Genomic DNA, 57671 nt, shown 5'->3' on the forward strand with positions numbered 1-57671 from the left:
TATTACAAAAGTAATCACTTTAAAGAAAGCTACAAATAGTTACCCCCAAGAAATTGCGGGTGAGCCCAATTCGGTGCCATTCTCGGTGACAGGATTCCTTTTTTTATCTTGATTTTTTGGATTCAAAGTAGGATTCACCAAAAAAAATCAAGTATGGAAAGAAAAAAAACTTTCAACGTTCTGTTTTGGCTACGGAAAAGTCGAACAAATGAAAGTCTGTCACCTCTGTTCTGCAGAGTTACAATCATGGGGCAAAGATACGAAATTCCGACGAATTGTCATATCTCCCCCGCTTCATGGTCGGCAGTCGCCCAAAAGTCACTCGGAAAAACAGCTGTAGACAAGGAAACAAACAGGTATATCGAAGATTTAAAACTGCAAATTGAAGAAACCTGTAACAAGCTCCGGCAAAAGAACTATCCCCTCAACATCGAGAACTTTAAACTCATGTTCCAATCAGAGGATAACGAATATTCTACCATTAAAACGCTGTTCGAATATCACATGATTATGGAAGGGAAAAAACTCTCCCAGTCAACATGCTACCAATACGGAGTTACCTTGAAATATCTACTAAGCTACGTGCGAATCAAACACAAAGTGGCCGACTACGATATAAGTATCATCGACGCAGCTTTTGTCAATGAGTTTTTCGCCTATCTGCAAGGTTATTTGCGACAGGACAACATGAAACGATGCGATATTAACGGAGCATTGAAACACATGGAACGCTTCAAAAAAGTCATGGAAATGGCGTTCAATAACGAATGGATAAATCGAAATCCGGTAAAAGCACTCAAAGCACATAAAGAAAAAACCGACATCAACGAACTGGACGAAGAAGCCGTAAAACGACTTTCCACTGTAATACTACCTCCTAATCTGGGCATTGTCAGAGACTTGCTCATTTTTGCCGTGTATACCGGAGTCTCATACGAAGATATGACACGATTAACGCAAAAGAACATCGTTATCGGCATAGACAAAAGCCTGTGGCTGCATTACAAACGGGTCAAAACAGGTGTCCGTGTATCATTGCCATTACTAGAACCTGCATTGGAAATTATCAATAGATATGACACCTACCACAAAGGCGGCAAAAAGAACCAGCCGCTATTCCCATATGTCAGCAATCAGATCATGAACCGTTATCTCAAAAAAGTAGCCAAACTCGCCGGAGTAGAAGACAGAGTTACGTATCACATGGCAAGACATTACGGATTGTCTTTCTCACTGAAATTGAATATTTTGCAAAGATTCGTTTCTTGATGGGTAACGATTTAGAAACGAGCGAAGTTCTCTATTTTGTCTTATTCTGCATAATCCTCAAGAACGCTTATCTTGACTACAAAGGTAATATAATATTTTATATAATACTACTTTAGTTTTAATAATTCCGTATATGCAATACCGTCTGTTAGTTTATGATACTGCTTCAATGTTTTTTCTAATCCTGATGCAAACTCTTTCTGAATATATGACGGTACAAGAAGTTCATTGAATTTATCTATCATCAGTTGGACACATTGTGCAGGATTATCTGCAATAACTGCTTGGTTATAGATAGTGTTATAATAGTAAAAAACTCTATTATCCATAGATAATTGTATTTTTTGCTTTATATAAATTTGTTGCTCACGTATTCTTTGAGCTACCTTAAAGAAAGTGTCAATCTTTTCAAACGCTTCTTGAGATATATGTCCAACAATACTATGGGCGTATTTGTTCCATTGATTCTCTTCGAATATTATTGTAGAATAGTGCATGGGTACTTCTTGAATAAATCCATTTATAAGCCCTTCCGAAAAAATGTATTCTATATTTTTTTCTATATCTTTTATTTGAAGTATTAAAATTGATACAGCATTCCTCAATTCTGTTTGTTTATGAACATGAAATTGCCATAAAGCAATACCGACAGTTGTACCAATAGTAACAATCAATACAATTGTTTGAAATAGGTTGGAGTCCCAAAAAGAAGTATTCATATTTATAATTTTTGCAAAGATAGCCAAATCCGACGAATTAGCGGCTATGGTTGCTGAAATTTATACTTCAATCCATATTCTTCCAGTTTGTTGTACAGCGTCGTACGTCCTATCCCGAGCAGTTCGGCGGCAACCTTGCGGTTTCCGTTCGCCTGCTTCAACGCGCGTAAGACACGCTCCTTGTCTTCCGCATCGCTGCGCAGGGCGAAGCTGACGGGTGAGGTCGCCCTCGTCACGGCAAGTTCCAGATGCTCTTTCGTGACAAGACCCGTCTGTGCCTGTAACACCGCACCCATGATTTTCTGTCGAAGCTCACGGACATTGCCCGGCCACGCATGGGTCAGCAATGTCTTGCGGGCTTCTCCGTCAAATCCGATAACGTCGCATTCCAGTTCCCGGTTCGCTGCCTCACGGAAGAACTCAGCCAGCGGCATAATGTCCTCCTGACAGTCGCGCAATGGCGGGACGGTTATCTCGAAGTCGTGCAGGCGGTACAGCAAGTCCTGCCGGAAACGCTTTTCATGGACCGCCTTTTCCAGCTCCTCGTTGGTGGCGGCGATGATGCGGACATTGAAACTGCGGTCAGACTTGTCGCCAACAGGACGGTATCTCCGTTCCTGTATGGCGCGGAGTAGCATCTGCTGGGTTTCCGGTGCGAGGTTGCCCACCTCGTCCAAGAACAGCGTGCCGCCTTCGGCTTCATGGAAATAGCCTTTCTTGGTACTGTCCGCACCCGTGAACGCGCCTCTGACGTGTCCGAAGAAAGTCGACGGTGCAAGTTCTTTGGTGAGCGAACCGCAGTCCACAGCCACAAACGGCTTTCCCGCTCGTTTGCTCTTATCGTGCAGCAGGTGGGCGATATGCTCCTTGCCCGTGCCGTTCTCCCCGAATATCAGCACGCTCATGTCGGTTGGGGCTACCAACCTTATCCGCTTCATGATGACTTGAAATGCCGAGCCGTCACGAGAGAACACAGGCATACGGTTCCTTCCGATACTCCGTTCTTTTAATATGGTACGGAGCAAAGGGACGAGTTTATCCTCTACAAGTTGCTTGGGTATGTAGTCCAGTGAGCCGAGTTTCATACTTTCGACTGCCGTATGCACCTCGGCATAGTCAGTCATGATGATGAAAGGCTGCATCATACCTTCTTTGCGCATCCAGCGCAACAGGTCGATACCGTTGCCGTCGGGCAGGCGCAGGTCGGAAACCACGATGTCCCCGTCTGCGGCCTGTTGCAGATATTTCTTCGCGGTCGAGAGGTGGAAAGCCTGCACGGTGCGGAATCCCTCGCGTGCCAGCAGGTTACAGACGAACTCGCAATACACGATGTTGTCCTCCACCACGATGATTTTTGTCTTATCCATTTTCGTATTTTCTCCTTTCTTCTTTTGCCAGCCGGATTATCTCCGAACCCTTATCCAGTACAGCTTTTACAGCATTGCCAATTGTTTTATCGTCAGGCGTGCAATCGCAATGAAGCAGTTTATAAAGCTCCCTTAACGGTTGGTCGGCACGGAGTATCTCCCATGAACTTCGCAGGTGGTGTGTCAGGGCGTCCAGTTCCTGAAGGTCTTTGCGCTGTTCCGCATCCCTGACCGACTGCATTTCCTTTCCGGTTTCCGTTATCAGTTTCTCCAGCATGACGGCTTCATTGCCGTAGGACAGCAGGGAGGTGAAATCCGGCTTTTCATTCCGGTTGCCTTTCATGGCGCATTTGTCTGAAACCTCCATAAGTTCCGATATGGAGAACGGTTTGAGCAGGCAACCGGAGAAACCACGTTCCATAAGCTCCTCCTTGCTGCAACTGCCCGAAGCGGTTGTTACAACCACAGGAATCGTCCTTGAATTGCCCACATTGGAGGTGCGTAGCAGTTCCAACAGCTCGAAGCCGTTTATATCCGGCATATTCAAATCGGTCAGAAGCAGACTGTATTCTTTCCGGCGTATCATTTCCATCAGTTCCGCCGCATTGGTACAGGTATCGCAGTGTATCCCTTCCTGTACATACATTTCTTTCAGCATAAGGAGCAGTACCTCGTCATTGTCAATGGCAATCACATTATGGAATACATGGTTACAATGAATCTGTGTTTGATTTATCTGTTCCGGTAGTTCCTCGACTGTCTGCATAGGTATTTCCACTGTGAAGCGGCTTCCTTTACCTTTATCGCTCTCCAGCCGGATTATACCGCCGAGCATTGTCACAATACGCTGAACAATGGAAAGACCTAATCCGAAGCCGTCCTTTGCGGCAGCGTTTGACAGACGTTCAAACGCCCCGAATACCCGCTGCTGTTCCTCTTCGGTCATACCTGTACCCGTATCTTCGACGATAAGTTTCAGCAGACCGTTATCATAATCTGCCCGCAAAGAAACACTGCCGTTCTCCGTGAACTTGATAGCGTTGGACAGCAAGTTGTTTCCGATTTGCAAGATGCGTTCCTTATCTGTACATACAAAGGCATCCTTGTGGCAATGTATTGTCAGAGTCAGTCCTTTGTTTATGGCGATTGGCATAAACTCCGTTTCGAGCGTATGTGTGATTGCGGAAATCCTACATGCGGAGAAATTAGGCTGTTCCTTGCCGTTGTCCAGCCGGAAAAAATTCAGCAGGGTGTTCAGCATTTCACGCATGCGGTCAGAAGATTCCTGAATGTTTCGGATATACGTCCCGGTTTTATCCGTATTGCAGTCTTTCCGCATCAGTCCGGCATAACCCGTTATTGCCGTCAGTGGAGAGCGTAATTCATGGGTGATGGTATGAACGGCTTTTTTACGAGAGGCAATCAGTGCCTCGTTTTGTTTGATAGACTGTATCTGCTGTTCTATTAAATCCGCAGTTTCTCGTTTGTACCGTTTGATACGGGTGATATTTCGGTGGATGATTATGTAAGAGATTACCAATAACAACACAACGAATCCTGTCAAGCCACCTATCTGAATAAACGATTGTTCCCGCATGGCTGTTATCTCAGCTTCCCGTTTCTGTATGTCTGCTTGCACCTTCTCATCCATTTGAACTACCAGTCCTTGCAGTTGTCTGTTGAGTTCCGCATTTCGTGTAGCAAGACTATCGGCGTGTTCCGACAAACGGCGGCTTTGTGCCTGTTGTTCAGCTATCATATTCCGATTAAGGGAACGGAGCATCGTAGTAGTCGCAGTTGGTTTCGCTTCTTCCTTTTTGCCAAAGATGCCTAAGAAACCCTTGCGCTTGGATTTCTTGGGCTGTTCCTGCACACTCTTCTGCACGATTACAGGTACTTGACTGGTTATCTTATCGTTGATGGCTTGTTGCTGTTCAAGTATCTGCACGATTTGGCACATCTGCTGTTCCTTGTCTTCGAGAAAATGGCGTACACTGTCTATGCGTTCTACCGGATAGATAGCTTTGAACCGACAAAGCATACTGTCCATTGTCATACGCCGAGCATGGTAAAGTCCTAAATCTTCATCATCCCATTCCAATATCGTTTCACCTAATAAAGAAAACTCTATCAAATGAATATGAATATTGTTTACCTCTTTTCGAAATTCATCGATCTCTCGGTTTTTGGCTTCCAGTCCCTCCATGTCTCGCCATTCGCCAAGCCATGTGTACATGATGCCGCCTACCAGCAAAGCTATCAGTAGATAGCCTATGGAAGTCAGCATACGGAAGTGTCTTGTTTCAGCGTTATGTCGATTCATGCGTTATTGCCATTGATTATTGATAATACAGCCCGTAGGTCTTTATAGGCTTACGGGCTGTATGGTCTTCGAAGCTTTTTTGCTATACTATTTCAAATTATTTTTTTGATGTTATTCCCTTTGACAGTTCAAATTCTTTTTCTCAGATTATAACTCTTTTCTATTTGCAGGAAAGTATATTCTATGAGACATTCTTCACTCGTCAGATTGTCATCAATTTATGTAAGGAATATACAGTAACCTACTTCCGTATATTGCTTCATACAGAAGCAAGCGTTCTGGGACAGCGGTATATGTGAACTCCCGTTCGTTCAGATTTTGAAATATACCTAATTCCCTATTATATAGAATAAGATTTATCCCTGTATAAATTGATAAGTTTGCTACAAATGAATATTTGTCATTGCGTAGGCAGATAACAATATCACTTGATAGTGAGTTTTTATAATCTATTTTGATGTCAGAAGTCCAATGAGAAACGTCCTGATACGTGTAGCATAGAAAGAAAATAGACCAAACCTTCATAATATCGGAACTTGCCTGTCGGCGGTTTTACATCCCATAGGCGTTGAACATACTCACGAGCAAGTTCGCGATATTCGGGAATATTTGACTGGGCAAGGGTTATGGCTCCTACGGCATTGGCACCAGCCATGCCACAAGTGTATTGTCCGAAAGCCTTGGATCCATCAAGCGTGAAATGACCATGCTTGAAGCCATCGTTCTTAAAGAATGTAAGAAGACGGTACATCACTGCTTTCTGTCTGTGGCAATCCTTTCCGCACAGATAATAATCCATACCTACGTTTATGGGACAACGGATGGCATCGAACATATAAATGGAGGTATCATAAGCGGCATGACGCCAAGCATAAGCTCTGCCGTCAAACCGACTGTAGTCGGGATAGAGACCGGTAACCGGGTGGGCTGATGCGATTAGATGCTGGCGGCTTGCCGTAGCAGCCTTTTCCCAAAATGAGCGATTGGCAGATGCTGTACGTGCCCATTTGTCTAAAAAAGCTGGAAGCATATAAGAAGGGTCAGTAAAACTATGCCCCGCATGATCGGGAACGAAAGTTATAAGCCCATTGTCAAGGTCAAAAAGATTATAAACTCCACTCTCTCTACCGTCTTTGATCATGACTTTGGTCAATATTTTATTTGCTTCATCACGGTATCGAGGCTCGTTCCAGCGTTCTGAAGCAAGAAACAAAGCAGTAACATAATACAATTCTCCATCCGAAGCGTTGCTTCCACCAATCTTAGTACCGTCGGGCTTGCACTGCCAGCAGAAGTAGCCGTCCCATTTGGAATCGGGAGCAAATGCCATATTTCGTTTCGACCATTCCCAAAGTTTATCGAACTGTTCACGGTGATCCAGTTGTACACTAATCATCATGCCGTACGACATCCCTTCGGAGCGCACATCGTTGTTGCCAGTATCCAAAATAAAGGCTGTACTATTCGAGACCTCGTAATAAACAGATTTTTCATCATCGGCTTCATAACGGTTCAAATCTGACGGTGTAAAGAAATGCTTCCATACTTGCTGGAGCCGTTCATTAACCTCCTCCTCGTTCTTCCCCAGTAAAGAGACAAAGAGGTTTTCAGCATGCGTACCCCACGACACCATACTGAAAACCAAAGTTATAAGAATACCTTTCCAATTCATTATGAAATAAATTTGCGTATTGAATTATATACCGATTATCCCGGTCGCAATCGAATTTGCTCCGATTGTTCTCAAGAAAACTCAATTGGGGAATCATAATCTTTCCCCAGATTATATATCTTTTGTAGATGTTCGGTATTCAAAATTGCACCTTTCTCATTGACACTATTTACAAGATAATGGCCTCTGTTTTTCCATCCCCTATCTTGTGCAATGAGTTCAAAGGAACGCACTATGCCATCGAAAACATGAGGGTCTTCCAATTCTCCACACGAAAGAAGCATACATTCCTTAATAGGCACATCTTTTTTACCTATGATGAAAGAATAAAACTTGTCTATGGCTGCTTTTATCTGGGCAGGAAACGAGTACCAATAAAGAGGTGTGCAGAATACGATGACATCACTTTCTGCCATCAAAGATGCCAATTCATTGAAATCATCATTAAAAATACAGGCTTTATTCTCCTTGCTGAAACAATTATCGCAAGCTCTGCATCCTTGAATATGTTTATGCGCAGTATCGAACCGCATAACAATGTTGCCCGCTTCGGATGCTCCTTTCGCAAAAGCGTCCGCCATAAGGTCGCTGTTACCTCCCCGTCGTGGGCTGCCGGTTAAAATCAATATTCGCTTGTTCATATTATTTACTTTTATTTATTCACCCATACGGAAATCACCCACGTTGTCATGGCTGATAGTTATATCTTCGATGAGGCTTGTGCATCCTCCATGTTGCGGACACTGGCTGCTGATGCCGAGATATATTTGATCGGGATATTCATTACGATACAGACGCACCATATGCCACTCTTTTTTGTCTAATGAATAGTAGCTGGCGATAGTCCGAGTATCGGAAGATATTTTCATATAGACTGATTTTGCGTCTATCTTATCATGGTTATTGTCATCCGATGTACCTTGTGTTCGTACCGTTACGATGCGGTGGTTGCCATATTCGTCCTGCTCAAAGGCAAGTTTCTGCCAAAGTGTATCGTTGACATACACAAAAAGATCGGCGGCATTGTAAAGTCCATCAGAGGTAAACTCAGGGGTTACTTTAGCTGTCAGCGTGAATGGCTTTGTATTATCGGTCGGAATCAGTAACACAGGCAGTGTATTGTTGGACAGCTTACCCTCGTTAGGATCACAGAAGAAGTCAAGTCCTCCGGGACAGTTGAATTCCAATCCTCCGTCTGCAAGTATGGTTACACATGTATCTGCGCCATTGATGGATTTGGTAAAAGTGACATCTCCCACTTTTATCTCACAGTCTGTGATTTGGCTTGTTTCAGCCACTTTACCGGTCAAATCCGGTTCACTTGTTTTGGACTCTTTGTGCTGCTGACATGCAGCTAAAGAGAGGCATCCAACAAGAAATGCTCCATATAAAACGGTTCTTTTCATCTTTGAATCATTTATTATTCGTAATTTTGTGGCAAAATTAGGACTATTGGCGCAATCCCGCAATGGTGAAAATTAACCAATTCACTATGGAACAGGAACATCAACTAAAATCGCTTCTGACTGAGCAGCAGTTTGAAGATGTTGAAAATAAGAAATTTATGCTTGCTCAAGCAAGAGCGTGCGCAAATGGTTATGCTCTTGCAACAGAAGGTATAGCAGTTGTGTCAGATTTTCAAAACAACGAATGTCATATATATTCTGGCAGATTCGGTCAAACTATAATGGACTTCCCGGAATATATGGTTGATCATACATCTGCCTTTGAAAATACCGTTTTCAGCCACGCGAATGAAGAAGAGCTTATTCAACGTCATATACTCGAACTTCGTTTCTTCAACTTTATAAAAGAACTTCCCATAAATGAAAAGACAAATTTCTCGGCTTCGTGTATAATCAGTTTCTATCGGACAGGGAGTAATGAGACAATAAAAATATTACATACAACGAGATATTTTAGTTGTAGCAACGGTGGAAGTGTCATTCTCGGTCTATGCACTTATTCTCCATACTTTGGTTCTCATAACAAACAAGACGGTATTATTGTAAATCTCGTGACAGGAGAAACCGTTAGACGAAACGTGTACGAAGCATGCGACCGAAAAATCCTTAGTCGGCGACAACTTGAAATACTATCACTAATAGCGAAAGGGGTGCCCAGTAAACAGATTGCAGACAACCTAAATATTTCCGTTTATACCGTTAATCGCCATCGTCAGGATATTTTAGCTTCATTAAAAGTCGCTAATACTGCGGCTGCTGTAGAAATCGCATTAAGAATGAATCTTATTTAATGAGCCCTCTTGCTTTATGATTGGTTAAAAATCAGTGTTGTACCAGTTATTATTGGTTCGTAATTTTGCGGGCATATAAAAGCGAAAAAGATGAATCAATTTGCTGGTAAATTAGAATTGGAAGCAGGCATAACAGTTCTGCAAAATGAATGTGAACGTATTTTTAGTTCTGTGCCAATTCATTTTGGTAAAGGCGTTTCTCTTACACACGGAGCTTCTATTTATTGCACAGGAGTAGGTGATGACATCTATATCGGAGATAATAATATCATAGGAGGAGAACTTATTTTGTTTCCGGGAGCAAGAATAGGCAATCGTTGTGTTTTTGGTACAGGAACTATAATTGTCGCGGGTAGCTTTAGTGTTGGTAATGGTTGTGTCATGTCACATGGATGTACCATAACCCAAGATGTTCCTGATAATTCGTTGGTAGTAGGCCGTAGAGGATTGATATTCAACAAATAATAGCTAATTCCTATTGCTATTGATGCGAAAATTGGTTAGAAATCAGTATTGTGCACATCTTTTGTTCTATCTAACTTTGCAACCGCAAATAAATCACAAGGAAATTGCAATTTAATAATAATCAAATCAATATCATAATGAAAAAATTAGTATTTATCGCAATCATTGCAAGTCTTGTAATGGCTGGATGCACCCAGAAAGAACCAGAGAAAAAAGCGGGAAATTCTGACAAGAAAGCTACAACAGAAAACGTTGAACTCGCCACATGCGACATCAATGTAGGAGGAATTCGTTTTACAAAGTCGAAAAACGGCGGAGAGAATGGCATCACACTTCTTGGCGACACGCTCAAATTTGTGGCCGGTCCTCAAACTGATTATTTCCGTTCCCCGGATGGAAGCGTAGTCAATAACTCTGCGGTCATCTTCACAGAGGTTGACAACACCAAACCTTTCACTTTCAGGGCTAAAGTGCAGCCTGAATTCACTGAAACCGGAACTTATTCGGCAGGGGTGATATATGCTTATGAAAACGACACACATTGTCAAAAACTATGTTTCGAGCAGGATGAGTATGGCGATCACCGAGTGGTGTCAGTTCGCACATTAGGCACCTCTGATGACAATAACCATCAGGCAATCACGGCTCCATACGTTTATATGAGATTATCCTCCGATGGCACAACCCTTGGTAGCTATTTCTCAGAAGATGGTAAAATATGGCGTATGGCCCGACTCTATAAGAATGACTTTCCTGAAAAATTGCTTATAGGCATCAGTTCACAGAGTCCTAAGGATAATGAACACACCTGCCTATTCACCGAAGTATCTCTGACAGATAAACCTGTCGCTGACTTTAGAAAGGGTAATATAGCAGAATAATAAAACAATCTAATCATTTTCAAAGGCGCACACATATTCAAAATGTGCGCTTTTCTTATACCTTTAAACGATGAGTAAACATCCAATTATCGCAAATCGCACCGCTTTTCTCGTCATAGGTTGTCTTGAGGCTGCATGGGCACCTCTTGTACCGTATGTTAAACGTGCATTTAGTTTGGACGAAGCTTCCTTAGGACTTCTGATGCTTTGTACCGGGTTGGGTTCAATAATAGCACTTCCTTTATCAAGTTGGCTATGTGTGAGATTTGGCGCAAAACGAGTAGTTTATTTCTCCGGATTTTTAATGGCTTTTTCTCTATTGACGATAAGCCTATTGGCTAACTTCACCCTGACGGCTATAATGTTATTGGTATTCGGCGGTTGTACTATCACCATCGATGTTGCTGCTAATGTGAATGGTGTTGCAGTTGAAGGTCAGACAGGAAAACATCTGATGTCAGGATTTCATGGGGGTTATTCACTTGGTACGCTCATCGGTGCCGGTGTGATGAGTTCTCTTTTCGCATTCGGAATAATCCCTATGTGGTCGGTCGTAATATTTATGATATTGGTATTGGCTGCGATGATGGCCGGATGCCGTGACCTTCTATCCTCAAAGGTACTTAAAAGCAACGACCATCCGAAACAGGATGTGAATAAGAAATTTTATATTCCACCTATGGTGATAGTGGTCGGTTTGTTATGTTTTATCATGTATGCGTCGGAAGGTGCTGTAATGGGGTGGTCAGCAATTTTTGTTAGTCAAGAGCGTGGCATTGACATGTCCGTGGCCGGATTTTTCTATACCGCTTTTGCCATAGCAATGACTATTATGAGACTTTGCGGCGACAAGATCGTCGATCGATTTGGACGAAGGACTGTGATTAGCGGAGGGGCATTACTTATTTCCGCTGGTTTCCTGATTGTGGTATCAATTGATAGTGCGATCGCTTCTGTAGCTGGTTTTGCTATGGTCGGTTGTGGTGCGGCCAATGTAGTTCCTCAATTAGTATCTTTTGCGGCCCACATAAAAGGGATGGCTGTACACAACATCATTAGTTTTATTAATGCTCTTGGATATTCCGGCATACTTCTTGGTCCGGTTATAATCGGATTCATAGGAAAACGCTACGGTTTGCATGTGTCATTTATAGGTATTGCCGTGTTTGCTTTGATTGTTGCTATAATTTCATCTATAATATTAAGAAGCAAACAGATTACACTGCAAGTAGATTTGCAAAACGAAAGAGAAACTTGTTCGCTGTAATTCTGCAAAATAAGAAATCAGTGTGCAACGTATAAAAAAATTGCATTGCTTTTTTGTGTAACTACTCAGGTATCTAAATGTGCCCAAATGCTTGATTATCAACAGTAGCAAACTTGTTGATTTACTATATTTCGATGAAAATCGGGCATTACGCAAGATTGACCTCGTGCAATAGAGTTGATACTCAACGACTTTGCATAGCTGAGTAGTTACTTTTTTTGTTCTATTTTGTTAAATTTGTCTGTACCAACTTCTATCAGCCAATATCCAAAAGCGATAAGGATTATTTGTTATTGTGGGCAGTAACGAAAACAATGACGTTACTGCCCACAATAAAAGTTATATTTTTATCCCTTTCGGACGGTTATCATCCTTGATCTGAAAACCCGGTCGTCCGATGATGACATGGTCGGCAATGAAATTGCCTGACGGACTACGCTCATTCACCGGACTGCGAATCTGCGGGCGCTTAGTGTGGTATGGAATTATTCCTTCTGTTGTTCCCACTTGACATACATCTCCTTTGAAAGTTCCACAATCTCCCGGCTCAACTTCACAAGGTCGATGGTATGTTTCTCCAGCTTGTAGAGCAACGCCATCGCCTTCTTCTCCGAAAAATGGATGCGCAATTCCTTCACGACGTGGTTGTAATTGGTGCCTATGCCGCGGAACTGGGCATGAAAGTCGGACAGCTTGGTACAGTATTCCAACATTGCTTTGTCCACTTTATGTACCCTGAACTTCTGTCCGAAGAAATGCGCTTTGAGAAAGACGGCTTTCGCATACACCTGTGATTCCTCGTACATCGTCAGGAACCTGTTCCATTCCACATCATCGAAGCGCACCATCACGCAGTGTGTCTTCGGATTCAACTTGGGATTTCTCCCGTACTTGCTCTTCTTTTTCATTCTTCTTATTCTTTTAATTTTATAGCTTGTCCATTGTCTAATCTTTGATTAAGGAACCCCGAAATTATCCGACTGCGGAGGATAATTCTGCCCACGGCGGTGAAGGTGTTTTCAGTTACTTAGAATTATTCGGGTAACTGAAAATATATCTTGCTGTGTCTTTGAGGACACAAGAATCCTCCGCTTGTCGGATTGGTTTGTAAGTATAATAACTCATTTGGAATATCGGTCAAGCCAATGGAGTGTATCCACTGACTTGACCGGTTTTACCGTAATCCGCTCAGAGTTTGCGCCACTGCTCGATGTCCTCCCGGTAGGTTTCAAGGTGCAGGCGGGCGAGGTTCTCAATAAGTCCCGATGCGCTCATGCCACGCCCGCCGAGACGGCGGACAATCCCGTCCAGTCGGTCACGCACCTCACCGCTGACGAACACGGGTTTGCGGTCGGTTATCTTGGGAACTTGCAGGTAAGCGGTACGGTACTCGTCCAGCGACAGCCTGCGTTGTTTGCTGCTGACACGCTTCTGTGGCACTGCCACATCTTCGGGCGTTCCGCCTGACGGTTCATCCGCCGTAGCTGTTTCCGCTTTTTTCGTGACGGTCTTGCCGGGTTGTGCCGGCTGTTCCGGATCCAGACCGATATTCCGGTAGAAGTCGTCCATAGACTTCTCACTGCGGGATTCCCTGCGTCCCATTCTTTCCACGATTTCACGAGCCTGCTGCTCACTGATACTTGGTTCTCTTTTCATTGTCATAAAACAGGTTGATTAAGTTATTACTGTGGTCTTGGTCAGTACCTTGACCGATTGTTGCAAGCAAAGTAAGACGTTTTAGTACCGTCAGTCAATAACTTGGATTCGGTTAGGCAATATTGTGAGACTTTGCTTTATGGTGATAGAGATATTGGTGAGGACTTCACAGATTTGCCGGATATGAATAACCGGAAGAACAAAGGTGCAATCACAGTCAGGTTTGAATTAAGCCCTTGTTTTTTCTCTTGCCACATTCCTGATTTCCGGAATTAAGAATATAGCCCCAATCTGTGCCAACCTCTACCAACCTGTGCCACATGCTTCCACTTCCGGGAAATCCATTGCCGGATAACAGATTATGTATTCCTTTGCGGCAAAAGAAACAGTAACAATAAAAAGTATGTATATGGAAATCGTATCAATTGAAAGAAAGACCTTTGAGGCGATGGTCGCCAAGTTCGACCGTTTCGTCAGTCGCATGGATGCCATCTGTCAGCGGCACGGAGAGAAGACAATGGACGAGTGGATGGACAATCAGGACGTTTGCCGGATACTCAACATCAGTCCACGCACATTGCAGACGCTTCGGGACAACGGGACGCTGGCTTACTCGCAGATAAACCACAAGACCTACTACCGTCTCGATGATGTACAGCGCATTGTTTCCGTTGTGGAGGACAGGCGCAAAGAAGCAAAGTTCAAAGGAAGAACTATATAAACTTGATGAAATGAACGAAGTAAACTAACAATACCCACTAAATCCAAAGTAACATGAATGAACTGATTAACAAGGACAACGAGTGGATAATCCACTTCATGGGCAGTCTCGACCGTTTTTTGGACAGCTTCGAGCATCTGACCGCCAATTACCGCCCGACACTGAACGGTGAGCGTTTCTTTACTGACAAGGAGGTGTCGGCACGGTTGAAGGTGAGCCGCCGGACACTTCAGGATTATCGCAACGAGGGGCGTATCGCCTATATCCAGTTGGGTGGCAAAATCCTCTACCGTGAATCCGACATCGAAAGGATGCTTGCTGACGGCTACCGTTCCGCCTATTGGCTGACAGGCACATGATTTTCTTGAAGGAGCGCGGTTTGCCGTCTGCCATATGGTTGCAGAGCAATGGACTTTTAACATAAAGAGAAAAGGAATGGCTTACAGATGAAGTACCAATATCCTGCTTCGTCTGTAAGCCATTCTTTTCTATCTTCTGATTTCCCGTCAGTCGCTTGTTTCCGTTGCCGGATGCTCTAAAAGCATGTGGCAGGCAGTAGCAAGGTTTTCGGACCGAATACGCTCCTCAGGAGGAAGATTCTGCCCGAAACGGCTTGCCGCCCGACCTTACCAATGCCGTCAAAGCCACACGCTACCTTTGCATCCGTGCATCGGGAACGAGTGGCTGGCGGAATGAACCTCAACTATACCATTGTTTGTTACCACTGACGCTGGCAACAAACAGTGTAATCGGTGTAGCTTTCTTAATGGTGCTAATTTCATTTATTATAAACCGTCTGAACAAGACACTCTCTTTACTGCATATCCTGAATGCAACGGCTATAATCACTTCAATGTTATAGACATCGTAACTGATGCCATCCGGTTGCTTGAGATACTTCATCGTGCCAAGTTCGTTCAGTTCCTTGTTCTTGTAGATGGAACGGATCGCCTTGCGGACATCGCATGAGAACATCCCGAACAGGTCGGCTATCTCGAATTGTGTCATCCATACGGATACGGTCGGCATCGTGACCGCACCCGTTTCACTGATTGTTATTATTCCTCTGTCCATAATGTACTGAATTGATACTGTTTACTTATTGTTGTCTGTCTTTTCGTCGATAGATTGTATTTTCCTGCGTTCCATCAGCTTGTCCATATCTCTGGAGATTTTATCATCGGTTATCCGTGCATACCCCTGTGTCGTCCGGATATTGGAATGTCCCATCATTTTAGCGATGCTCTCGATAGGTATATCCGATGAAATCAGGAACGTACCGAAGCTATGCCGACTTTGATGATAGGACAAGTTGTCTTCTTTCCCTATGATTACACCCAGCTCATGAATCTCAAACCACAGGGCATCCCGATTGGGAAGCGGGAACACGGGATGTTCATCGTCAGTCGTGTTATACAGCGACAATATCCGCTCCGCTATGGGATGCAGTGGAATGAACGCCTCTATCTTTGTCTTCTTGCGGTTGATGCGGATGTACCGCCTACCATCCGCATTCGTCCCGATATGATGTGGATGCAGGAGCATTATATCCACATACGCCAGTCCGGTCAGGGTCGAAAAGATGAAAGCCCGTCTTGCCAGTTCCATCCGCTTGTCATACATCGGGGTGGAAAGTATCTTCTTGAACTCCTCACGGCTGATATACCTGTGCCTTGCCTCCGGCTTGGTTTCATATTCCATTTCCTCACAAGGGTTCACGCGGATAATCTCCTTATCGACTGCCAGATACAGCAGGCGGTTCAACCAACGCAGGCAATGGTTGGTTTGGGAAGCCCCGAAATTCTTGCATCTCTTCAAAAACGCTTTGTAGGTTTTGCCGAAGTCTTCCGTGACTTCTTCAAGGCCTATGTCTTTCTTGCCCAAAGACATGAGATAATTTGTCAGGTACTTCTGGTAATACATTGAACTCCGATAGGAAGAAGTTGAGTCTATTTCCTCGGAATGTTTCTTCAAACGCTCCCTTTCCCATTCCCCCATTTGCAGGAGGGTCGTCGGATGGATGTTGTTCAAGGTGATATGGTTCTTCAGCATCTCCGCACTGACCACACCTTGCGATTTCAATATCTCATTATAGGCTTCTTCCATCAGGCGCAGGTATTCCCGTAAACGGTTGTTCTCCCTTGCGGACTTTATCTCGTTCTTCCTGCCGTTCCAGTCTTCCGGTCTGCAATAAATTCCGGGACTGATGACGGTCTGTTTGCCGTCAATGGTTATACGACACAATACGGCGGTCGTACCGTCAGCCTTTACCTTGCTGCGGTTGATGTAGGGTAATAATGAAAATGTACTTCGCATATTATTCTTTAAGTGTTAAAGAGTGAGTTTGAAATCTTCGGTCGCTTTAATGAACTTGTCCATGTCCTCAAATAGTTTTTTGGGGCTTACACGGGCATATACCTGAGTGGTGGAGATATCGGAGTGTCCCAACATCCTGCTGATGGTCTCTATCGGAACGCCTGCTTCAAGCGTTATCAACGAGGCAAAGCTATGGCGGGCCTGATGGTAGCACAAGTCATCCTTGATTCCTGACAATGCCGCCAACGCTTTCATGTGCCTTCTGAGATTTGACCAGCGAAGTAAAGGAAACAAGGTTTCCCTGTCCTCACTATGGTACTTATTGATAAGCGCAATAGCTTCGGGCAATAGTTTTACGCTGGCACGGAGTTCGTTCTTCTTTCTGCGGTATTTCAGCCACAAAGCCCCGTCCTTATCCGTATATAAATTGGTATGTGTAATTGAAACGACATCTGCATAAGAGACTCCGGTATAGCATCCGAAGAGAAACATATCCCTTGCCAGCATGTGGGATTTGCGGTAAGCAGGTATTTCCACATCCCGGATTTTCTCAAACGATTCACGGCTTAATGCCCGTGGTGTCGTTTCAGTCTTCTTCGGCAAGGTAAAATGCTGGAAATGGCTCCTGTCGGCATACCCCTTCTTATAAGCCAGACGGCATATCTTCTTCAGGATGGCAAGATGATGGCGGACGGTATCTATCGCATATCCCTTGTTTTCCATAGCGAATGCTTGATAGTCGTGGATGAACTGTTCCGTCAGTTGCCCGAATGACAGGTCCTTGACCTTGTACTGATGCTCGATGAACTCTCCGAGGGTCAGACGCATATAGTGATAGCCGGGATAAGTTCCTTTCGCGCGGTCTATGCCGATACGGGCTTTGAGGTCGTCACAGACAACATCCGTCATTTTCATGAGAGTCATCTGTGTTTCCATGCTGCCTTGAAAATGATTCTTCACATCGGTGGCTTCAAAATCCACTTTACGACTCACAAGGCTGTTGAAAGCGTTGTTCACCGCCAACAGCAGTTTTTCAATCCTGGCATTGGTTTCCACCGCTTCCTTGCTCTTGCCGTTCAGACGGCTTTCACGTGGATTCCACAATCCAGGCGTGCAGGACAGCTTGCATCCGAACTGTGCCATCGTGCGGTTCACGGTGATTCTTCCCATTATCGGGGCTTTACCCGATTTGTCCAGTCCGCTCTTTTTGAGGTAGAGCAGCACCTTGAATTTTTCTACTTTCATACGCTTATATTTTTTAGTGCAAAATTACTTGCCGTATAAGCGTTCCTTGATATGCAAAACACTGTGTATGAGCGCAAATAAAACGGTGAGGGTTTCTTTTCATTGCCTGCCGTTACCTATTCCCGTTTCGGTAACTGCCCGGCTAACGGTTTGGTAACTGAACAACCTCAATATTCCGTTGCCGTTTGCATTTTCTCTACTTGGCAGAATGCTGAAATACCGTTTATTTCAAACGATTTATGTTTTATCTTCTTCTCTACGCTTTTCCTTACATAACCTATCACTTTCCACGTTGCCCGCCACACGTTCGCAACGACAATCACCCTGCAACATGAAATCCCACTCGAAACCGTATCAAAAATGCTGGGACATACAAAAATCACAACGACACAGATATATGCACGAGTAGTCGATACGAAGGTAATGCGCGATATGGCAACACTCAAAGATATGTATTCACATAAAGAAGATAAATCACCCAATAATAAAGCCGCAAACGAATGAAAGCAACTGTAATTATCAATCAGGAAGAACTGGAACTGAAAGCTATCGACAGCATGATAGCGTATGAGAAAAGCTTCATCACCTATTCAGAAATGAAGAAGGCGGTTAGTGATGCGTTGCAGCATTATGGCAGCAGGGAAGGACACCGGAAAATTGTCCTGAAAGGGTGGATTATAAAGACGATCTACGCTCTCGACAGTAACCAACTGAAGGACCTCGACCGGATTACTTTTGAATACCTGAATGAACATTAATCACTTGAATGAATATTAACCATATAAAAAGCAGAATTATGAAAACAGAAACCAACAGCATGAGAATCGTGAAACCTGAAAAGACAGATACAGCCGGAACTCCACAACAGGAAAAAGACCCTGAAAAATCGAAATACAAGCCCGTTACGCCCGTTATGCTTGACACCGTGCCCGAAGATGCTGTATTCATCCGATCGGCCGATGTATGCAAGCTGCTCAACATCAGCAACTCGACATTGAGAAACCTGCGCGCGGAGCGAGCTATCCCGTTCTATAAACTGGGTGGGACTTTCCTATACAGCAAAGAAGAAATCATGAATTACCTGGCATCTAATTACAGCAGAAGAATATGAGCAAGAACGGATTTTCCTATTACAAAGCGGAAACAGACCGCTTTCAGGACATCAAAATAAAACGCCTGAAAAAGAAATACGGGTGCGACGGCTATGCCGTATACCAATATGCATTGAACGAAATCTACCGTGTCGACGGTTCGTATATCCGCTGGACAGAAGATCAGCTTTTCGACTGTGCCGACTATTGGGGCATGAACGAGGAACGGGTGAAAGAGATTGTAGACTATTGCGCTGAAATCTGCCTGTTCGACCCCGTCGTGTGGAAGATGAAATGTATTCTCACCTCCCGGGCCATTCAGAGCCGATATATAGACATCTGCAAGCTGGCGAAGAAGAAAATGTATATCCCGCTGGATATTCTTCTCGTAGAACCGGAGCAGCCCATAAAGGAACCCGTCACTATGCCTCTGTTTGAAGCTGCGACAGCCGCGGAACCGACCGGGCAAAACGTACCGGACGTGTCGGTGTCACCGACAACGGTAGAACCTACTTTCGAGAAAGTTCCGGAAGATTTCCAGAACTTTCCGGAAACTTCCGGAAACCTTCCGGAAAAAATCGACAAAGAAAAGAAAAGCAAAGAAAAAGAAAACAAAGAAAAGTCCTCCTCTATCCCCCTACCGACTATCGGAGAACTCACGGAGGAGGAAGCGAGAGCTTTGCTTTCTTCCACTCCGTTGGGGAGAAACAAGCCTGAAACGACCATTGCAACAGGTGGCAATACTGCTTCCACAACTACCGGGAAACGCCCGCCACAAGTGGAGGCGGCGGCGCGCGAACAAAAGCCACGCAATCCCAAAGGGCTGATAGAGGCCCTAAGCCCTTACAATCTTTCCCCCCGGGAACTTGAGGAGGTGCTCAAACTGTCCGGACACGGTGAAATAGGAAATCCCGTATGGCAAATTCTAGGCGAAATGCATGGAAACAAACGCCTGCGGATGCCCCGGTTGTTCCTGTTGAAGCGGCTACGGGATGCCGTGGGGGTGATAGCGGACAGCAGTCACGGAGATGACGAAATAAAAAACAAATCGGCTTCATAGCCTCACAAAAAGCAACAACGATGAGCGAAAACAAAAAAGCAACCGACACGCCGCTCTACTACCCCCGCAAAATGCGTACAGGGTGGTGCGTGGCGCACGAAGTGACAGCCGCAGGCATCACTATCGAGAGATACGGAATACACTGCCAGACGTATGCGGAAGCATACCGGCGGGCGGAAGTGATGAACCGGAAACAACAGGTGGAAACGGAAGCGGGGCGCGCCGGAACACAAGTCGGAGAAACCACCGGTTCGCTGGAACCGTCCGCCTCCGATGGCGAGAAAGGGGGTGAACGATCATGAGCGAAAAAGTAAGCACCATCACGCTACGGCTGACTGCAGAAGAAGTCACGCAGCTTGAAATTTTGAAGAATCTTACAGGAAAGCGAACGGCCAGCGAAGCAATCAAACACGTTGTGCGGGAGTACCCCCGTTTCTGTACCCACTACAAGCAGGAAGCGAAGGAACACGGAGAACTGAAACGAAGGTACCAGGAGCAAGGCGAAGCCGTGCGGGGTTTTCTGTCGGCACTCGGCAGGTTGGAGAAAGCGGGCAGGGAGAAAGAGTAGGGGAAATGATTGCTAGCAAAATACGCTCCGGAAGATCTTGGCCAATGAAATATTTGCTATCATATTTTTCCGGATCGTGTGCTCGAGCTGCGTAAAAGTGCTAGCGGATTCTTCCGGATCGTGTGCTACAGATCGGGAATAATGCTAGCAACTGTTTCATCCTGAAAGAATCCGGCTGCCGGATTCTGCTAGCGGATTCTTGTTCCCGGTTCGTTCCGGAACAACTAATTTGCTAGCAATTAACGGGGATATCAGGTTGATGAAGCCGGGATCCCGACAGGTATGTGATAGCAAGTGAAGGTAATAGGCAAGTGCCGAACCAAGCGGATTACTTTCGCGAGCGACTTATCGTCTGACAGCTCACCGTGCCGCCGTGTGGTTCGTGGCAATGCGTGCAGCGGGAATACCGCCGCCCACACAGCCCCGTCCCCCGCAGCAGCACTCCGTCAGTGTTTAATAGCAATATTCCTTCACCGGCAGCGTTTCTCGGACGTTCAGTGTTTCTGTGCACCGTGCCGCTTTCCTTGCTTTCCCGTAGCTGCCCAATGGGCGCAAAGAAAGCCGCCCTTTGACAGTGTTTCTATGGAACGTTCTTGGGGGAAGTCTTCCCAAAAGTTACTCCTGTGTGTAACAGTCGAGGCTTGCCAAGTGGGTGATTACGGAAGTTACTACCGCCTGACGCATACGGCTCCGGCTTCCGCTCACACCCCGGCACAGCCGGACTACAAGCGACAGCCTATGCGGTGGAAACCCTTGCGGAAGGGTATCCCCTGCGGAACGGGTGACAGCTGTGATGCCCGGTGCGGTTTCGCTCCGCCCGGCACTAACGCCGGGACTAAGGCGAGAATCCGCCACCTCTTTTCGGCTGACTATAGGAACGGAAGTGTTAGCCAGGAGTGCAGCCCTGCGGTGCGGGGTTCCCGGGTTTACGGTTGAGCGGGTTTGTATTGTGGAAGTAAGCACCCTTCGCCGTCCTTCGGGCGCGTGCAGACGTGATGCTGCGTGCGCCGTGACAGCAATTGTTTTCCTTCCGCCTTCCTTTTTGGGGGACACCCAAAAAGAGACCGGCAGAAAAACAAAGGGGTAGCGATATTAAACATAACGGGTCATTATGCCCGCACGCCTTGCCATTCAGGCAAGTCGGGTGCATAATGACCCGTTATGTTTAATATGGATTGTTTTATTTTTCCGCCCCCGGACGAAAAAAAAGCCATGCGGAGTGGAAACGCCACCACTATGGCGGCAAGCCGCCACCCCGACCACCGCCCCTTAGTTACTTCTGCCAGTCCCGAGCCGTGCGGTTTTCTGACCTGTTGCGGGTGTTTGTGCTTCCTGCGGGTTGCGCCTGGCGGCGTGCCCGGCTGACTGTTTACGCCTTTCTGAACATTGGAAATTCCCGGCGGTCGGCTTCGCCGTCCGCTCCATGAAGCGGGGCGAAGCGCCCCGCCGAAGAGTGCAAATAACAAATCCGTGACAATCGGGCAAATGTCACAAAATAAAATAGTAAAAAACGTAAGTTCTTAAAACTTATATTAAACAGAATAGAAATGAAAGAATCACATACAGGTATTGGTATCTGCCGTTGCTACCAATGCCGAATGAGAAAAAAGAACTGCAGCACATCGGGACGTAAATCGCTCAAACGGGCAATCAACAAGTTTCGCCGCAAGCAATTGAAGTTAGACAAAGTAACCAGGCACAATCACTTCGGCGGATATTGGGCCTAAGACTAATACACGCTTTTATCCGCCCCACACTGCACAGGAACACATTTTTTTCCTTTTTTCATCTACCTCTCCAAGGGCATGGATGAACGGCAGACAAGAAATTTCAGATAAAAATACCGCACGACGTAGGAGCGCAGGATATTTTTATCTGAAATAGCGTAGCGGTTCTTGACTGACGGGCGGCCGTGCCCTTGGAGAGGTAGATGAAAAAAGGAAAAATACGCTGTAAAACAGCAAACTTATCATCTATCCCTTCCCGTCACTTTATAGATAATTGCGTTTCTGTCTGTGTCACTACGTTTATTTACAGATGGAATCATACGGGAATAAAACGTAAAAACGCCGGAAAACAGTCGGAACGGAAGTAAAAACGTACTTGAAACCCTTCGAGATATTTTCAAAAATTCATCAGACGTTTTTTTTATTTCGTCAGACGTTTTTTGAAAAACTCCTGATGTTTTCTATGAGACTTTCAGAAGCATATTCCGTTCACCAAATATCCGCAAATGAAAAGCCCGGTGAAATGATTTCTCATTCATCGGGCTTTTTCCTTGGTTTGTTTGCGATGTACGAAACGAGGATAATGCGCTAGCAGGCGTTTTCTTCGTTACCGGTCATTGTTTAAGCTGCCGGGTCTGGAGCTTCTCCGCCGCCTTCGTCAGGTTTCGGATTTGGTTTCTCATCTCCTCCTTCGCCATCTTCGTTCGCTGCGCTTGCTCCTGCTTTTGAGAAAGAATACATTGCAACGGCTTCTTTGATTTCCGTAGAAGGAACGTAGATGACACGTGCTTTCTTGACGCTGTTTGCGCCGCACTTGCTGGCATCCTCGAGACCTTTACCGGAAACGGAAGGACGGAAAGACCCAAGGTCTCCCAGGCGGACGGGTGAACCGTTGGCTAAGTTGCGCTTGATGACGGTCATCAATGCGTCAAGAACAGCTTTGATGTCAGAACCTGTCAGCGTACAACGGTCTGCGATTTGTTCAACGATTTGTTTCAGTGCCATCTCCGGGGCGAGTACTACTTGTGCATAGTATTTTGCGGCGGCGTCTTTGTTCTGCGGATTCTTGCGCAAAGCGGGTTTGATTGTAATTGCCATGTTAATTAGTGTTTTAATGATTAATAATGTTGCAAATCTACATATACGTGCGTGGGCGTGCAGACGTATGTTATTATCTGTGATGATACGTGTTTCATCATACGATTATGTACATGAAAAAAGGGCTGCGGTTTGTATTCCGCAGCCCTCAAAACAGGGGTTTTCACTCCGATCGTAAAGTTTACTCCTTAATAGTTTCTCCTTTCATCATCTTTCACGGGACTGTCTGCCCCGGTGAGCCAAACAAAAATTTTACCGATAACTTTCAATACCTTCAACGTCGTTCTCCAAAATGGTTTCATAATGACCTCCTTTTTAATTGTTTCCCGCAAAGGTAGGGGAAATGAAGAATGAAGAATGATGAATGAAGAATTGGCTGCGCTTTCATACATTTACATCTGCATAGTAATTCTTCATTCATCATTCTTCATTCATCATCCTTCATTCTTCATCCTTCATTCTTCATCCTTCATTAAATACCCGTATTCGACGGAGACACAGAAGCAGGGACATTGTTTGATGTACTCGCAGGATTCTATGGTACCGTTGTGGTTGAGGTCGGGCGAGAGGTCGCGGTGACCGCAAATCTTTGCTCCCGGATAGGTGAGCAGCAGGAAGCGGAGAAGGGTTTCAAGGCTTTGTTTTTGTGCGTCGGTGCGGGTGTCGGCGGCACGTCCGGAAGCGTCCAGGCCTCCTTCGTAGGCAACTCCTATCGACGGGGTGTTGTAGCCTTTGGCGTGGGCGCCGACATGGGTGATGTCGCGCATGTGATGTATCGTTCCGTCTTTGGTGATGTAATAGTGATAGCCACATTCGGCAAAGCCTTGGCGTTTGTGCATGGAGTCGAGGGCTTCCGGGGTGAGGTTGCTTGTGCAACGGGATGCGGTGCAGTGCACCACAATCAGGGTGATGTTTCTTTGTTTAATCATTGTTTTTTGTGGGTGATTATGTGGATGATTTTTAGTTGTGTATTCTTGTTCTACCCCCCTTCCTTCCCCCTTTGGGGGAGACGCTTGTCGGGGGAAGTGCTCTTCCCCCTTGCCGCAGGGCGTTCCCCTAGCAAAGAGGGTTCGGGCTGTAGCCGTAGGAGCTGCTGCGCTAGGGTTTAAAAGGGTGAGCCGAAAGAGATGGTTATCAGTTCCTTTTGTTTGGGGGTGAGGATGCGGTTACTTAACTGGTAGTTTGTTTCCTGCAATGCTTCGAGTAGTTCGGTGTCGTCCTTTATCCACTGTTTGAGGCGGATAGAAGCGGACGCAGGTGCAATATTCGGGAAATAGAGAACGGCCAGTTCTTTGAAACCGTAGCTACGGTTGGTCAAACTTTGGCAGTTGTTTTGTTGGTGCATGTTGGTATACATAATTATAGTGTTGGTTTACAGATGTAAAGATAGGCTTTTTAGTGGCTGGTTGTTACCTGTATACTTGGTAGATATAGTTATATATGTTTGTTGGCAGAGGAAATTTGTGATATTCGGGCAATTGTCACGAATTTCTTTTGTCCGTAACTTTTCGGCGGGGCGTCTGCCCCGCTTCGTGAAGCGGACGGCGAAGCCGACCGCCGGGAATCTCCGATATTCTGCAAAGACTGTCCGCATGGTGCAAACAGTCAGCCGGGCACGCCGCAAGGCGAAGTCCGCAGGAACAGGAAACCCGCAAGATGTCGAAAATCCTGCAGGGAACCGGGAAAGGCAGGAGTAACTAAGGGGCGGTGGTCGGGGTGGCGGCTTGCCGCCACAGTGGTGGCGTTTACATTCCGCAGGGCGCAGTCCGCAAGGGTGAACATGAAACGGAGTAACTTTATGCCCGTTCCTGAAACAACGGAAAAGCCCGCAAACAGCAGGAATATTTGGAAGATGCTGTTATGTTGAATTAAAGCACAAAATCCGGAACGGTTTTGTGACTAATTAAACATAATTGCTCTTCCGGATTTCCTGCGCAAAAGCTGCACTCCATCAGAAAAACCGGAAGAACACGGCGCAAGCAGCATCACGTCTGCACGGCGGCGGAAGCTTGCGCCGCCTTCTATCCAAACAGCCTGAACCGCTCAATCATAAAACACGGGAACCCCGCACCGAACGGCTGCACTCCTGACTAACAGCCCGTTCCTATAGTCAGACGAAAAGAGGTAGCGGATTCTCGCCTTAGTCCCGGCGTTAGTGCCGGGCGGAGCGAAACCGCACCGGGCATCGAAACTGTCACCCGTGCCGCAAGGGCTTACATTCCGCTAAGGATATCATCCGAAAGGGTGCCCATCGCATAGGGTGCTGCTTCCTTTGCTGTATTCGGCAAGTGAGGGAGCGGCAACCGGAGCCGGATATAAGACGGGAGTAACTTCTGCTATCGTCCGCAAGGGTGTCCACCGCATAGGCTGTCACTTGTAGTCCGGCTTTGCCGGGGTGTAAGCGGGAGCCGGAGCCGAATGCATCAGGCGGTAGCAACTTCCGTAATCACCCACTTGGCAAGCCTCGACTGTTATACACCGGAGTAACTTTTGGGGAGACTTCCCCCAAGAATGTTCCATAGAAACACTGTCAGAGGGCGGCTTTCTTTGCGCCAGTCCGACGGCTACGGGAAAGCAAGGAAAGCGGCACGGTGCACAGAAACACTGAACGTCCGAGAAACGCTGCCGGTGAAGGAATGTTCCGATTAAACACTGACGGAGTGCTGCTGTGGGGAGCGGGGCTGTGTGGGCGGCGGTATTCCCGCTGCACGCATTGCCACGAACCACACGGCGGCACGGTGAGCAATCAGACGAAAAGTTTCAAGCATGACTTTTTTCCAGTTTGCTAGCACATACCTGGCAGGATCCCGGCTTCATCAACCTGTTATCCCCTGCCAACTGCTAGCAGAATCCGGCAGCCGGCTTCTTCCAGGACGAAACATTTGCTAGCACTATTCCCGAGCTGCAGTAGCTGATCCGGAAAAATCTGATAGCAAATCTTTCCTACTGCAGCCGGGGTGAGCTATACAGCCATCGGTTCCTCTTTGATAATCGAGATTTCCAGTGCGTTTTCAATCTTGGTCAAAGTTTCGAGTGAAAGGTTCTCCCGTCCTCTCAACACCTTTGAGATGTATTGCGGGCTGCAATTCATTTTTTCAGCCAATTGCTTTTGGCTCATTCCTAATTCTTCCATCCTGTCCAGCATCAGCATGGCAATATTTTGCGAATGTCGGAGCCAAGACTTGTTTGTTTCAAGGAAGTCAAACAGCTCACGCCATTTCGAAGGCGTTGGAGAAGCATGTTCTTCAAGCCTTTGTGCGATAGATTTCATACGATTTTCCATATCATTCCTCCCAAATTATAATTCACTAATATACTCTATAAACCCTTCGTCATCAATAATTCCTTCTTCCAGCAGGTAGCGCCGGACTTTGTCTATTTTCACAAGTTCCTGCCTGGTGTGCTCTCTTTCCTGCATCGTAGCCGTCAGCTTGATGGCGCCTCCGGTGATGATGTAGTTGCCTTGAATCAATTTGATAGCGTATAGCCGGAGCCATGACGAGTGACCGTATTTACGTTTTAACCGAGCCTTTTCTTTTTGCAGCATCATATCCGAAGCCTGGTTGTTGTCCAGCGGGCGGAATATCTTGCTTAAATCGGTTTCCGGGGAGATGTCCATTATGATGTATCGAAGGCGTTCACTATCTTCAATAGTATCGCTGATAGCTTCTTTTATATCTGTTATTTTAAAGTAGGCGTTCAAGTCATCTATATTCTCCTTGAAGAAAGTGCGTAGCCAAACCACGTCGGCCCAGTTGTTGAACACCTTATAAAATTCGTTATCATCCTCGCCTTCAAAGTGTACAGCCCATAATTTTCTGTCTCCAGTAATGTCGTCAAATGTCATATCTCCTTGTTTTATAGTAAGACAAAGATACGCAAAAGTAACGAGATAATAAACTTATAGGTTGATTATTTAGCAAGAAAAATGTTTTATTTAGTTGGTTTAGTGGTTGTATGGTAGATGGTGGTGTCTGTGTCCCAGTCATTAATTTCATCATTCGTGTTTATTTGCAGACTGTCAATGAGAGTTTTTTGATGAGTTATTTCCGGTTGTTCGCAGCCTCCTATCAGTTGTATAATGAATATTATTCCTGCTATAACGATTCCTGCTATGGTATTATTGATAACATTTCTTTTTAAGCCTTTAATATAAGAATTCTGATACCTGTTATTTTGCATAATTTATATTTTTTACGCTGTGAAGTTAATAAATTAAATGCGATATTTATCATTATTTGTCACTTTAATTAGGTTTATCCGATTAAAAACGATACCTTTGTATTACAAATAAGAGTTCATTGATTTAGATAAAAAAAGGAGTTCGTGACTTAGTCGGTGGCTAATTCGGTGGCATTGACTAAAGTGAAGGCTCTGTAAATAACTGATAATAAGTGCGAAATAGCAAAAATGTTTTACGGCTATCATCCGCACACTTTCTATATATAAACAGACAAAAAAGCCTCTAAACAGACATTTAGAGGCTTTTTTTATATCCTTTCCACAGATCATCCAAAAACGTGAAAGCTCAGTCTGAAAACTTGGGGGATTTGATTCAGGGCAATCACATCCTTAAAAATAGATTCATTCCGGTGCATAAATGAACTATTTCAGAAATGAACTAATCCGCACAGAAAGAAATTAAATAATATAGTTTAGACTTTTCTCCACTGTATAAACAACTTGTCTGAGACCCGGGTGTCAGATAGAACTCTATTACAAAGCGTTTTTTCTTTGGTACTAGAGTAAATAAAATTCTGATGCGTCTAATATCTATTCAAAAATGTGCGGGAATGAATCATTTTTTAGGGATATGGCTGTCCTGAATCAAGTCCCCCAAAAATTACAACTGAGCCAACGTGAACACATTCTCGGTGACATTTGCGGTGATACCCCGGAATCCTCCGTGATTACTTCTTTGCTTTATTCGCATGTTGGGCTATAAACTCCTTAGGTAAAATACCATAAGCTTTCTGAAACACACGTGTAAAATAGGAAGCTGTACTAAAGCCGACACTATATGCAACCTCATTTACCCTCATATCAGTCTCCAACAATAATTGGCAGGCTTTTCTCAGACGATAATTCCTTAAATAATCACCTGGTGTAGCACCAGCTATTGCTTTGAGTTTTCTTTGCAGGTGAGAGCGGCTGATATTGAAAATATCGGTTAGTGATTCTACCGAGAAATTTTCGTCTGAGATATGCCTTTCAATTTCTTCATTCAACTGGTTCAAAAACAGCTCATCATTTTTACTGGTAACTAATGCAGAGTAAGAAATAAAAGGAGAACGATTGAAAGCCTCAAGCACAGTTCTCCGATTTTCAAGTAAACTTATGATTTGCGCCTTCAGATATGAAACTGAGAACGGCTTTTCGATGAAAACATCTGCACCTGAGTGTAATCCTTCTATCTTTACTGCATTTTCAGTTTTAGCCGAAAGTAGTATGATAGGGATATGGTTATAATTGAGGTCCGACTTCAATTTCTTTGTAAATGAGATACCATCTATCCCAGGCATCATAATATCCGAGATTATAATATCATAGCTGTTCTCTTCTAATAATAGTATGGCTTCCTCAGCATTGAAAGCAGTATCAGCAACATAGTCTTTGTTCAAAGAGTTTTTTATAAATGAAGCCATTTCGATATTATCTTCGACAATAAGTATACTGTTTTTGTTTTCTGGCGTACTTCTGTTTTTTATTATTTCCTTTTCGGAAGCAATATTATCAAGCTCTGATTTATGTTGATATAAAAGAGGTAAATCTGAAAAATTAAATACAAATGTAGCTCCCCCAGTTTCATTGTCTTTTACAGTAATATTGCCATTCAGCATCTCAGCGAGTTTTTTAGCTAAAGATAATCCTAAGCCAGTCCCCATCTTCCCGTTATCATTTTGCACCTGATAAAAAGGATCAAATATCAGTTTTTTATAGGCATCAGAGACACCATTGCCATTATCCTCAACAAATACAGAATAAGTCGCGTTCTCATTCTTTATGAGAGATAAAGCTATTTTATCTTTCGTGTATTTTAGCGCATTTGTAAGCAAATTCCCTATTATTTTAATCAATGCATCTGTATCAGAATTTACTACAAGCTCATTTTGAGGAAGCTGGAGAGTAAAATCAATATGCTGTTTCTGAGCTGTCTTACTGATACGTCCATACAATTCAGTTAAAAGATGGCGCAGGTCTACTCTTGTCGGGTTTATAATATATTGAGTTGAATCCATTTTTCTAAAATCCAGTAACTGATTAATCAAATCAGTCAACCTGTCACAATTCTTTTCGATTATCAATATATTCTCTTTAGTCTCTGGACTTCCTTCTCCTGAATTAACAACTTCCTCCAAAGGTGCAGAGATTAAGCTCAACGGAGTTCTAATTTCGTGTGCTATAGTAGTGAAGAAATCTATTTTCGATTTAAAAGCTAAGTTTTCCTGTTCAGTTTTGAATGCTTCCAGTTGTTTTTCTTGTTTTGCCCTACTTTTCTTTATGTAAAATGAGATAATCAAATAGGCCATAACCAGAATCAAAACAACATATATAATCTTGGCAGGGATAGATAACCAAAACGGGGGTAGTATCTCTATCTCTACTTTTGCCCCCTCTTCATTCCACAATTCGTCATTGTTAGAGCCTTTCACTCTGAATAAATATTTGCCAGGAGATAAATTTACATAAGTTACGCTTTGTTTATTTCCTACATAATTCCACTCAGTGTCTGTTCTTTCCAACTTATATGCATATTTATTTTTCGAGTGTGCTATATAGCTTAAGCTAGTATAAGATATAGAAAAAGAAGACTTGTTATAGGGCAATACTATCTTTTGCTGCTTGTTTAATTTTTGCTGTATAGCCTCATTCAGTTCCCTATCTCTATTACCAAGAATATCAATCTGGGTTATTTCTATTGATGGTAAGACGGTATTCTTGTTTTTATTGAGATCTTGGGGATAAAACGAACTAAACCCATTGATTCCTCCAAAGTAAAATTTCCCATTTAAAGCCTTATAACTTGATTTATAATTAAACTGGTTACTCTGCAATCCATCGTCCCTTGTATATAGTTTTATATTGTGCGGGTCTGATGTGTTCATCTGGATGATTCCTTTATTAGAGCTCATCCACCAATTGCCTTGCGGATCGTCCAATATACCATATATTACCCCGTTAGGCAAACCATCGGTTTCAGATATATTCTTAAAACTATCGGTTTTATAGTCGTAAATGAAAACACCTTGCCCCTCGCTTGCAAATAGTAATCTTTTTTTAGAATCAATATAAATATTAGTCAATTTACTCTCTTTTAATGGCTTACAATTAGTGTATATTGAATCGTAACATATCCATTCATTAGTTGGCATATGATATCTTATTACTCCTGAACCGTAAGTTGCCAACCATAGATTTCCAAAATCATCTTCTTTTATATCATATATAAACTTAGAAGCCTGCTCTATGTTAATGAATATATTTTTATCTCTGTCATACTTATTCAATCCTGCATGAGTTCCGACATAAATATCTCCTTTTTTAGTTTTATATAAAGCATATATACCATCATCGTTGATACTGTTCTTTCCATCAAGACTACGTTTGAATACAGATAGAGACTTTGTTTTAGTATTGTAGACATGAATTCCTCTCGCATAGGTACCTATCCACAGGTTATCTCCGTCTAGTAATAAGGCATGTGCGTTATGGTATAATCCTTTTATCGGCTGAGTGATAGTTTGCTCTTTCGTATTAAAATAATTTACGCCTCCATTCTCTGTAGCTATCCATAGATTCTCATTTTCATCTTCGCAAAACTGCCTGACTGTTTTCCCCGATAAAGATCCGGATAAGATGTCGGAATAATATGTTTCTATGCAAGATGCACTAGGACTTAAGTAATTTACTCCTCCCGAATAAGTGCCAATCCATATCCCTCCTTCCCTATCTTTGTAGATTGAACCGATAGCCTGGTCACTCAAACTATGATAAGAATTAGGAATGTCGATTCTCTTGGATGTTCTATTCTCAATATCGAACATATACAATCCATTGTCTGACCCTACAAGAAGAGCATTGTCCCGATATTGGCAAATAGCCATAATACGTGTTACGGCAGAAGGTTCTTTATTTGAACCCAGAAAAGTGGTATATACATTGGACTGTTTTTTATATAAACGTAGACCTTTACCCCATGTTCCAAGCCATAAATCACCATTTACATCTTCGACGATTGTTTGTGTCTCATGCTCGGAGCTATCATAGAGGCTGTACAATCCTTCTACCGGATCAAAAAAGCCTGTATTTGAATTATACCTGAGCAATCCAAGCCTTGTACCAACCCATATATTATCAGAGGCATCTCCGTATATAGACCATACTATGTTGGAGTCGAAATCGTATCCATTTACCCGCACCCTCTTCAGCTCATTCTTTTCGGGATTATAAGTATAAATACCTTGCGAATTAGTTCCTATCCATATATTTCCTCTATTATCCTTAAAAATGGTGGTCACAGTATAAGTGATTTTAAAATTATCAGCAGTTGTATTTTCCACTTTTTCGAAAGTTTCGTCGGCTATATCCATTATATAAAGCCCTGCTTCTGTACCTACATACAGTTTATTATTATCAGCCTCTATCATACAATGTATGATATTATTTCCTATCGTTTTCTCTTTTTGAGGATTATATCTGAATACCTTGCAACTATTCCCATCGAATTTATTTAAACCATCCTTTGTCCCAAACCACATAAAACCTTTCGTATCTTGCATGATACAAAAGACAAAATTTGCGGAAAGCCCATTATCTACTTGTAACTTCTTGAAATGAAAATTAGAGTACCCCTGAGAAAAGGAAACAATGCTATAAAAGGAAAGGCAAAGCAAAATATACAAATAGTGATTTTTCATATAAAGAATGGTATAACGTGAAAGTATCGACAAATATACGCATTTATCGGCAGTGAGAAAATATCAATTATTATTTATTTATATCACATTTTAGTCAAGATGGTTATAAAAACCTTTTATTGCCATTTTTTTACCCAAATATATCACCTTGGCAATAGATGAATTATCTATTTTTGCCATCAATCAAACCGAGAGCTTGTTAGCCCTTTAATATTATAGAAAAAATAGTTCAATACCATGAAAAAACCAACACACAAGAAAACACAGCTTACCAGTTATGCAGCAATTTTCCTTTCTTTTAGGAATGATATTCAGGCTTCAAATTTAGTGCCTCCTATAGCTTCTTAATATTTATACTAATTACATACAAAAATCTATCATCAAATGAAAACACCTTTTTTATTAATTATTTTACTCTTTTCTTCCATGTCATTATCTGCGCAGTGGAAACCCATGGGTGATAAAATAAAAACGGCTTGGGCAGAAAAAATTGATCCTAACAATGTTTTGCCGGAGTATCCCCGTCCGATAATGGAACGCGATAAATGGCAAAATCTGAATGGTTTGTGGGATTATGCAATTTTACCTATGGGACAGCAGGAACCTCAAACGTTCGATGGAAAAATTCTTGTTCCTTTTGCTGTTGAGTCAAGTCTTTCCGGTGTCCAAAAAGAGCTGGGCAAAGGAAAAGAACTATGGTATAGACGTACATTTACAATTCCCTCCGACTGGAAAAGCAAAAATATAATACTACATTTTGGAGCAGTGGACTGGAAAGCAGAAGTTTACCTCAACAATATTAAAATAGGAACTCATACTGGAGGATATACACCATTTAGTTTTGATGTAACCCCATTCCTAACTTCAGGAAACCAGAAACTGGTAGTTAAAGTATGGGATCCTACAAGCGATAGTTCTATACCAAGAGGAAAACAAGTGACTAATCCTCATGGAATATGGTACACACCCGTTTCCGGTATTTGGCAAACAGTCTGGTTGGAGCCGGTGAATAACAAACACATTGTTGGCGTTACCCCCATTGCCGATGTAGACAATAATAATTTAAAAGTGAAAGTATGTACAAAGAATACAGAATCATCTGATATTGTAGAAGTTAAACTAAAGGATAACAATAAAGTCATCGCTTCAGCAAAAGGAGTTGCAGGACAGACACTAGATCTCTCTATTCCGAATGCGAAACTTTGGTCGCCCGAATCTCCATTCCTTTACGATTTGGATGTTGCTATCATCGAAAGAGGCAAACCGGTAGATAAAGTTAACAGTTATGCCGCAATGCGCAAGGTGTCGAAAAAGCGTGATGCAAATGGTATACTACGCATGCAATTGAACAATAAAGATATATTCCATTTCGGACCATTAGATCAGGGATGGTGGCCTGACGGACTTTATACAGCACCAACAGATGAAGCTTTGAAATATGATATTGTGAAGACAAAAGACTTCGGATATAATATGATTCGCAAACATGTAAAAGTAGAGCCGGCACGTTGGTACACTCATTGCGACCGTTTAGGTATACTCGTATGGCAAGATATGCCCAATGGAGACCAGGGACCTCATTGGGATATGCACCACTACTTTGACGGAAAAGAAGTCACACGTTCCATCGAATCAGAACAAAACTTCCGCAAAGAATGGAAAGAAATAATGGATTACCTGATGCCTTATCCATCTATCACCGTATGGGTTCCGTTCAATGAGGCATGGGGACAATTCAAAACACAAGAAATTACGGAATGGACTCAGTATTATGATCCATCACGTCTAGTTAACTCGGCAAGTGGTGGCAATCATTATCTAAAAGTTGGAGACATACTCGATTTCCATAAATATCCTTCACCGGAGCTGATGATGTATGATAACGAACGAATTACCGTTGTCGGCGAATATGGCGGAATAGGTATGCCGCTTACAGGCCATTTATGGCAACCCGACAAAAATTGGGGATATGTACAATTCAAGAGTGCAAAAGAAGTAACAGACGAATATGTGAAATACGGACAACAATTACTAGAATTGGTAAAAAGAGGCATATCTGGTGGTGTATACACACAAACAACGGATGTAGAAGGAGAAGTAAATGGTTTAATAACCTATGATAGAAAGGTTATTAAAGTAGAGGAAGACCGTATTAGAAAGATTAATCAGGAAATCAGTAATTCACTGTCGGAATAACGAGTATATAATAGGTATTAGGCGAAACTGATTCTTTATAGTTGTCCTGCAACCAAGCAACCAGCGTTGCAGGATAATTATAAGGTATATAAAAGAAACACAATTTATTATCAATAAAATAGTTATAATATGACTAGTAGAATATGTAAACTATTAATGTTAACCGGTTTAATACTGCTATCTGCAGGAATTACCACAAAAGGATTTGCTCAAACTGGTGTCACACAGCAATCTCGAACAGAAAAAACTGTAAAAGGCACTGTGAAAGATGAGCAGGGAGAACCGTTGATTGGCGTGAGTGTTGTTGTAAAAGGCACCGCCAATGGTACAGTGACGGATGTAGATGGAAAATTTTCCATCATGTGCAATGGTGATGATGTGTTAGTAATCTCATATATTGGTTTTCAAACCATTGAGAAGAAAGCAGGAAACACATCATTTCAAGCTCTTATTATGAGAGAAGACTCGAAGGTATTGGACGAAGTTATCGTGATCGGTTATGGTACTACTACCCGTAAACATGTGATAGGGGCAGTCGATCAGGTAAAAGATAAGCTTATTAAAGATCGTCCGGTAGCTAATCTTACCCAGGCATTGCAAGGAGCGTCACCTAGTCTCACGATTCAGCAACGTAGTATGAATCCGAACGACAACTCAATGAATATTAATATTCGAGGTGTCAGTTCAATGAATAACAACGACCCTCTGATTGTTATAGACGGAATGATTGCCAATGATGTTAAAGCAATGAATATGCTTAACCCAAGTGACATAGAAAACGTTTCCATATTGAAAGACGCTGGTACAGCCGCCATTTACGGTTCACGTTCGTCCAATGGAGTAATACTGATTACCACAAAGAAAGGGCATTTGGATATGAAACCCCAGGTCTCTTTCAACGCTTCTATTGGAACGCAAAACCCAGATATCTTATTGAAGCCGCTACCGGGCTATCAAAATGCGCTGTTACGTAACGACTCGTATGTAAACGCTGGCAAAGACCCTATTTACACTGCCGAGGAAATACACCAGTTTGCTCAAGGAGACAGTGAATGGGGATATAAAGCTATATTGAAGAATGCTCTGCAACAAAGTTATAATGTAGGTGTACAAGGAGGTTCTAAGACTACCTCTTACAATATTTCCTTCGGATATTACGATCAGGAGAGTAACTATAAAGGGCAAGACTTTGGAGTTAAAAGATACAATTTCAGAAGTAATGTTGTATCTGACATAGGCCGTTTGAAACTGACTGCATTATTGGCTTACGACAGGCAGGAAGGGCGTTCGGACAGAGGTGGCTTATGGTTATCAGATGTTATGCGCGTACCAACATACAATACGTATGACATATATCCCGATGCGGATGGAAAATATTACAATACAGACGTCACCACCGGAGGTAATTTCCTTGCCACCCTATATCATGGTGGTCTTACAACTAACGACGACGACCATTTTCAAGGGGTTGTATCCGGGGAACTAAACATTTGGAAAGGGTTGAAAGCGAAAGCTGTATTAGGCTATGACCTGAGATCCGAACATCGTCTTATAAAAAGACGTTATCACCCGGTATATGATTATATCGACAGGGATAAAATCATAAATGAAAGCGATAAGAAAGATTATAGCATTGAGGACTATAACGGAAAGATAACCATGTTGAATACCCAGTTCCTTTTAGAGTATAACCGTACTTTCAACAAAGTGCATAATGTTACAGGGGTATTTGGATATACAACAGAGTCATTCCGCAGACAAGCTAATGAAATCAAAAGAAAATATGTCGACCCTGATCTCTATACGGATACAGATGACACCGAAATAGATCCTGGCAGTTACAATACACCTGGTGGAACAGTGGAGCGTGCGCTTCATTCGTGGTTGGGTCGTTTAGGTTATTCATACATGGATAAATATTATGCTGAAGTAAGTGCCCGTTACGATGGTTCGTCATTGTTAGCAAAAGGGCATCGATGGGCATTTTTCCCATCAGCGACTCTTGGATGGCGAATCTCGGAAGAAGACTTTTTCTCTTTCTGGAAAGAAAAAGTAGGAGACCTGAAAATAAGAAGTTCATATGGGTTGTTGGGAACTCAATCCGTGCCAGATTACCAGTATTTCACCACCTACGATATTTATAAGAATCAATATGGGTTTAATAAAACTCCGGTAACAGGCACAGGCTATACCTTTGGCAATGAAGCGTTGTCATGGGAAAAGACGAAGACATTCAACATCGGATTTGACGCTACTTTATTGAAAAACACCTTGAGTATATCTTTCGATTACTTCAATAAATACACTACCGATATTTTGTTAGTGCCACAAACTCCGAGTACTTTAGGAGGAGCCGTACCTTATAAGAATATTGGAGAGATGAGAAACAGGGGATGGGAATTGTCGATAAACTACCGGCTAAGTCATTCCGATTTTACTCATAACTTCGGATTCAATATAGGAGATTCTTTTAATAAAGTAATAAAATACGGAAAACAGGATATATTTCAAGTAGACGGAATAGAACGTATTGTTCGCGAAGGCGTGCCTCTGCATAGTTATTATGGATTTAAAACAGATGGACTCTATCAAAACGAAGAAGAAATACGAAATTCAGCAGTGTTTATCGGAGCAAACTTGTCACCTGGAGATGTGAAGTATGTAGATCGCAACGGTGACGGAGTAATAGATGACAACGACCGTTATATCTTGGGTAATGCTTTCCCCCGCTATATCTTTGGATTCAACTATTTACTCAACTGGAAAGGGTTTGATTTCAATATGTTGTGGCAAGGTGTAGGCAAACGCGACATGGCATTACGTGGCGAAATGGTTGAGCCGTTTCATGGAAGTTATTATTTTGTCATGTTCGAGCACCAGTTGGATTATTGGAGCCCGAGCAACACAGACGCCAAATATCCACGGTTGATAAATGACTATGCAACGTCTTCATATGCAAACAATTACCAACATTCGTCCGACAGGAACATTTATAATGCAGCATATCTGCGATTGAAGAACTTACAAATTGGTTATACTATTCCCGAAAATATAACACAGAAAATAGGTATAAACAAAGTACGGGTATACGTAACCGGACAGAATTTATTAACAATCACAAAAAATAAATTTATCGATCCTGAGTCTTCTGAATTTGGTAACAGTATGAATGCCAATGGTGCAAACAGTGGACGTAACTACCCCACACTGAAGTATTATGGTGGTGGTATTGAGATCGTATTTTAAATACAATAATCAGATATAGTATAATATATGAAAGCAACAATAATTAAATATTTTTCATGGTGTCTGTTTATTTGCATATTTTCATCCGGTTGCGTCGATCTGGATGTATCTCCTACAAATAAATTTACTGACGACAACTATTGGACATCAGAAGAAAAAGCAGCTTCGCTTTTGCATATGGCATATCGCCAGATGAACAGTACGGAATGGGTATTCCGTGACGAACGATTGAGTGACAACCTCTATAACGGATACGGTGGTGATGATGTCAAGACTATCAGTAACGGGCAGGCTACATCTTCAACAGGACTTTTTGATAAAGTCTGGGGTGAACTATATGGTGGGATAAAGACAACCCATACACTTCTAGCCAATATCGACAGAGTAGAAATGGATGAAAATCTCAAAAACAGGATGAAAGCTGAAGCCCGCTTTATACGTGCTTTCCTTTATTTCCAATTGACAAATTGGTATGGAGATGTGCCCTTCTTTACACAAGATATCGATGAGCAGACAGCAAGAACTATTGAGCGAACCAAACAGGCTACCATCGTAGAATGGCTACATCAGGAGTTGGAAGAAATAGCAGAGATACTACCCACCAAAGAACGGTATGCAAGAGCTGACAGAGGACGGATTACATGCGGAGCGGCAGTAGCTTTCAACGCTCGTGTAGCCTTGAATTTCAACGATTGGGAGAGAGTGAAAAAATATACCGAAAAGTTAATCGACAAAGCTGACTATGGAAGATATTCACTTCATTCCAACTATCAGGAACTATTTTATAAAGCGAATGAATATAATAACGAAATAATTCTGGATATTCAATACGTCCCTAAAGTACGTACATGGAGTGATATATCAACATATGTTCCATTCAATTTAGAATCGGTACAATACATAGTAGCAAGTCCCACTCAAAGCCTTATAGATACCTATCTCATGAGAGATGGAAGCAAATGGGATGAAGCAAAAAGCGCTTACGACAACCGTGATCCCCGCATGGATATGACAATCGTGCGTCATGGCAGTGTAGTACAAAAAAGAGACGGCTCGTCCTATACGGTAAATGTTAATCCTAACGGTGCATCAAAAGATAATAAAGACAAGATTGGCCATGCCAGTGGTTCACAAACCGGATACTTCTACAGGAAGTATTATGATCCGAATCCAAGTGCGTGGACAGTAGGGACTTCATGGAGTTGTAACATCAACTTTGTAACACTGCGTTATGCCGACGTTTTGTTAATGTATGCAGAAGCTATGTACGAATTGGATAAAATGACTCCTGAAATCTGGGAGCAAACCATCACAGCACTCCGCCGCCGCGCCGGGTTCAATGAAACACCAGCAGCAATGGACTATCCGACAAGTGGAGATATTCGGCAAATTATCAGAGACGAACGGCGCGTAGAACTGGCACTGGAAGGAACACGCATTTATGATATACGTCGTTGGAAAATTGCAGAAGATGTCTTGAATGAACCATTCAGAGGAGCCAAATTTAAGTTGAGTAACGGTGATTTGACCTACTTCTCGTATCATGAAAATTCATTCAACAGGGATCGGGATTATCTATGGGCTGTGCCGAGAAAACAATTTACGATCAACCAAAATCTGGGACAAAACCCCGGATATTAATCATGACGATTTTTTTAATCATTTAATATATAAAAAGATGAAAAACAAAATATTATTTACGGCCATAGCATTCCTTACATTAGCATCAGGAGTATTCACAAGTTGTGAAAAAGTGAAAGAATTTGAGAGTGTATCTGTCACTCCAGTTCCTAAATTATATGAGCCGGTTGAAGACAGATATGCAGTAATAGAAGATGTATCAAACCTGTACTTTGAATGGGAAAAAGCCCAAGCAGAAGATAACAGCGTGGTTTATTACGATATATTATTCGACAAACTTGACGGGGACTTTTCTAACCCCATCTATATTTATCCGGCAGACGGCAACGGTTTAAATACCGGAGCTACCATTACGAAAAAAGGCTTGAATAGAATAGCCCGGCTTGCAGGTGCAAAGTCGGAAGAAGAAGCAATCGTAAAGTGGACCGTACGCTCAAACAGGGGAATGAATTTCGCTTTGACTCAAGAATCGAGAACAATCACCTTGCTCCGCATGGCAGGTCTCGAAGATTTGGACGATGGAGAAAGATTGTACATTGGTGGAGCTGGTTCGGAACAAGGACAGCGTGTGAAAATGATAGAGACCAAAGAATCGACCGTTTATTACGAAATATATACAAAACTGGAGGCCGACGAACCAATCTATTTCTACACCAGATTACAAGCTAACTCTGACAGAATCATATCAATCAAAGAAGATGGAAAATCGATTGAAGAAACTGCCGGAGGCGAAGCACTTCCTTATACAGTAGATAAAGCAGGGGTCTATCGTATTAAACTTGACTTCAAGAACAAAAATATTTCTTTTGAAGAGATAAATAAGGTAGCTATACGTAATTCATGGACAAATGCCCGCGGCATTTTTAGTTATACCGAGAAAGGTGTTTGGGAACTTATGAACTATAATGTACAATTACAAAAAACCGACTGGGGCTTTGACGAACGTTATAAGATTGAATTTACCGTAGACGGGAAACAAGAAGACTGGGGACAAATAGAAGAGAAGTTCTTTGATAACAGACCTAGCATAGACAGAGCCGGATACCGTGATATGGCTCCTACCGATAATGGTCAATGGAACGGTAAACAATTCAAATTCCCGGAAGAGCTTTGTGACAAAAATAATCTCAGCAAATATTTCACAGATGTTACGATATCTATGACTGCCGAGAAAAATTACACTCACGACTTTACTAATATAAATACAGGTGACTAAATCATACGCGGTCTGTTTCTCGTAAGGGAAACAGACTGCTAAAAACGGAATCAATTATGAAAAATATATTATTCGGAATTCTCCTTACATTTTCATGTTCTCTGATGTCGTGTGGCACATACGAAGATGAATATATAGAAGTAAACCAGTTTCCCAAGTACTCATGGGTAGCAGCGGCCGACAGTGCTTCAACAGCTTTTGTAAACAGGTATTGGAACACATCCGTGGGATGCTTCAACAATACATTTGACGGACAAATAGCGCAAAATGACTACTGGCCCGAAGCGCATGGACTGGATGTAGTAGTGGATGCTTACCTGCGTACCAATGATGAAAAGTATAAAAAAGTCATCTGGGACTTTTACGATGGAGTAAAAAACAAAAATGGAGGTAAATGGAGACACGATTTTTATGACGATATGGGTTGGCATGCAATGGCTCATCTACGCGCATACTATGCAACCAATGACGACCGGTTCTTACAATCATCTCACGATCTGTGGACATGGATCACAGAAGGTTGGAATGATTACGATGGTGGAGGTATCCAATGGAAAGTAGGAACCGATGCTGAAAGTATGGGAAAAGGCATACCATCAAACGGACCTGCGGCTATTATTGCAGCCAGATTTGCACAAAAATACCCTGATGAGACCATCAACGGTTTCACTAACCTACAATGGGCACTACGGATATATGAATGGATGAAATATCATCGGACTGTATTGTCTACAGGGCGGGTATTTGAAAATTTTGACAATACAAACGGCGATTACTCGTATGATGTAGGCACATTTATGGGAGCAGCTATCGAATTGTATAATATCACAAAAGAGAAAGTGTATTTTAATGATGCAGTGAAAGTTGCCCGTTATCATATAGCAAATAACGTAAACACCGCCTACAAGGTCATGAGGGATTATGGCGAACAAACCGGCGATGGCGGCGGACACGACTGTAACCTCTTCAAAGGTATATTTGTACGCTACTTCACCATACTGATACAGCACCCGGATCTTTCGGACGGTGACAGGATGCGTTTTGTTGCTTTCCTGAAAAATAATGCAAACTACCTATGGACTCTTGGCACCGAAAAGCCAGTTATCAAAATGAGTCCTACGTGGTGGCAAATGCCGAAAGGAGATACAGCATGGGGCGATTTACGTTCAGCCATAAGCGGTACAACAACAATAGAAGCGATGGCCCTATTGGAGAAAAATGGATTTGTAGAATAAGCAAAATCCATAATAAATAAAATCTTTATCTATTTATACCCTGCAATTAGCCAAGATTGCAGGGTAATAGTTCCCTGTTCTATCCAATTATAAATAATATCAGATGAAACAACACATAAACTCAAAGTCTTTACTCACTTTAGCAATCATAATAAGTCTGTTGGGAATCAACTTAATTGCTTGTGGCGACAAAGATGAAATAGAAGATGAGGAACTCATTGCAGTGAAGAATCTTAACGCCCCTATGAATGGCGATTACATTGTACTACAATCTGTTACAGACCTATTATTCGAATGGTCCAAAAGTGAAACGAAAGATGTAAATTACACAATTCTATTCGATAAGGAGAATGGCAATTTTTCAGCTCCTATATATAAGGTTTCATCAGATAATGCAGGGGCGAATACCAATATTAGAATCACACAACACAAACTTAAAGATATCGCAACCGCTGCCGGAGGTACTGCCGGAAACAATATAAAACTAAAATGGGCTATACAGACCACTAAAGGTTTAAAATCCATTCTGTCTGAAGAATTTCGAAGTATCACTTTCGCTCTGCCAGCCGATTTAGGTGGCATCATCAAAGAGGGAGAGAAATTATACATCACCGGAGAGGGAGCAGAAGATGGTCAGGAAGTGAAAAAAGTAGAATATAACGGCTCCACGATTTATGAAATATATACGAAACTGGAAGCTAACAAACCTTATTCTTTTTATTCGCAACTAGGTGAGCAAAAAAGAACATTCAACCTGAAGGAAGATGGTATAACATTGAACGAGACTACCGGACAGCAGTTTTCCGGAACAACAGTAACACAGACAGGAACTTATCGTATCCGTTTGAACTTCAATACCTATCAGGCTACCACAGAGAGAATAAATAAGGTAGCAATCCGCTTCAGCTGGACGGGACGGGAAAATGAATTTAATTATACCTCAAAGGGATGCTGGGAGCTAAAAGATTATAATGTACAATTATTCGCTACCGACTGGGGCTTTGACGAACGATACAAAATAATCTTCACTATTAACGAACAAGAAGAAGAAGCCTGGGGACAACTCGGACCTGAATTCGGACAAAGGCCAGCCATTGACAGACCCGGTTACAGAGATATGGCTCCCACTGCAACCGGACAATGGGATGGAGCACAGTTCAAATTTCCAGCCGAACTATGTGATGAGAATGATTTGGGCAGGTATTATACCACTATTTTAATCTCAATGACAGCCGAAAAGAACTATACTCACGATTTCCTGGATATCACTTCTCATGGAGATTATACTGCCAAATACCAAAACCCGGTATTTACAGATTTCTCTTTACCCGATCCCGATGTGATAAGAGGAGAGGATGGCTACTTCTATCTGTATGCAACGGAACACTCTCTGACAGATCCCAATATGAAAAACGCACCTATTATGAAGTCGCGAGACCTTATTAACTGGACAAGAGCAGGTTCCATCTTCACAGATGCAACTCATCCTCAAATAACAGGAGTGAGTGATGCCGGTATCTGGGCACCGACTGTAAGCAAAGTGAATGGCAAGTATATCATATACTACTCACAGCCTGCACCCGAATGGAAACATGCCATCGGTGTCGCTACTTCATCCTCGCCAACCGGTCCTTTTACCGATCATGGAAAACTAATAGACAGTAACGAGCAGGGAGTCGATATTTCGATAGATGCCTATCTTTATCAAGAGGATGGCCGCAACTACCTGTTCTGGGGCAGTTTTCGTGAAATTAGCGTGATAGAACTGACTGCCGACGGAATGTCTATCAAAAAAGGAGCAGTAAGAAAGAAAGTTGCCGGAGGCCAATACGAAGCCGCCTATGTTATCAAAAGAAACGGAGTATACAATTTGATATTATCTACCGGCCAATATCACAAAGGTGGTACATACAGTTTAGTTGTCGGACAATCGAATAACATCATGGGTCCATATACCAATAAAAAAGGAGAAGATATGAACGATGTCAAGCATGAGTTGATGTTAAAAGGCAATAACCGGTTCTCTTCAACCGGACATTGCTCGCGCATCATCACAGACGATGCGGGTCAGGACTGGATTCTGTATCATGGATATGTTGACGAGCTAGATTATCGTTGTCTGATGCTTGATAAAGTAAATTGGATAAACGGATGGCCGGTTGTGAATAATACATATCCCACTTATACCGGATATAGCGCTCCTGTATTCAGATGAAAATTGATTAAATAGAAAATATATGTTTGGAAAAATGAAAGCTATTACCATTCTCGCCCTTCTGGCTATTGTCGCAGGATGTGCAGTTCAGAAAGACAAGAACAAACGTTTGACCGATTATGTCAATCCATTTATAGGGACCACCACTTTGTGGGACAGTATAGATTTAGGGTACAATCCCACTCGCAGGGCATGGGGAGCGGAGACTTTCCCCGGTGCATCCTTGCCTAACTCAATGGTGCAAGTCACTCCCGTCACCATGTGGCGAAGCGGCTCGGGCTATCAGTATGAAGATACCATTATCCATGCTTTTGTTCATACCAGCAAAGGGCATTGGAATCTCTGTTATGTTCCATTGATAGCAGTAAGCGGGAATGTTGATCCAAAATCTTATTATACAGGGTATAGCCACGATAACGAATCGGCAAGTCCGGGATATTATCAGGTCTATCTCAAAAAATATGACATTAATGCGGAAGTGACTTCATCCTTACGATGTGGTTATCATAAATATACTTATAAAAATGGGAAAGGGAAAAAACTATTGGTCGACCTATCCCATTCTAATGAGCATATAAGAAGCTGGAATATAGAGAAGTCGGACGATAATGTATTCTCCGGTTATCAACAGACAGGCCCTACTTTTTATTTCTATGCGGTGACCAATCATAAAATCAAGGATATAGAATCATTGAAAGATGGGGATGCGGAAGTTCGTATTGTAAACTTTATCAATAATGAGAACATCAATGATCCTCTCGAAATGAAAGTCGGCTTCTCTTATGTCAGTGTCGAAAATGCAAAGAAAAATCTGGAGGCAGAAATACTCACCAAAGATTTCGCACAAGTAAGAAATGAGGCAAGCGACACATGGGAAGGATTGTTATCTAAAATTCAAGTATCAGGTGGTACGGAAGAACAGAAAGAAACCTTTTATTCTGCTCTCTACAAAGCATTTCTATGGCCCATATTATTAAGCGATGTAAATGGAGAATATGTTGATGCCAAAGGCGAGGTAGTAAACAAAGGATTCCGTTACTATAGTGAACCTTCTTTTTGGGATGATTATCGTAATAAGTTAACTTTGCTGGGTATGGTTTCTCCCGATGTCACGGCAGACGTCCTAAAATCTATTACAGATTATGGAGAGATTAGAGGATTCATGCCCAGATTTTTCCATGGCGATCATGCTTCTACCTTTGTTACAGGGAGTTATTTAAGAGGTATCCGCGATTTTGACGTGCAGCACGCATATAAAATACTCTTAAACAATGCCTTTGCCGAAGGCGAGGGCAGCAGACCTCATATTAAAGAGTATATGGAGCGGGGATGGATATCCGAAATGGATATTAAAGATCCCAAATTAGAAACAGTAGCGAAAGCAGCTGTGACAAAGACGCAGGAATATGCATACGATGATTATGCTACTGCCTTGCTGGCCAAAGAATTGGGCGATATGCAAAATTATGAAATACTGATGAAGAGAACAGATAGTTATAAACATCTATTCGATCCCACCACTCAGCAGATGCGTCCCCGATTGGAAAATGGAGAATGGGTAACTCCATTCGACCCTAAGAGACCATTCTATGAATATATGTATCGTGAAGCTAATGGATGGCAATCAACCTTCTTTGCTCTCCACGATCCTCAAGGTCTCATTGATTTATTCCCCAGCAAAGAGGCATTTGAAACTAAATTAGACTCCTTATTTACTATCCCATGGGAAGGGTATGAAGCACATAACCTGACTACTTTTATCGGTCAATATTGTCATGGCAACCAACCTGGGCATAGTATTCCTTATATGTATTATTTTGTGGACAAACAGGAAAAGTCTCAGAAAATACTGAATAAGATATTGAACGGTTATTATCGCATGGGACCCGAAAAACTAGCATATTGCGGCATGGATGACGCAGGAGAGATGTCTTCGTGGTATGTATTGAATTCCATAGGGTTATATACATATTCACCTGCCGACCCTAAGTATATTATCACTGTACCCTTATTCGACAAGACAATCTTTAATTTGAATGGCAAAGATTTCACTATCAAGAAAAAAGGAAACGGAGAAAAGATAACAAACATTACTTATGACAACGAAAAAGTAGAAAGTTACTTTATCACTCATGACAAGCTAAAGGAAGGAAAGGAGTTGATAATTAGTGTAGAGTGAGTGGTTAATTATAAAATAAACAGAAGAATCTCAAAAGGATAAGGTATGAGATGGGGCGTTTTTTATCACTTTAACTAGGTTTATCAGAAATAAAAAGTACCTTTGCGGCAGAATTAAAAGTTCATTGATTTAGGTAAAATAAGGAGTTCATTATACGTTCGGTGACTTATTCGCTGACATGAACAATGCGAGGGCTCTGTAAGATATGAAACAACAGTGCATAAGATAGTCCGTATTTAGTGACCGTCATCCGCACTAAAAATAAACTAGAAGCCTTCAAGATACTATCTTGGAGGCTTTTTAATTGGTTAGACATGAATAAACATCAACTTTGCTGCATCGGTCACATCACATTAGACAAAGTAGTCACTCCCCAAAATACTGTCTATATGCCCGGAGGAACGGCTTTTTATTGTTCACATGCCATCCGCCATTTTAACGACATCGATTACGCTTTAGTAACAGCAGTCGGCACCACTGAAATGAACATTGTAGAACAACTACGTGAAATGGGTATTCATGTAACCGCCCTGCCAAGCAAATATTCCGTATACTTCGAGAATATCTATGGCGCCAATCCGGACGACCGTACTCAACGTGTATTAGCAAAAGCCGATCCGTTCATTGCCGGTCAGCTGAAAGATATAGATGCACAAATCTACCATCTCGGCTCTCTGCTGTCTGACGACTTCTCATTGGAAGTAATCAAAGAACTATCTCAAAGAGGGTTGATTGCAGTAGACTCACAAGGCTATTTACGTGAAGTGCGTGACACTCACGTCTATCCGGTGGACTGGACAGATAAGCGGGAAGCTTTGCAATATATCCATTTCCTGAAAGTCAACGAGCACGAGATGGAAGTGCTGACAGGTCTTTCCGATCCGCATGAAGCTGCCCGTCAATTATACGAATGGGGCGTGAAAGAAGTGCTTGTCACCTTGGGAAGCATGGGATCACTTATTTTCGACGGAGAAGACTTCTATCGTATTCCGGCTTATAAACCCAAAGAAGTGGTAGATGCAACAGGGTGTGGAGACACTTACACCATCGGCTATCTATACCAACGGGTATCAGGAGCCGGCATTGAAGAAGCAGGACGCTTTGCAGCCGCCATGTCAACTCTAAAAATAGAGAAATCAGGTCCTTTCAATGGCAGCAAAGAAGATGTCATTCAATGTATGACCACTGCGGAACAGATGTTTTAAAACAGGAAATCATAGAACGAACAACGTATACATAGGATATACCTCCCCCGACGGGTAATCTTCATCCCATTATTCAGGCACGAACAACACCGGTTCGTGCCTGAACCTTTTTCAACAGTCACCTCCCTTTTAGTGTTAAAATCAACCATTCCCTCTTTTTTCCAAAATCTTTTTTGAATTTCGTTTGTTTCCTTTGTTACTCTCGCCAAAAGACGGCAGAAAAAAGACTTCAACCTAAATAATAACAAATGGAAAAATTTAATGCAATGAGGACTAGACTTTTACAACATCTTCAGAAAAAAGCCATCAGGTCAAGGAGCATCATGACGCTTGTTTGCCTGCTACTGGCCTCTGCATCAGCCTTTGCACAGACAAAGACGGTGACAGGAACAGTGACGGACGCTGCCAATGAACCATTGATCGGCGCATCGGTACTCGTACAAGGAACTTCCACCGGAACCATCACAGACATGGACGGTAAATATTCAATCTCTGTCACTCTGGAGGACGTATTGGTATTTTCATACGTGGGGATGACTTCGCAAACCATTAAGGTGGGGGCACAGAATGTCATCAATGTCACTTTAAAAGAAGATTCACAAGTACTAGCCGAAACAGTCGTTATCGGATACGGTAGTGCAAAGAAAAGAGACTTGACAGGTTCTATCACCAATGTCAAAGGAGAAGAGTTAGCCAACAAACCGGCAATGAATCCGCTGTCTTCCCTTCAGGGGAAAGTGGCAGGTGTGCAGATTGTAAACTCCGGACGAGCCGGATCGGACCCGGAAATCCGTATTCGCGGAACAAACTCCATCAACGGATATAAACCGCTGTACATTGTCGACGGATTATTCAATGACAACATCAATTTCCTGAATCCGGAGGACATCGAATCTATGGAAATCCTGAAAGACCCGTCATCTCTGGCTATCTTCGGTGTTCGCGGTGCGAATGGTGTTATCATCATTACCACAAAGAAAGCCAAAGAGGGACAGACACTGGTCAATATTAATACTTCTTTCGGTTTCAAGAAAGTAGTGGATAAAGTGAAACTGGTGAATGGTTCACAATTCAAGGAACTATATAACGAACAGCTTGCCAATCAGAAAGATGACCCTTTCGATTATACCGGCTGGGATGCCAATACCGACTGGCAAGACGAAATTTTCCAGACTGCTTTCATTACAAACAATAACATCAGTATTACAGGGGCCTCGCCCAAACACAGTTTCTATCTGGGTGTAGGCTACTCTTACGAACAAGGCAACATCGAGCATGAGAAATTCAGCAAGGTAACCATCAACGCAAGTAATGATTATAAGATTACGGACTTTTTGAAAGTCGGTTTCCAATTCAACGGTGCACGTATGCTTCCTGCAGATTCCAAACAGGTGTTGAATGCCCTGCGTGCAACTCCTATCGCTCCGGTATATAACAACGAATACGGATTATATACGGCTCTGCCCGAATTCCAGAAAGCGCAGATCAACAACCCGATGGTAGACGTCGAATTGAAAGCAAATACTACCAAAGCGGAGAACTACCGGGCATCCGGTAACATTTATGGTGAGGTAGACTTCCTGAAACATTTCACGTTCAAAGCGATGTTCTCTATGGATTATGCGTCGAACAACGGACGGACGTATACACCGATCGTAAAAGTATACGATGCCGCTGTCAACGGAGGGATCTCTACTTTGGGAACAGGCAAGACCGAGGTCAGCCAGTTTAAAGAGAATGAAACCAAAGTTCAGAGCGACTACCTGTTGACATACACCAACAGCTTTGATAATGGAAATCATAACCTGACAGCTACCGCCGGTTTTACTACCTATTATAATTCGTTGAGCCGATTGGACGGAGCACGCAAGCAGGGGGTCGGACTGGTCATTCCGGATGATCCGGACAAATGGTTTGTCAGCATCGGCGATGCAGCTACCGCTACCAATGGAAGTACTCAATGGGAACGCAGTACATTATCCGTACTTGCACGTGTGATCTACAACTATAAAGGTAAATACTTGTTCAACGGTTCTTTCCGCCGGGATGGTTCTTCCGCTTTCTCCTACACAGGCAATGAATGGCAGAACTTCTTCTCACTGGGTGGAGGTTGGTTGATGTCCGAAGAAGAATTTATGAAAGACATCAAATGGCTGGATATGTTGAAAATCAAAGCATCTTACGGTACGTTAGGAAACCAGAACCTGGATAAAGCCTATCCTGCCGAACCCTTATTGACCAATGCTTATTCGGCTGTATTCGGTAAACCGTCCATCATTTATCCCGGATACCAACTTGCTTATCTTCCTAATCCTAACCTACGTTGGGAAAAAGTAGAAGCCTGGGAAGCCGGATTTGAAACGAACCTACTTCGCAACCGCTTGCATTTTGAGGGTGTTTACTATAAGAAGAACACCAAAGATTTGTTAGCCGAAGTTCCCGGAATTTCCGGAACTATCCCCGGTATCGGAAACTTGGGAGAGATCCAGAATAAAGGAGTGGAAATGGCTGTAACCTGGCGCGATCAGATTGGTGATTGGGGATATTCCGTCAGTGCCAACCTGACTACTATCAAGAATGAGGTAAAAAGTCTTGTTCAGGAAGGATACTCCATCATTGCCGGAGATAAGCAGCAAAGTTACACAATGGCAGGTTATCCTATCGGATATTTCTATGGTTATAAAGTGGCAGGCGTTTATCAGTCACAAGCAGATATTGACGCATCACCCAAAAATACATTGGCTACCGTTACCCCCGGTGACCTGAAATTCGCCGATGTGAACGGTGACGGAGAAATCACCCCGGAAGACCGTACCATGATAGGTAACCCGACTCCAAAGGTCACTTACGGTTTTTCTCTCGGAGTAGACTACAAGAATTGGTCGTTAGGCATCGACATGATGGGACAAGGCGGAAACAAGATTTTCCGTACATGGGATAACTACAATTTTGCCCAGTTCAACTACCTGGAACAACGTTTGGACCGCTGGCACGGAGAAGGTACGTCCAACACCCAACCGTTGCTGAACACCAAACATTCTATCAATAACTTGAATTCCGACTATTACATTGAGAACGGTAGTTTCTTCCGTATCCGTAATGTACAGTTAGCTTATACGTTCGACAAGAGCTTAATTGCCAAAATACGTCTGCAAGCCCTGAAAGTCTATGTCAACATACAGAACCTGAAGACATGGAAACATAATACCGGATATACTCCCGAACTCGGAGGAACCGCCACTGCTTTCGGAGTAGATAACGGTAGTTATCCTGTACCTGCAGTCTACACCTTCGGCATTAACCTAACATTCTAGTGGCAAGGTGCCACTGCCAGTTTTCCATGCGGAACACAACTTTAATCTTTAAAACTATCATTATATGAAACTGAATAAATATATATTTGCAGCTCTTATTACTTCAACTACATTATTTCTAGGCAGCTGTAGTGACTTTCTGGATCGTAGTCCACAAGGACAGTTTACGGAAGATGATAATCCGAACGCTCTGGTCAACGGTAAGATTTATAATGTCTATACGATGATGCGTAACTATAATGTGACAGCCGGTCCTCCTGCTTTTGCCATCCACTGTTTCCGTTCGGAAGATTCGGAAAAAGGAAGTATTGCCAGCGATGGCTCTGATGTAGCCGAAATGTATGATGATTTTGTGTATACACCGACCAACGGCCTACTGGGTGCTTATTGGGGACAGAATTATGCCATCATCTACCAATGTAATGAGATTCTTGATGCCATTGCAGAAAAAGAAACAGCCGGACAAACAGAAACTGAAGATATCATCAATAAGGGAGAGGCCTCTTTCTTCCGTGCTTATTGCTACTTCAATCTGGTAAGAGCTTTCGGCGAAGTTCCTTTGGTAACTTATAAAATCAACGATGCTTCGGAAGCCAATATCCCGAAGACAAGTGCTGATAAAATCTATGAGCAAATCGACAAGGACCTGAAAACAGCAGAAGAGTCATTGCCGGAAACATGGAGCAGCGAATACACCGGACGACTGACTTGGGGAGCTGCCCGTTCCTTACACGCGCGTACTTATATGATGCGCAACGACTGGAACAATATGTACACAGCCTCCACCGATGTCATCAAAAAGGGGCTCTACAACTTAAAGACTCCGTATAATGAGATTTTCACGGACGATGGTGAAAATAACGGAGGTTCTATATTCGAGTTGCAATGTACAGCTACTGCCGCTCTTCCTCAAAGTACCGTTATCGGTAGCCAGTTCTGTGAAGTACAAGGTGTACGCGGAGCAGGTCAATGGGACTTGGGATGGGGATGGCACATGGCAACAGAGTATATGGCGCAAGCATACGAACAGGGTGATCCACGCAAAAACTCTACCCTACTCTACTTCCGCCACTCGGACAGCGAGCCTATCACTCCGGAAAACACCAACGAGCCATACGGCGAATCTCCGGTTTCTCCGGCAATGGGTGCTTACTTTAACAAGAAAGCCTATACCGACCCGGCTTTGCGTAAAGAATATACCAACAAAGGATTCTGGGTAAACATTCGTCTGATCCGCTACGCAGATGTATTGCTGATGGGAGCCGAATCAGCTAATGAAAAAGGTATTCCGGGTGAAGCAATCGACTATTTGGAACAAGTACGCGCACGCGCCAGAGGCACCAGTACCAATATATTACCTAAAGTGACGACTACCGATCAGGGAGAATTGCGTGAGGCCATCCGCCACGAACGCCGTGTGGAATTAGGGTTGGAATTCGACCGTTTCTACGACCTCGTTCGTTGGGGCATTGCAAAAGAAGTGTTGCACGCAGCCGGTAAAACCAATTATCAGGACAAAAACGCACTGCTTCCACTGCCGCAGACAGAGATCGACAAGTCTAAGGGAGTGTTGGTACAGAACCCCGACTACCAATAAGAAAGTTCCTCGGTGCCGAACGGTTGTTTCCTCGGTGCCGAAACTACTGTTCCTCGGTGTCGAACAATGTCCTCCTCGGTGCCGAACATTCAACGCATCAGGAGGACTTTATATGAATAGAGATAAAAGCAACTATAATAATATGATATACAAAAAGTTAAGTCTATCCGTCCTGTTGTTTGCCGCAGGTTTTCTAACCGCGTCGGCACAAAAGTCGCCACAGGATATGGATCGTTTCATCGACGTATTGATGAATAAAATGACGCTGGAAGAAAAAATCGGACAGTTAAACCTTCCTGTCACCGGAGAGATCACTACGGGACAGGCTAAAAGCAGCGACATCGCCGCAAAAATCAAGAAAGGCGAAGTGGGAGGATTGTTCAATCTGAAAGGAGTAGAGAAAATACGTGAAGTACAGAAACAGGCTGTGGAAGATTCACGGCTGGGTATTCCGTTATTGTTCGGGATGGACGTTATTCACGGATACGAAACGATGTTCCCTATCCCACTCGGTTTGTCTTGCACCTGGGACATGACAGCCATTGAAGAGTCTGCCCGCATTGCAGCCGTAGAGGCAAGTGCCGATGGAATCTCATGGACTTTCAGCCCGATGGTGGATATTTCACGCGACCCTCGTTGGGGACGCGTATCCGAAGGTAGTGGCGAAGACCCGTTTCTCGGTGCCATGATTGCCGAAGCGATGGTGCGCGGCTATCAGGGGAAAAACATGGAACGGAATGACGAAATCATGGCCTGCGTAAAACACTTTGCGTTATATGGGGCAGGCGAAGCCGGCCGTGACTATAACACCGTAGATATGAGCCGCCAACGAATGTTCAATGATTACATGCTGCCGTATGAAGCAGCCGTTGAAGCGGGTGTAGGTAGCGTGATGGCTTCTTTTAATGAAGTAGACGGTATTCCGGCCACTGCCAATAAATGGCTGATGACAGATATTCTCCGCGGACAGTGGGGATTCAACGGTTTTGTGGTGACTGATTATACCGGTATTTCAGAAATGATCGATCACGGTATCGGTGATCTTCAGACAGTATCTGCCCGTGCCATCAATGCCGGAGTGGATATGGATATGGTAAGCGAAGGTTTTGTAGGAACACTGAAGAAATCCGTTCAGGAAGGAAAAGTCTCTATGGAAACGTTGAATACGGCTTGTCGTCGTATTCTGGAAGCCAAATATAAACTGGGATTGTTTGATAATCCTTATAAATATTGTGATCCGAAACGTCCGGCACGCGACATCTTTACCAAAGCCCATCGTGATGCAGCCCGCAGAATTGCAGCAGAAAGTTTCGTTCTTCTGAAGAATGACAGTCCCGACGGTAATCCGAACGGAAATCCGTTGTTGCCTTTCAACCCAAAAGGAAATATTGCAGTAATCGGTCCGTTGGCAAACAGCCGTAGCAATATGCCGGGTACATGGAGCGTAGCAGCTGTGCTCGACCGTTGCCCTTCTTTGGTAGAAGGATTGAAAGAGATGACAGCCGGAAAAGCGAATATCATGTACGCTAAAGGAAGCAACCTGATTAGTGATGCAAGTTACGAAGAACGGGCAACGATGTTCGGCCGTTCCCTAAACCGTGACAACCGCACCGACCAGCAGTTGTTGGACGAAGCATTGAACGTAGCCCGTCGGTCGGATATCATCATCGCAGCGCTAGGTGAATCTTCTGAAATGAGTGGTGAAAGCAGCAGCCGTACGGACTTGAATATTCCCGACGTACAACAGAATCTGTTGAAAGAGCTTTTAAAGACAGGCAAACCGGTGGTACTGGTGTTATTTACCGGACGTCCGCTTACGCTAAACTGGGAACAGGAGCATGTGCCTGCCATTCTGAATGTATGGTTCGGAGGTAGTGAAGCCGCTTATGCCATTGGTGACGCTCTCTTTGGTTACGTCAATCCGGGTGGTAAACTGACTATGACTTTCCCGAAGAATGTCGGCCAGATACCTCTTTATTATGCGCACAAAAATACCGGACGCCCATTGAAAGATGGCAAATGGTTTGAGAAATTCCGCAGCAACTATCTCGATGTGGATAATGATCCGCTTTATCCGTTCGGTTACGGTCTTTCTTATACGACGTTCTCTTACAGTGACATCGACTTGAGTCATTCTTCCATGGACATGAACGGTTCGTTGACCGCGGCAGTGGAGGTTACCAATACCGGAACATGGCCCGGCTCGGAAGTGGTACAGCTTTATATCCGCGACGTTGTGGGTAGCAGTACCCGTCCCGTCAAAGAGCTGAAAGGTTTCCAAAAGATATTCCTCGAACCGGGAGAAATGAAGATTGTCCGTTTCAAGATTGCTCCGGAAATGCTTCGATACTATAATTATGACTTGCAACTGGTTGCCGAACCGGGCGACTTTGAAGTGATGATCGGTACGAACAGCCGTGATGTGAAAACCGCGAAGTTCACGTTAAACTAAACTTTTATCACCTTGATTATGAATGATAAATATAAAAGAATAATAGAAATGAGTGCATTTCCGCTCATGTTACTATTTCTATCCGCCGTTGCCCTGACTTTCCAGAGCTGTAAAGGGAAAAGCAAAAGCAACAACCTTTCCGCAGCCACCGACTCGTTATCGGACGACGCCCTGATGGATACCGTCCAGCGACGGACTTTCCTTTATTTCTGGGAAGGTGCCGAGCCGAATAGCGGCTTGGCTCCCGAACGTTATCATGTGGACGGCGTTTATCCAGAAAACGATGCCAACGTAGTCACTTCCGGCGGCAGCGGTTTCGGCATCATGGCTATCCTTGCGGGAATCGACCGCGGTTACGTCACCCGCGAGGAGGGACTGGCACGAATGGAACGCATCGTTTCTTTCCTCGAAAAGGCAGACCGTTTCCACGGAGCCTACCCTCATTGGTGGTATGGTGATACGGGCAAAGTGAAACCATTCGGCCAGAAAGATAATGGGGGCGATCTGGTAGAGACCGCTTTCCTCATCCAAGGGCTGCTGGCTGTACACCAATATTACGTCAACGGAAACGAGAAAGAGAAAGCCCTCGCCCAACGGATCGACCAGATTTGGCGGGATGTCGACTGGAACTGGTATCGGCAAGGCGGGCAAAACGTTCTTTACTGGCATTGGAGTCCGACGTATGGCTGGGAAATGAATTTCCCTGTACACGGCTACAACGAATGTATGATTATGTATATTCTTGCCGCCGCTTCTCCTACACACGGAGTACCTGCGGCTGTATATCATGACGGTTGGGCACAGAACGGAGCCATCGTTTCTCCGCATAAAGTGGAAGGAATCGAGTTGCATCTCCGCTATCAGGGCACCGAAGCCGGACCGCTTTTCTGGGCTCAATACTCTTTTCTCGGACTTGATCCGGTGGGACTGAAAGATGAATACTGCCCTAGCTACTTCCACGAGATGCGCAACCTGACACTGGTGAACCGTGCTTACTGCATCCGCAACCCTAAACATTACAAAGGTTTCGGACCGGATTGTTGGGGACTGACCGCCAGCTACTCCGTCGATGGATATGCGGCTCACTCACCCAATGAACAGGACGACAAAGGAGTGATCTCCCCTACTGCCGCACTTTCATCCATTGTCTATACACCGGAATATTCCATGCAAGTGATGCGCCATCTGTATGGTATGGGAGATAAAGTGTTCGGTCCTTTCGGATTCTACGATGCTTTCAGCGAAACGGACAATTGGTATCCGCAACGTTATCTGGCCATCGACCAGGGGCCTATTGCTGTCATGATCGAAAACTACCGGACCGGATTATTATGGAAACTCTTCATGAGCCATCCCGACGTACAGGCCGGACTGACCAAACTTGGTTTTAACACCAACAAGCAAGACGTGAGACAGAAATAAAAGGGAATCCCGGTGTGCGGAAGTGGTCTACTGACCACCTCCACCCCCGGTGTTTCCACCTCCTCCGCCGCCACCTTTCACATCGTCATTGTCGATGCTTCGTGCAGCTTTCTTCACACTGGCTTTCAACTCACCAAGCCGATAGCTGATACTGAAACCGTAATACCTGCTCGGATATTTGCTCGAACTCTTCGAAATAAAGTTAGCTCCTTCTGTGTGATTATTGTAAGTTCTGTATTTCTCCAGAACATTGCTGCAATAAATATTCAAAGAAAGACGTTCTTCTTTCAGGAAAGAACGGCTCAATCCCAAACTATAATAACTATATCCTGAACCTTTTCCCTGCAAACTGATTCGGGGTGTGCTACCTCCGCCGTTCAGGCTCAAACGTACTTTTCCCGGTAAGGTCTGCTGAATTCCTCCATAAGCAGAAGCATTCCATCCATAATTGTGCAGTTCTTGGGCAGGACTCCGCAAATCGCTATAATTGCCACGTCCATTGACGTAAATTCGAGTTTTAGGAGAAGCATTCCAGTTCAAATAAAAGTTCAATCCTGTTTCCCGGCTCTTTCCGATATTACCGTATGTGCTATACAGTGCGCCGTAGGGAGCTTTATGCCCGCCTTCAAAGATTTCTCCGTCTTTATCAGTAATCAAGCGGCTGATTCTTTCAATTCCGTTGTTATTGAAAGAATGACGCAAAGAAAGATTGATGTTGAACTTGGACGTAAAACTGCTGTAAGACAAGTCGAACGAATGACTCTTCTCACTCTTCAGGTTCGGATTTCCCTGATTGATAAACATCGGATTCTGATTATCGAAATAAGGATTCAAATTCCAGATACCCGGACGCCAGATACGCATATTATATCCACCACGCAAATTCTGCGTCTTTCCTAGTTTTATTCCCAAGGAAACGGAAGGAACCAGATCACTAAAATTCGAATCAAAGTTCTCGCCCGGACCCACCAGATACTTCACCTCTTGTATGGTTTGCTCATAACGTAATCCCGGTTTGAAAGTAAATCCCTTGTATTTCAGCGTATATCCGGCATAAGCAGAGAGAATATGATTCAAATGACGGTACTCGCTACTACGATTCTCATTATATGCATAGTTTTCACTTGCTCCCT

48 protein-coding genes and 2 pseudogenes (1 of these 50 running past the window's edge) are annotated in these 57671 nt (G+C 43.4%); 27 read left to right on the forward strand and 23 right to left on the reverse strand.

The genetic code is table 11. From position 1 onward, the window contains the following. The first annotated feature begins 153 nt into the window (after positions 1-153). On the forward strand, positions 154-1269 hold the full coding sequence (locus tag KTR06_RS17485; protein WP_217290624.1) for a site-specific integrase: 1116 nt from the start codon (positions 154-156) through the stop codon (positions 1267-1269). Positions 1270-1376: 107 nt separating this feature from the next. Here KTR06_RS17485 and KTR06_RS17490 read toward each other — a convergent pair whose 3' ends face one another. The 6 genes from KTR06_RS17490 to KTR06_RS17515 all read right to left on the reverse strand — a co-directional run bounded on the left by KTR06_RS17490 (position 1377) and on the right by KTR06_RS17515 (position 8756). Beyond that, positions 1377-1988 carry a hypothetical protein gene (locus KTR06_RS17490; RefSeq protein ID WP_196072791.1) on the reverse strand — a complete coding sequence of 204 codons (612 nt, stop codon included), beginning with the start codon at positions 1986-1988 and terminating at the stop codon, positions 1377-1379. Positions 1989-2032: 44 nt separating this feature from the next. Then, complete coding sequence (locus tag KTR06_RS17495) at positions 2033-3355, reverse strand: sigma-54 dependent transcriptional regulator (RefSeq protein WP_217290625.1); 1323 nt, start codon at positions 3353-3355, stop codon at positions 2033-2035. Then, the gene (locus tag KTR06_RS17500; RefSeq protein WP_217290626.1) at positions 3348-5678 is read right to left on the reverse strand and encodes an ATP-binding protein; all 2331 of its coding nucleotides are present in this window, start codon (positions 5676-5678) and stop codon (positions 3348-3350) included. Before KTR06_RS17500 ends, KTR06_RS17495 begins: the two co-directional genes overlap by 8 nt. A 460-nt stretch (positions 5679-6138) precedes the next feature. Beyond that, entirely contained in the window at positions 6139-7350 is a 1212-nt protein-coding gene (locus tag KTR06_RS17505; protein WP_052329234.1) for a glycosyl hydrolase family 8, read from the reverse strand. 71 nt (positions 7351-7421) lie between these two features. Next, a complete protein-coding gene (locus tag KTR06_RS17510; RefSeq protein WP_007656386.1) occupies positions 7422-7991 on the reverse strand; it encodes a flavodoxin family protein in 570 nt (189 codons plus the stop codon). 15 nt (positions 7992-8006) lie between these two features. After that, complete coding sequence (locus KTR06_RS17515) at positions 8007-8756, reverse strand: DUF1349 domain-containing protein (protein WP_217290627.1); 750 nt, start codon at positions 8754-8756, stop codon at positions 8007-8009. An 86-nt stretch (positions 8757-8842) separates the two neighbouring features. Between KTR06_RS17515 and KTR06_RS17520 the strand changes: the two genes are divergently transcribed. The 4 genes from KTR06_RS17520 (at position 8843) to KTR06_RS17535 (ending at position 12220) form a co-directional block, all read left to right on the forward strand. After that, entirely contained in the window at positions 8843-9607 is a 765-nt protein-coding gene (locus tag KTR06_RS17520) for a response regulator transcription factor (protein ID WP_225719522.1), read from the forward strand. A gap of 90 nt (positions 9608-9697) precedes the next feature. After that, positions 9698-10072: a hypothetical protein gene (locus KTR06_RS17525; RefSeq protein ID WP_005678303.1), complete on the forward strand. Its 375-nt coding sequence runs from the start codon at positions 9698-9700 to the stop codon at positions 10070-10072. Positions 10073-10251: 179 nt separating this feature from the next. Beyond that, positions 10252-10953: a DUF1349 domain-containing protein gene (locus KTR06_RS17530; RefSeq protein ID WP_254306439.1), complete on the forward strand. Its 702-nt coding sequence runs from the start codon at positions 10252-10254 to the stop codon at positions 10951-10953. A 70-nt stretch (positions 10954-11023) separates the two neighbouring features. Further along, positions 11024-12220 carry an MFS transporter gene (locus KTR06_RS17535; protein WP_005678306.1) on the forward strand — a complete coding sequence of 399 codons (1197 nt, stop codon included), beginning with the start codon at positions 11024-11026 and terminating at the stop codon, positions 12218-12220. A gap of 339 nt (positions 12221-12559) precedes the next feature. Here the strand turns inward: KTR06_RS17535 and KTR06_RS17540 are convergent. From KTR06_RS17540 to KTR06_RS17550, 3 genes and pseudogenes are all read right to left on the reverse strand, one after another. Further along, positions 12560-12685: pseudogene (locus KTR06_RS17540) on the reverse strand (DNA methylase); the annotation flags it as partial. A gap of 20 nt (positions 12686-12705) precedes the next feature. Beyond that, entirely contained in the window at positions 12706-13128 is a 423-nt protein-coding gene (gene mobA / locus KTR06_RS17545; protein ID WP_217290629.1) for a conjugal transfer protein MobA, read from the reverse strand. Between the two features lie 280 nt (positions 13129-13408). Next, positions 13409-13876 (reverse strand): DUF3408 domain-containing protein, encoded by a 468-nt coding sequence (locus KTR06_RS17550; RefSeq protein WP_217290648.1) that lies wholly within the window; start codon positions 13874-13876, stop codon positions 13409-13411. Between the two features lie 409 nt (positions 13877-14285). On the opposite strand from KTR06_RS17550, the gene KTR06_RS17555 reads away from it, so the two are divergent. Further along, on the forward strand, positions 14286-14597 hold the full coding sequence (locus KTR06_RS17555; protein WP_117988232.1) for a helix-turn-helix domain-containing protein: 312 nt from the start codon (positions 14286-14288) through the stop codon (positions 14595-14597). Between the two features lie 53 nt (positions 14598-14650). Beyond that, complete coding sequence (locus KTR06_RS17560; protein WP_217290630.1) at positions 14651-14956, forward strand: helix-turn-helix domain-containing protein; 306 nt, start codon at positions 14651-14653, stop codon at positions 14954-14956. 340 nt (positions 14957-15296) lie between these two features. Here the strand turns inward: KTR06_RS17560 and KTR06_RS17565 are convergent, their stop codons facing one another. The 3 genes from KTR06_RS17565 to KTR06_RS17575 are packed head-to-tail and all read right to left on the reverse strand — an operon-like array spanning position 15297 to position 18158. Then, positions 15297-15671, reverse strand: a complete 375-nt coding sequence (locus KTR06_RS17565) for a hypothetical protein (protein WP_217290631.1) — start codon at positions 15669-15671, stop codon at positions 15297-15299. Between the two features lie 21 nt (positions 15672-15692). After that, entirely contained in the window at positions 15693-16913 is a 1221-nt protein-coding gene (locus KTR06_RS17570) for a site-specific integrase (RefSeq protein WP_217290632.1), read from the reverse strand. Between the two features lie 15 nt (positions 16914-16928). After that, positions 16929-18158: a site-specific integrase gene (locus tag KTR06_RS17575; RefSeq protein ID WP_217290633.1), complete on the reverse strand. Its 1230-nt coding sequence runs from the start codon at positions 18156-18158 to the stop codon at positions 16929-16931. Between the two features lie 279 nt (positions 18159-18437). Here KTR06_RS17575 and KTR06_RS24540 point away from each other — a divergent pair. The 6 genes and pseudogenes from KTR06_RS24540 to KTR06_RS17605 form a co-directional block, all read left to right on the forward strand. Then, positions 18438-18662 (forward strand): annotated as a pseudogene (locus KTR06_RS24540) (tyrosine-type recombinase/integrase); the annotation flags it as partial. Beyond that, positions 18659-18916 carry a hypothetical protein gene (locus tag KTR06_RS17585; protein ID WP_117809891.1) on the forward strand — a complete coding sequence of 86 codons (258 nt, stop codon included), beginning with the start codon at positions 18659-18661 and terminating at the stop codon, positions 18914-18916. The pseudogene KTR06_RS24540 and the gene KTR06_RS17585, both read left to right, overlap by 4 nt. Before the next feature lie 38 nt (positions 18917-18954). Then, the gene (locus KTR06_RS17590) at positions 18955-19269 is read left to right on the forward strand and encodes a helix-turn-helix domain-containing protein (RefSeq protein WP_004313899.1); all 315 of its coding nucleotides are present in this window, start codon (positions 18955-18957) and stop codon (positions 19267-19269) included. Then, the gene (locus KTR06_RS17595) at positions 19266-20309 is read left to right on the forward strand and encodes a DUF4373 domain-containing protein (protein ID WP_015532220.1); all 1044 of its coding nucleotides are present in this window, start codon (positions 19266-19268) and stop codon (positions 20307-20309) included. Before KTR06_RS17590 ends, KTR06_RS17595 begins: the two co-directional genes overlap by 4 nt. A 20-nt stretch (positions 20310-20329) precedes the next feature. Further along, a complete protein-coding gene (locus tag KTR06_RS17600) occupies positions 20330-20611 on the forward strand; it encodes a hypothetical protein (RefSeq protein WP_217290634.1) in 282 nt (93 codons plus the stop codon). Beyond that, positions 20608-20877, forward strand: a complete 270-nt coding sequence (locus tag KTR06_RS17605; protein ID WP_217290635.1) for a hypothetical protein — start codon at positions 20608-20610, stop codon at positions 20875-20877. The genes KTR06_RS17600 and KTR06_RS17605 overlap by 4 nt, the downstream gene beginning before the upstream one ends. Before the next feature lie 615 nt (positions 20878-21492). On the opposite strand, the gene KTR06_RS17610 is transcribed toward KTR06_RS17605, so the two are convergent. Beyond that, a complete protein-coding gene (locus KTR06_RS17610; protein WP_217290636.1) occupies positions 21493-21930 on the reverse strand; it encodes a hypothetical protein in 438 nt (145 codons plus the stop codon). A 494-nt stretch (positions 21931-22424) separates the two neighbouring features. Here KTR06_RS17610 and KTR06_RS17615 point away from each other — a divergent pair, with 494 nt between their 5' ends. Next, positions 22425-22604, forward strand: a complete 180-nt coding sequence (locus KTR06_RS17615; protein WP_117683347.1) for a hypothetical protein — start codon at positions 22425-22427, stop codon at positions 22602-22604. 621 nt (positions 22605-23225) lie between these two features. Here the strand turns inward: KTR06_RS17615 and KTR06_RS17620 are convergent. The 3 genes from KTR06_RS17620 to KTR06_RS17635 all read right to left on the reverse strand — a co-directional run bounded on the left by KTR06_RS17620 (position 23226) and on the right by KTR06_RS17635 (position 25059). Beyond that, positions 23226-23702, reverse strand: a complete 477-nt coding sequence (locus tag KTR06_RS17620; RefSeq protein ID WP_120067130.1) for an HU family DNA-binding protein — start codon at positions 23700-23702, stop codon at positions 23226-23228. A gap of 455 nt (positions 23703-24157) precedes the next feature. Continuing rightward, entirely contained in the window at positions 24158-24631 is a 474-nt protein-coding gene (locus tag KTR06_RS17630; RefSeq protein ID WP_120067132.1) for an N-acetylmuramoyl-L-alanine amidase, read from the reverse strand. 176 nt (positions 24632-24807) lie between these two features. Further along, the gene (locus KTR06_RS17635; RefSeq protein WP_008650657.1) at positions 24808-25059 is read right to left on the reverse strand and encodes a DUF4248 domain-containing protein; all 252 of its coding nucleotides are present in this window, start codon (positions 25057-25059) and stop codon (positions 24808-24810) included. 121 nt (positions 25060-25180) lie between these two features. Here KTR06_RS17635 and KTR06_RS17640 point away from each other — a divergent pair, with 121 nt between their 5' ends. Then, positions 25181-25399, forward strand: a complete 219-nt coding sequence (locus tag KTR06_RS17640; protein WP_243636440.1) for a hypothetical protein — start codon at positions 25181-25183, stop codon at positions 25397-25399. Between the two features lie 535 nt (positions 25400-25934). Here KTR06_RS17640 and KTR06_RS24670 read toward each other — a convergent pair. The 6 genes from KTR06_RS24670 to KTR06_RS17665 all read right to left on the reverse strand — a co-directional run bounded on the left by KTR06_RS24670 (position 25935) and on the right by KTR06_RS17665 (position 32620). Then, a complete protein-coding gene (locus KTR06_RS24670) occupies positions 25935-26066 on the reverse strand; it encodes a hypothetical protein (protein ID WP_255679522.1) in 132 nt (43 codons plus the stop codon). A gap of 6 nt (positions 26067-26072) precedes the next feature. After that, a complete protein-coding gene (locus KTR06_RS17645; protein ID WP_165861859.1) occupies positions 26073-26429 on the reverse strand; it encodes a hypothetical protein in 357 nt (118 codons plus the stop codon). A gap of 235 nt (positions 26430-26664) precedes the next feature. After that, the gene (locus KTR06_RS17650) at positions 26665-26985 is read right to left on the reverse strand and encodes a helix-turn-helix transcriptional regulator (RefSeq protein WP_008770400.1); all 321 of its coding nucleotides are present in this window, start codon (positions 26983-26985) and stop codon (positions 26665-26667) included. 15 nt (positions 26986-27000) lie between these two features. Continuing rightward, the gene (locus tag KTR06_RS17655; RefSeq protein ID WP_120067133.1) at positions 27001-27549 is read right to left on the reverse strand and encodes a hypothetical protein; all 549 of its coding nucleotides are present in this window, start codon (positions 27547-27549) and stop codon (positions 27001-27003) included. Between the two features lie 86 nt (positions 27550-27635). Further along, the gene (locus KTR06_RS17660; protein WP_032856256.1) at positions 27636-27884 is read right to left on the reverse strand and encodes a hypothetical protein; all 249 of its coding nucleotides are present in this window, start codon (positions 27882-27884) and stop codon (positions 27636-27638) included. 728 nt (positions 27885-28612) lie between these two features. Further along, entirely contained in the window at positions 28613-32620 is a 4008-nt protein-coding gene (locus KTR06_RS17665; protein ID WP_217290637.1) for a two-component regulator propeller domain-containing protein, read from the reverse strand. A gap of 384 nt (positions 32621-33004) precedes the next feature. Between KTR06_RS17665 and KTR06_RS17670 the strand changes: the two genes are divergently transcribed. The 12 genes from KTR06_RS17670 (at position 33005) to KTR06_RS17725 (ending at position 56538) form a co-directional block, all read left to right on the forward strand. Further along, entirely contained in the window at positions 33005-34816 is a 1812-nt protein-coding gene (locus KTR06_RS17670) for a glycoside hydrolase family 2 protein (protein ID WP_217290638.1), read from the forward strand. A 129-nt stretch (positions 34817-34945) separates the two neighbouring features. Next, complete coding sequence (locus tag KTR06_RS17675; protein ID WP_217290639.1) at positions 34946-38062, forward strand: TonB-dependent receptor; 3117 nt, start codon at positions 34946-34948, stop codon at positions 38060-38062. 27 nt (positions 38063-38089) lie between these two features. Then, positions 38090-39703: a RagB/SusD family nutrient uptake outer membrane protein gene (locus KTR06_RS17680; protein ID WP_217290640.1), complete on the forward strand. Its 1614-nt coding sequence runs from the start codon at positions 38090-38092 to the stop codon at positions 39701-39703. Between the two features lie 37 nt (positions 39704-39740). Next, positions 39741-40919, forward strand: a complete 1179-nt coding sequence (locus KTR06_RS17685) for a SusE domain-containing protein (protein WP_217290641.1) — start codon at positions 39741-39743, stop codon at positions 40917-40919. 56 nt (positions 40920-40975) lie between these two features. After that, positions 40976-42154: a glycoside hydrolase family 76 protein gene (locus KTR06_RS17690; protein WP_217290642.1), complete on the forward strand. Its 1179-nt coding sequence runs from the start codon at positions 40976-40978 to the stop codon at positions 42152-42154. Between the two features lie 103 nt (positions 42155-42257). Further along, positions 42258-44369 (forward strand): family 43 glycosylhydrolase, encoded by a 2112-nt coding sequence (locus tag KTR06_RS17695; RefSeq protein WP_217290643.1) that lies wholly within the window; start codon positions 42258-42260, stop codon positions 44367-44369. A 22-nt stretch (positions 44370-44391) separates the two neighbouring features. Further along, positions 44392-46548 carry a GH92 family glycosyl hydrolase gene (locus tag KTR06_RS17700; RefSeq protein ID WP_217290644.1) on the forward strand — a complete coding sequence of 719 codons (2157 nt, stop codon included), beginning with the start codon at positions 44392-44394 and terminating at the stop codon, positions 46546-46548. Positions 46549-46862: 314 nt separating this feature from the next. Further along, entirely contained in the window at positions 46863-47753 is an 891-nt protein-coding gene (locus KTR06_RS17705) for a PfkB family carbohydrate kinase (RefSeq protein WP_120067141.1), read from the forward strand. Positions 47754-48001: 248 nt separating this feature from the next. After that, positions 48002-51067 carry a TonB-dependent receptor gene (locus KTR06_RS17710; RefSeq protein WP_217290645.1) on the forward strand — a complete coding sequence of 1022 codons (3066 nt, stop codon included), beginning with the start codon at positions 48002-48004 and terminating at the stop codon, positions 51065-51067. A gap of 64 nt (positions 51068-51131) precedes the next feature. Further along, a complete protein-coding gene (locus tag KTR06_RS17715; protein ID WP_217290646.1) occupies positions 51132-52664 on the forward strand; it encodes a RagB/SusD family nutrient uptake outer membrane protein in 1533 nt (510 codons plus the stop codon). 142 nt (positions 52665-52806) lie between these two features. Continuing rightward, positions 52807-55116 (forward strand): beta-glucosidase BglX, encoded by a 2310-nt coding sequence (gene bglX / locus KTR06_RS17720; RefSeq protein ID WP_004324488.1) that lies wholly within the window; start codon positions 52807-52809, stop codon positions 55114-55116. Between the two features lie 18 nt (positions 55117-55134). Continuing rightward, positions 55135-56538, forward strand: coding sequence for a glucoamylase family protein (locus KTR06_RS17725; RefSeq protein ID WP_217290647.1), 1404 nt, complete (start codon positions 55135-55137; stop codon positions 56536-56538). A 27-nt stretch (positions 56539-56565) separates the two neighbouring features. Here the strand turns inward: KTR06_RS17725 and KTR06_RS17730 are convergent, their stop codons facing one another. Then, a protein-coding gene (locus KTR06_RS17730) for an outer membrane beta-barrel family protein (protein WP_128131414.1) crosses the window boundary here: on the reverse strand, positions 56566-57671 show its 3' end. Its footprint extends 1456 nt past the window's final position; only the last 1106 of its 2562 coding nucleotides appear in the window; its start codon lies off the right edge, out of view — the gene reads right to left on this strand; its stop codon occupies positions 56566-56568.

Origin of the sequence: Bacteroides sp. MSK.20.12 (assembly GCF_019052435.1) — a bacterium.
In the GTDB taxonomy this organism is placed as follows: Bacteria; Bacteroidota; Bacteroidia; order Bacteroidales; family Bacteroidaceae; genus Bacteroides; species Bacteroides xylanisolvens.

Coding starts and splice junctions, on each gene's coding strand:
- KTR06_RS17485 (WP_217290624.1), top strand. CDS start 154: ATGGAAAGAAAAAAAACTTTCAACGTTCTGTTTTGGCTACGGAAAAGT.
- KTR06_RS17490 (WP_196072791.1), bottom strand. CDS start 1,988: ATGAATACTTCTTTTTGGGACTCCAACCTATTTCAAACAATTGTATTG.
- KTR06_RS17495 (WP_217290625.1), bottom strand. CDS start 3,355: ATGGATAAGACAAAAATCATCGTGGTGGAGGACAACATCGTGTATTGC.
- KTR06_RS17500 (WP_217290626.1), bottom strand. CDS start 5,678: ATGAATCGACATAACGCTGAAACAAGACACTTCCGTATGCTGACTTCC.
- KTR06_RS17505 (WP_052329234.1), bottom strand. CDS start 7,350: ATGAATTGGAAAGGTATTCTTATAACTTTGGTTTTCAGTATGGTGTCG.
- KTR06_RS17510 (WP_007656386.1), bottom strand. CDS start 7,991: ATGAACAAGCGAATATTGATTTTAACCGGCAGCCCACGACGGGGAGGT.
- KTR06_RS17515 (WP_217290627.1), bottom strand. CDS start 8,756: ATGAAAAGAACCGTTTTATATGGAGCATTTCTTGTTGGATGCCTCTCT.
- KTR06_RS17520 (WP_225719522.1), top strand. CDS start 8,843: ATGGAACAGGAACATCAACTAAAATCGCTTCTGACTGAGCAGCAGTTT.
- KTR06_RS17525 (WP_005678303.1), top strand. CDS start 9,698: ATGAATCAATTTGCTGGTAAATTAGAATTGGAAGCAGGCATAACAGTT.
- KTR06_RS17530 (WP_254306439.1), top strand. CDS start 10,252: ATGGCTGGATGCACCCAGAAAGAACCAGAGAAAAAAGCGGGAAATTCT.
- KTR06_RS17535 (WP_005678306.1), top strand. CDS start 11,024: ATGAGTAAACATCCAATTATCGCAAATCGCACCGCTTTTCTCGTCATA.
- mobA (WP_217290629.1), bottom strand. CDS start 13,128: ATGAAAAAGAAGAGCAAGTACGGGAGAAATCCCAAGTTGAATCCGAAG.
- KTR06_RS17550 (WP_217290648.1), bottom strand. CDS start 13,876: ATGAAAAGAGAACCAAGTATCAGTGAGCAGCAGGCTCGTGAAATCGTG.
- KTR06_RS17555 (WP_117988232.1), top strand. CDS start 14,286: ATGGAAATCGTATCAATTGAAAGAAAGACCTTTGAGGCGATGGTCGCC.
- KTR06_RS17560 (WP_217290630.1), top strand. CDS start 14,651: ATGAATGAACTGATTAACAAGGACAACGAGTGGATAATCCACTTCATG.
- KTR06_RS17565 (WP_217290631.1), bottom strand. CDS start 15,671: ATGGACAGAGGAATAATAACAATCAGTGAAACGGGTGCGGTCACGATG.
- KTR06_RS17570 (WP_217290632.1), bottom strand. CDS start 16,913: ATGCGAAGTACATTTTCATTATTACCCTACATCAACCGCAGCAAGGTA.
- KTR06_RS17575 (WP_217290633.1), bottom strand. CDS start 18,158: ATGAAAGTAGAAAAATTCAAGGTGCTGCTCTACCTCAAAAAGAGCGGA.
- KTR06_RS17585 (WP_117809891.1), top strand. CDS start 18,659: ATGAAAGCAACTGTAATTATCAATCAGGAAGAACTGGAACTGAAAGCT.
- KTR06_RS17590 (WP_004313899.1), top strand. CDS start 18,955: ATGAAAACAGAAACCAACAGCATGAGAATCGTGAAACCTGAAAAGACA.
- KTR06_RS17595 (WP_015532220.1), top strand. CDS start 19,266: ATGAGCAAGAACGGATTTTCCTATTACAAAGCGGAAACAGACCGCTTT.
- KTR06_RS17600 (WP_217290634.1), top strand. CDS start 20,330: ATGAGCGAAAACAAAAAAGCAACCGACACGCCGCTCTACTACCCCCGC.
- KTR06_RS17605 (WP_217290635.1), top strand. CDS start 20,608: ATGAGCGAAAAAGTAAGCACCATCACGCTACGGCTGACTGCAGAAGAA.
- KTR06_RS17615 (WP_117683347.1), top strand. CDS start 22,425: ATGAAAGAATCACATACAGGTATTGGTATCTGCCGTTGCTACCAATGC.
- KTR06_RS17620 (WP_120067130.1), bottom strand. CDS start 23,702: ATGGCAATTACAATCAAACCCGCTTTGCGCAAGAATCCGCAGAACAAA.
- KTR06_RS17630 (WP_120067132.1), bottom strand. CDS start 24,631: ATGATTAAACAAAGAAACATCACCCTGATTGTGGTGCACTGCACCGCA.
- KTR06_RS17635 (WP_008650657.1), bottom strand. CDS start 25,059: ATGTATACCAACATGCACCAACAAAACAACTGCCAAAGTTTGACCAAC.
- KTR06_RS24670 (WP_255679522.1), bottom strand. CDS start 26,066: ATGCGGTGGACACCCTTGCGGACGATAGCAGAAGTTACTCCCGTCTTA.
- KTR06_RS17650 (WP_008770400.1), bottom strand. CDS start 26,985: ATGGAAAATCGTATGAAATCTATCGCACAAAGGCTTGAAGAACATGCT.
- KTR06_RS17655 (WP_120067133.1), bottom strand. CDS start 27,549: ATGACATTTGACGACATTACTGGAGACAGAAAATTATGGGCTGTACAC.
- KTR06_RS17660 (WP_032856256.1), bottom strand. CDS start 27,884: ATGCAAAATAACAGGTATCAGAATTCTTATATTAAAGGCTTAAAAAGA.
- KTR06_RS17665 (WP_217290637.1), bottom strand. CDS start 32,620: ATGAAAAATCACTATTTGTATATTTTGCTTTGCCTTTCCTTTTATAGC.
- KTR06_RS17670 (WP_217290638.1), top strand. CDS start 33,005: ATGAAAACACCTTTTTTATTAATTATTTTACTCTTTTCTTCCATGTCA.
- KTR06_RS17675 (WP_217290639.1), top strand. CDS start 34,946: ATGACTAGTAGAATATGTAAACTATTAATGTTAACCGGTTTAATACTG.
- KTR06_RS17680 (WP_217290640.1), top strand. CDS start 38,090: ATGAAAGCAACAATAATTAAATATTTTTCATGGTGTCTGTTTATTTGC.
- KTR06_RS17685 (WP_217290641.1), top strand. CDS start 39,741: ATGAAAAACAAAATATTATTTACGGCCATAGCATTCCTTACATTAGCA.
- KTR06_RS17690 (WP_217290642.1), top strand. CDS start 40,976: ATGAAAAATATATTATTCGGAATTCTCCTTACATTTTCATGTTCTCTG.
- KTR06_RS17695 (WP_217290643.1), top strand. CDS start 42,258: ATGAAACAACACATAAACTCAAAGTCTTTACTCACTTTAGCAATCATA.
- KTR06_RS17700 (WP_217290644.1), top strand. CDS start 44,392: ATGTTTGGAAAAATGAAAGCTATTACCATTCTCGCCCTTCTGGCTATT.
- KTR06_RS17705 (WP_120067141.1), top strand. CDS start 46,863: ATGAATAAACATCAACTTTGCTGCATCGGTCACATCACATTAGACAAA.
- KTR06_RS17710 (WP_217290645.1), top strand. CDS start 48,002: ATGGAAAAATTTAATGCAATGAGGACTAGACTTTTACAACATCTTCAG.
- KTR06_RS17715 (WP_217290646.1), top strand. CDS start 51,132: ATGAAACTGAATAAATATATATTTGCAGCTCTTATTACTTCAACTACA.
- bglX (WP_004324488.1), top strand. CDS start 52,807: ATGATATACAAAAAGTTAAGTCTATCCGTCCTGTTGTTTGCCGCAGGT.
- KTR06_RS17725 (WP_217290647.1), top strand. CDS start 55,135: ATGAATGATAAATATAAAAGAATAATAGAAATGAGTGCATTTCCGCTC.